This window comes from Agitococcus lubricus (genome assembly GCF_003051055.1).
Lineage (GTDB): Bacteria > Pseudomonadota > Gammaproteobacteria > Pseudomonadales > Moraxellaceae > Agitococcus > Agitococcus lubricus.
In genome coordinates, this window is the sequence record NZ_QAON01000001.1 from 403,701 (window position 1) to 461,371 (window position 57,671).

Sequence of the window (57,671 nt, forward strand, 5' to 3'; positions counted from 1 at the left end):
ACTGCTCGCTGCAATTCAAAAAATGATTGTTAATATGGCTTATCCAGTACATCGTACAATTGAATTTGCTGCTGATGTTGACCCCAATCAATTATGGCCGTGGACAACGTGGGTACGTTTTGCTCAAGGAAAAACAACGGTTGGTCTTTTGGATGGGGACGCTGATTTTGGGACTGTTGGTCAGTCAGGGGGTGCTAAAAATATAGAATTATCAGTTGATCAGTTACCTGAATTTTCTTTAAAAGTTAAGACAAAAATTATTGCAATCAGAAATGACGGTGATGCCGATCCTGAAGATAGAATTTTGATTAATTATGAAGATACACATCCATACGAATCTGAATTTAACACGTCTTCAATCGGCAATGGCGAGCAAATAGATATCAAAAATCCGTATGTTGTCACTGCTAAATGGTTGCGAACTAACTAAGTGGAATCGCTTCCTCCTTAGCTTATTTGAATCTATCCCTAAAATACGCAACTCTTAGAAGGAGTGTGATGGGCAAGTGCAGCAACACAAGCTCATCACATTCACAAGCAGAGATATCCTGCAAGTAAACCAAGACTCCTTGCTTTGTACAAAGCGGCGAGAGAGTAACAAACTTTCACAGATTGAAAAAGACTTGCAAAAATGACAGATTTAAAGAGAGTGATTAAGTGTTCAGAATGTAAGCGAAAATTAGCAGAAGCCGATAAATTTAATTATTTATCTCTTAAATGCCCTCGCTGTAAAACGATTAATATACTGAGAACCGAGAGTTCCCCACCTGAATGCCATGAGCATCTTGCAGAGCAAAAACATGGAACAGACGGAGAACAAACCCGATTACAACCCACAGGGTAAATCTTTCTTGGCATGGGTTGGCGGTAAAAGCCAACTTTCTAAACAAATTATTGAACTTATGCCTAAGCATCATTGCTACTGTGAAGTTTTCGGCGGTGCGGCATGGGTTCTATTCAAAAAGACTCAAAGCCCTGTTGAAGTTTTTAACGACATTAACGGTGAGTTGGTTAATTTATATCGTGTTCTAAAGCATCATTTGGACGAGTTTATTCGTCAGTTTGATTACGTACTTCTTTCTCGCGATGAGTTTGCACGATTCAAAAAGCAATCGCCTGAATGTTTAACCGATATTCAACGAGCAGTTAGGTATTACTATTTAGTGCGATTAAGTTACGGCACTAAAGCAGTCGATCACTCATTTGCCAGTGCTGCTAGTCGCGCTTTAAGTATTGACTTATCTCGCTTCAAGGATAGTTTGAGTGAAGCTAACAAACGTTTATCTCATGTGACAGTTGAAAATCAGCATTACAGCAAAATCATCCAGCGGTTCGATACGGATAAAACACTGTTTTATCTAGATCCCCCGTATTATGGTTATGAGAACTACTATGGTAATGGTATTTTTAGCCGCGACGATTTTGCACTGCTGCGAGACCAGCTTAAAGCAATCAAAGGCAAATTTATTCTAAGTGTAAATAATGCTATTGAGATCAAGGAGCTTTTTAGCGATTTTACTATCATTGAAACATCAGCTCGTTGGAGTTTGGGCTTATCAACTAAGCCCGATAATCCCAATGAGCTAATCATTAAAAATTTTTAAAGGACATAAATGCAAAACGGCCACTATGGCCGTTTTTGTAATTCTATTGCATTTAGTGAAAAATTATTACTAGCCATTTATCTCGCAATTGACTGGTAATTTATCTCGCCGCGCTTCAGGTGCAGAAGGTTATACCGATTATCCGAGTTTGACCTCTGCGTAAGCATTTATATGATGAAGCAATAGTCTGTCGATTGAGTAGTCGACAGACTCTCCCTCTCCCCCATGTGTTATTAACATTAACCCCATAATTTGCGCCAAAACTTTTTTAGACCATTATCCTTTGTTTTTGGGTTTTTTGAGCTTTTGGATTTGTTAGTGGGTTTTACTGTTGTTAATGCGGCAACGCGTTGTTTGTGGTTGGCTTGTAAAGCCAATAAGCCTGCGTGCGTGGGGGCGGCCAATAAGCCTGTTTGAATAGAAGCTAAGGCTTCGTCAAATTTTTTTGCTTCGTAGGCCTCTTCACTCAGCGCTACATAGACCTGAGCAATACGTTGCAGTCCTGCCAGTGCCGCCGCCTGCTTGCTATCTAAACTCAATACTTGCTGAAAATAGAAAATAGCGTTGTTACGCTCTGGTTCAGCCAGTTGCCCTAATGCAAATTGTTGCTCTGCTTGCTGCAACCAAAAAGCCATTTGTGCAGCGCGTGTTTGTTGTAGACCCTTTAAGGCGTGGTCATTATCACTGTCTAAGTGTAGTGCTTGTTGATAAAAAAACTGTGCGCTGTCTTGGGCTGGAAATAGCCATTGTTTAGCGTTAAAGCGTTGTTGTGCAAGGTTTAGATAATGCCAAACTTGCCATTGCTTATAGATAATTGGTGATGACATCCACACTATAAAGATGAGACTGCTCATCATGAGTGGCCATTTGAGTGCCTTGATGCGGGTGACGATGGCGGCGTGAGGCTGTGTGCGAGGCATAGGCTTGGCGTCTAACACATCATCAATCGCTTGAATCAAGGCGTGGCAATCAGCAAAGCGGTCTTCGGGTTGTTTAGCAAGTAACTGATTGACTAAATTTTGGTAAGCACTTAACTCGGAGTTTAACGTGGGAACGGGCATTTGTACGTGATTGATGACCGTTTGGCTATAACTCTCCCCTTTGAATGGATTATAGCCTAGGAGCATTTCTACAAAAATGACGCCCAAACTGTAAATATCACTACGTTGGTCAAGTGCTAAACATTGTGCTTGTTCGGGGCTGCTATAAGCGGGGCTGCCGACAACAATCCCATGTTGAGTGAGTTCTGTGTTAAGACTCAAATTTTTGGCAATACCAAAATCAGTAATCACTAAATGGGTATTGTCTCTGAACAGTAAATTGGCAGGTTTTAAGTCTCTATGTACCAAACCGTGCTGATGCACTACAGCAAGCCCTTGAGCAATTTGTTTTAAGTAGTGGAGGGCTTGTGTTGGATTAAAGACTTGACCTTTGTATTGACTCAGGTCGCCACCTGCAATGTATTCCATCGCTAGATAATAGCGGCCATCAGCTAACTGATTGATATCAAAAATGGTAATAATGGCGGGGTGATGTAGCGCAGCAATGGTATGAGCTTCGTGAATAAAACGTTGGACATCTTCGGGGGCTTGTGTCTGTGTTAAAACTTTGAGGGCGACTTTACGTTGTAGAGACTGTTGGGTTGCCAAATACACGCTAGCCATGCCGCCTTGGCCTAATAATTGGTGTACGATGTAGCCTTCAATGTGAATCACAACCATCTCTCTGCGTGAATAAGAATCCTGTTTAGGGTCTGTAAACAGGTAAGTTGTCGGACAGACTAGCGGCTATAATAGCGTGTTCGAGGCGTGAGTTCAGTGATTTTGCCCTCTGAATGCGGGTAAATACAGTCATAAGAGTAGATACTATGCGTGTGATGGGATGTATTTTACTGTTGTGTTTACAACAAATGAGTTATGCCGATAGTGCCAGCAGTCAATTGCAGCAATGGTCACAGCAGGCAAAAAAGCAGTCTGCGTCATTTATTGGCTTTGAAGCTACGCGCGGACAGCAGTTTTTTACTCAATTACACGGCAAAGAATGGCGCTGTACAACGTGTCATACGGCCAATCCGCGTCAACAAGGTAAGCATCAGGTGACAGGTAAGCTGATTAAACCCATGGCACCTGTGGTCAATCCTGAGCGATTTACCGATGCGGCTAAAACAGAAAAATGGTTTAGACGAAATTGCCATGATGTATTGGGACGTGAATGTACCGCCCAAGAAAAAGGCGATATCGTGACGTGGTTATTAACCTTGAAATGAGATAAATCAATGATAGCGCGCTTATGGCTGTTGATAGGGGTGTTGGCGAGTCCACTCGTCCAAGCAGACCCGTTAAAGTTTCCTGCCAAAATGTCGATATATGGCCAAGAATGCGGTAGCTGCCATGTGCCTTATCCGCCATCGTTATTAGGGCGTGGTGAGTGGCAACAAATTACCAATCAACTTGACCAGCATTTTGGCGTAAATGCCAGTCTAGATGAAAAAACCCGACAAAGAATTCATGACTATTTGCAACACAACAGCAGTCCAGCTCCACGTGCGATGGCGGCTAAAGGTCAGTTACCACGGATTACTCAAAGCCCTTGGTATAAACGAGAACACCGTAATATTGGCCCGAATGCCTTAAAGGTCTTAAAAGCAAACTCCATGTCTAGCTGCCAAGTGTGTCATGGCATTACGGAGTAACAGAGCTTATGCAAATTAAAGTGTGGGATTTACCAACCCGCCTTTTTCATTGGAGTTTAGCGCTCAGTTTTGGCGCAGCGTATCTAAGCTCTCGCTCAGACCAGTGGCTAATTTGGCACATGGGTTTGGGCTACTTAATGTTTGCCTTGGTGATGTTTCGTGTTTATTGGGGCATGGTAGGTAGTCGTTGGGCGCGTTTTAGCAGTTTTAAGCCGTCAATTTTGGCGGCGTATCGTTATGCGAAACACGCGCTGAGTAAAGAAGAGTTGGCTCACCCTGTTGGACATAATCCTTTGGGGGCATGGGCTATTTATACCTTGTTAATATTAGTGATGGTGATTGTTGGTAGTGGCTTTGCATATTGGCAATATGACATTTTACTAGGTGAAACAATACACGTATGGGCAAGTAATCTCAGTTTAGTTGTGGTTTTTTTGCATCTGTGTGGTGTGGTGGTGTCGAGTATTAAACAACGAGAAAACCTGATTACTGCGATGATAACGGGCAATAAACAGGGCGAAGCGCATCATGCCATTAGCTATACACACGCTGTCTGGGCTTTCTTTTTAATTCTTATCATTCTCACGTTTTTATGGGTGATTGCCTATAAACCCAGTTATTTAGGCTTAGTTGTCTAGCCCAGAACCTTCTTAGCTAAAACAAGGTAATACACGAAAAAGTCTAAAAAAACCTTTACAAGTCCACATAAAAAGTGTGACTATTGCGTTATAGGCTTACTTTTTGTGAGGTTATTATGAATATTCGTGTCGCTTCTATCATTTTCACGATGGCTTCTGTGGTGATTGCAGGTATTTTTTTGACCGTCGCTTTGGTGATGGGGTACGAACAAGCATCGACGGTATGGTGGTCTATTGCTGCGGGACTTGTAGTATCTCTTCCGATAACATGGATAGCCACTAACAGTTTGCTAACATTTAGTGCAAAGCAGCAAAATCGTTAACGAGTTAGCCATGACACAAGGATGTGCCTCTAAGTTTTAATAGCCTCGTCTTTAGTCCCACCAATTAAATAAAGCTTCACCCAGCGTTTGGGGTTTCCAATAATTAATATCATGCTTAGACATCCATGATTGAGCAACAAAGGGAGCATTGAGTTGACTTGTACAATAAACCTGAATATGGGCTAAATGGTGGAGCATATTGGCTAAGAGTGGATGATCAATAAATTGTAGTTTAAAGGGCTGTAGTTGTTGCGAAAAAGCCCAGTCTTGATTGTCCGAACATAATATATAAATAGTTTGTTGTTTTATTTTGAGAGAGGCAGACATAAAGTTGGGGGTGACTTCAGGTAATTGAATCTCCATAACGTCAGCACCAACGTATTGACTGAGCCTATAAATAGTTTGTTGAAAGTTACTTCTGTCCATCGTATCTCGCCAAACTAATGTTTCACAATGCCGTTTTGAGCAGCCCAAACGCCAACATCTTGTTTATTGAGTGCAGCTGCCATTAAATCGGGAAATAAATCGGGTGTACAGGCAAAAGTGGGTGAACCTAATGCGGTAAATTGAGCGGCATTACGTGCATCAAAACACGGCGCGCCATCATCCGCCAACGCCAACAAACTAATCATTTGAACACCACTACCAATCAAACTCGCAGTACGTTTGAGCAGCTCTGTGTTATTGCCACCTTCGTATAAATCACTAATTAATACCAAAATAGTATCTTCAGGCCGACGAATCAAACCTTGGCAATAAGCAAGGGCTTTATTAATGTCCGTACCGCCGCCCAATTGTGTACCAAACAACACATCAACAGGATCATCTAGCATGGGCGTTAAATCGACCACCGCTGTATCAAACACCACTAATTGTGTGCTAACGGCTTTAATGGAGGCTAACACCGCCCCAAACAAACTGGCATAAACCACCGAACTCGCCATTGAGCCACTTTGGTCGATGCACAAAATAATGTCTTTAACCGATTGCCGATGTCGACCATAACCCACTAAATTTTGCGGAATAATGGTGTTATGTTCGGGTAAATAGTGCTGTAGATTTGCACGAATGGTTCTTGCCCAATCTATATCTTGGGCGCGTTTTGGCCGACGTGTGCGATTGGCTCGATTGAGGCTACCTGTCACGGCTTGTTGCATTTTACCTGCCAAACGCCGCTCTAATTCATCGACTACCTTACGTACCACGAGCCGTGCGGTTTCTTTGGTTTTAGCGGGCATTAAATGATTAAGACTAATCAACGTACTAACTAAATGCACATCAGGTTCAACCGCTTGTAGCATTTCTGGCTCAAGCAACATTTGTTCTAGGTTTAGTCGCTGATAAGCATCTTTTTGCAACACTCTGACCACTGAGGAGGGAAAATATTGCCTAATATCACCCAACCAACGGCTGACTTTGGGCGCAGAACCCCCCAAACCTGCTTGGCGTTGTTTTGACTTTTGGCTGCTGGCAAACCCTTGATCTTCACCTTCGTCTCCTTGGTTATATAAAGCGGCGAGAGCAGCATCCATGCCTAAATCACGGGCATTTAATTCGGGGGTTAATTGTGGCATATTGCCTAATAATAAACGCCAGCGGCGTTGTTGTTCTTGGCTCATGGTAAAATCTCAATGGGTGTGCCAATTTTTACTAAATCCCAAACTTCTTGCATATCTTCGTTGTTTAAAGAAATACAGCCATTTGTCCAATCTTTTAATTGAGTCAGTTTTGCTGCCCATCCAAAACCGTTTCGTTGACCATGAATCATAATCATGCCACCCGCATCAACACCTTTGGCTTTAGCGTTGGCAAGGTCTTGTTTATTGGGGTAAGAAACGTGCAAAGATTTAAAATAACCACTGTTAGGATTACGATAATCTAAAATATATCGACCTTCGGGTGTGCGTTCGTCACCTTCTTGTTGTTTGTGGCCAACAGGGTTAGCACCCAACGCAATCGTGTATTGTTTAATAATTTTGCCTTGTTCTAATAGCCACATTTGTCGTTGTGATTTAACCACTTTAACCAAATCAATATCTGCATGTGTTATTTGGCAAAACATCAGCACACTAAGCCCAAATAAATAACGCCAGCACTTGCTCATAAACGAACTCCAAAAATTTGCGCTAACAAAGGCAACACTAATTGGCCTCGCTGGTTATTCAGGGTTTGTTGGCGTTGTTGTTGCTGTTGTTGACCACCGACTTTAGCGGCAATTTGTTGGCGTTCAGGATGGCTAAAGGTGGCAATGGTGCGGCGTAATAACGGTAATAATTGCACAAAATGGTCTTCAGAAAGATGTACCAGCCATGAATCAACCAGTTGCCATAAGGCTTCATCATGCAACAAACTTAAACCTTGATCGGTTAAAAAGCCTGCAAACCAATGTGCCGCTTGTTCAGGATTATTGGCCTGAGATAAAGCTAAGGCAAAGCGTTCAGCCGCTTGTTCTGCGCTTAATAACTCATAATTTTGGGCAATACGACAACACCAACCCGCTATCAAACCATGCAAATTAGCCATAGTAGTTAGTTTAAGCACGGTCTGATGCCATGCTTGAGTCAAAGAGGGTTTTTCTAAACGCTGTAACACGCGGTCAATGGTTTTTAGCTCAGTTAAACGTTGTTCGGCAGCATCATCATTTAAGCTATTACAAGCAGGGAGCAAGCCAATACAAATACGGGTGACAAAACTTTCCACCACATCACCCACCGCTTGGCTATCGGTTTTGCGCACATCACTATAACGCCATGTATTAGCTAATGGCTCAAGGGCATCAATCAGGTGGCTAATATCGCTGCTCTGTGCCGATAAATTCATAATATGGCGAATTAGCGCAGGCATGGTTTGGGCTAAATCGGCCAATAACACCGATTGCATTAATTGTGCAACTTTGGCAATGTGTTGCTCGTGAATCAGTTGATGTTGAATATAATTATCCGTCGCCTCTTGAATGCTTTGTCCCCAAACCGCTGTTTCTAACAGTTTTAGGCTGAGTTCGGGTTGCCATTGTAAAATCCAATTTTCTTTAAAACTGCCACGACCGCCACCGCCTTGATAATTGCCCCATGTAATGCCTAATAAATTCAAGCGATGCAAAAATTGGCTACGGGTAAGGTCTAAGTCTTTACGTAAATCCAGTTCTAAGGCTTTGCTGTCGGCCTCTTGTTTTAAGCGCAGACTTTTACACAGTTTTAAAAAATCTTGTTGAATCGGCAGGCTAGGCACATCATCAGGCACAGAGCCCAACACCTCACCCACCAACATCTTATGGGCTAATTGGCTGGGTAAAGCATTGCCATGATGCAAAATGCTGACAATGGCTTCGTTTAAATCATCTAAATCGGGTAGCTCTCGCCCCCGTAACGCTGCCAAAGAAGCAATTAAGCGTGCGGCATCAATCAATTGTGCACTAGAAGCATCTAAACCTTGAGCGCGTAGCTCTTGAGCAAATTTGGCCAACCAACTAATACTGATTTTTTCGGCATCAATTGGGTCGTGTTGATAATAAGTCCATAAGTGTTGATACCAAGCAGGTGACTCGATGCCCGCACCATAACCACTGCTGGTCAATAAACGGCTATGTGTCCATGGAATCCATGCGGCTTGAGTTTTGATTTTATTGAGGGGTTTTAACAGGGCTGTATCGGTTTTTTTAGTGGTTTTTAGCTCAACAAGGGCAGGAGTATGCCATGCTCCACACACCACGACAATTTGTTGATAACCGTCTTTTTCGGCTTGACGCAAACATTGACGCATATAGGCTTCGCGACAGGCTTCACGTTGTTGGCGCGGGCTGCCATCGTCAATCACTTGCTCACGAATCGCCGACATGGCTTCATGGATGGCTTGAAAGACCTCGCCAACATGAGGACGTTGTTCGACTAAATGTTCCCAAAAACGTTCACTGTCATAATAGCCTGCGGCTTGTGCCAATAAACCAATGGGATCAATGATATCGCGCCTAACTTCATCACTTTCAGAGGGAGAGATATCCTCTGAGGGAGTTGGTGAAGCAGGAGCAAGCCAGTTATCCGCAAGGTTGTATGCTTGCGGTAAATCAATGAATCGTAAAGGGATTTTTTGCTTTAATCCATATTTAATTGCTTGCCATTCGGGCGAAAATTCGGCAAAAGGAAAAAATGAGGCACGAGGTTCGTTTTCTTCAGCCACTGAGCCATATACCAGAACTGCGACAGGTGCTTGCATATCGGGATGATTGGCAAAGGGTAAAATGGCTTCTGCTTCGAGTGGGCCTTCCAACAAAATTAAATCAGGTTGCAAGGCATTTAGCGCACTGAGTACACTACGTGCCGACCCCGGCCCATGATGGCGAATCCCCAATAAATGAATCATGGTGTTGTTCTCAAAGTAGCAGTCGATAGCATAGTCATGATAAGTTTAATCAAAATATCTTTATCATCAGGCCGCGATTCGGCTACTAATAACGCTAAAGCCGCCAAGCCAATATCGTTAATAATCGGTGTGCCATTTTCATCAAATAAACGTTGATTACGATGTAAAAAATCGACAAATAAAAAAGCGGCTGTGCGTTTGTTGCCATCGGTGAGTGGATGGTTTTTGATGATAAAATACAATAAATGAGCAGCTTTAGCTTCAATGCTAGGGTAGGCCGCTTCGCCAAAAACGCTTTGTTCTAAATTGCCCCAAATAGCGGCTAAGCCCTCATCACGTTCAATACCAAATAATGGACTGGCTTCGCCTTTGGCAATTAAGTCGCTTTTTAGTACAGAGATGGCATGACGAGCGACATCTAAGGGCGCAAGTTGACCACCCATCGTGCCTGTAGGTTCGCTCAATAAACCTTCATCGTAACGCTGTAACCATAAAAAAGTGTGGGTGTAACGGGTAATAATATCGACCAGACCCCGACCAGCTTCAAGGGTTAATGCTTGACTTTCGGCGGTGCGCTTTACCAAACGTAGAGCCGCTTCTAAGGCATGACTGTTTTCTTGTAATCGTTGCTGATTGATTGTGTAGCCTTGAGTTAAGTGTTGTTTTAATAAATGGGTTGCCCACTGGCGAAAACGTACACCTTCTTGTGATTTGACACGATAGCCAATAGAAATAATCACATCAAGATTAAAATGTTCAACTTGATAATTTTTGCCATCATTAGCAGTTGTTGCAAAATTTGCAACAACTGAAACCCGCTCTAATTCATGCTCAATAAATATATTACGAATATGTCTGGAAATAACAGATTTATCTCGTTGAAATAAGAGGCTTAATTGATTGAGGTTAAGCCAAACACTGTCTTGCTCAATGGTGACTTCAACATGGCCAGAGCTGTTGGTATAGATGGCAATATCACTCATACGATTCTTCCTAAAAATTAATCCAATGCCTTACACGCTCTGTATAAATCCTTCCAGCCATCACGCTCTTTCATGACTGTTTCTAAATATTCTTGCCAAGGTACACGATCTTGCACAGGGTCTTTTAACACCGCCCCCATTAACCCTGCTGCCACGTCATGAGCGGTCATTAAGCCATCACCAAAATGCGAAGCTAATGCCCAACCATTACTCATCACCGAGATTGCTTCAGCCGTACTGAGTGTGCCACTGGGCATTTTAAGTTGCGCTTTTTTGTCTTCGGTTACGCCAGAACGTAACTCTCTAAACACCGTTACCACACGACGAATTTGCTCAATGGCAGGTGGACTGTCTGGAAGCTCTAACACTTTGCCCAACGAAGCAACACGATTTTGCACAATGCTAATTTCTTCTTCTAAATTATCTGGCACAGGCAAAATCACGGTATTAAAACGGCGTTTAAGCGCAGAAGATAATTCGTTAACTCCTTTGTCACGATTGTTGGCAGTCGCAATCACGTTAAAGCCTTTAATCGCTTGAAAGTCGCTGCCCAATTCGGGAACAGGCAAGGTTTTTTCGGATAACAGGGTAATTAAGGTATCTTGGACATCCGCAGGAATACGCGTTAACTCTTCAACACGGGCAATTTTTCCGTCCTTCATGGCATTCAGCATCGGGCTAGGCACTAAAGCCTCTGCACTGGGCCCTTTGGCCAATAACATGGCGTAGTTCCAACCATAACGTAATGCTTCTTCACTTGTTCCCGCTGTTCCTTGTACCAACAAACTACTATCACCACTAATCGCGGCGGCTAAATGCTCAGACACCCAAGATTTTGCTGTACCGGGTACACCTAATAACAATAAAGCACGGTCAGTGGCTAAGGTAGCAACGGCAATTTCCATTAAACGACGATGACCAATGTATTTGGGGGTAATTTCAACGCCATTATCGAGTTTGCCACCCAATAAATACGTGACGACAGCTTGAGGCGATAGTTTCCATTGCGGTGGTTTAGTTTTCTGGTCTTGAGCAGCAAGGGCATCGAGTTCGTGTAAAAATTGGTGTTCGGCGCGTTGGCGGAGGACATGTTGATTCATAGTGCTTTCCTTAGAGAATATGTATGGGACTGCGGTTATGCAATTAAGGCGAATAATGAAGGATTATCCAAATTTATACCTGTTTTTCCTAGTTGTAAAAAAGCGACTACGACAATTTTTGTCGCTTAAAATAATGCGGGATAACGTATTGAAAATGTCAACAGCTACTACCCAAAGGCTTAAAATTACGGTGCAATGTAGCTTGGCTAATGTAATTTCAAGTGATGACAATAATGATAAAGCGCACTACACCATTCGGTCTTGCTGTTATAGCGTATTTACTGTTACTCGCGGGTTGTCAGTCGGTGACAACAGCGCCAAAAGAAAAGTTTCAAGCCAAAGAGCTTGCTTGTAAATTGGCATTAAGTGAGCAGGTCTGGCAAGATAATTTGATAGATATTCGTTTAGGGACATTAGAGTCTGAGCCGCTATCCAGTTTAGTGGGGAGTACGGCTGTCAGTCCCATAGAGATTTCACAAATTAAACGTCAATATGACCGTATCAACGAAACGCTCAGCCAGCAACTGCTAGCACTCGTGCAACAGCAGGCTCTCGTCAATAATTCACAAGCCTGTCTCTTAAAAGTGAATATGGTAGATTTTGCGATTGAAAAGCGTAATCGTCATATTCAAATGCTGATTAAAGCCACGATGTTTGACGAAAAAAAGCAAGAAAATGTCTGGACGATGCTGAGTCAAACCACCAGTTATGATGACGTTCCTGAGTCCATATTAGTTGAAGATTATGTACGTCATTTATTACAGGAATTACAGCAAGACCAATTTTTGCCCTAATCATTAAAAATCAACATGCCTTGTTGTAATAAATGTCTAAAGCCCATGGCAACACTTTGTAAAAGGGGATGAGGCGCGCCTGCTTTTTGTAAGTACGCTAAGAGTTGGTTGACACACAGTTCGCCATCAACCGCATCTAGAAGCGGGGCAAACCCTTCGGATAACTCAATCGTGGTGTGGTCAATCGTCATATCACACGGAGAGTGGTGGCTAATGTACGCTAAACTGACGAGTAACCGTGGGTCTTCCTGATGTAGAAACGTGAGAGGTTCGGCATGGTCGGAGTTTGATTGTTGTAAATAATGCCATAACTCGGAACCCAAGTAGGGACATAAGCCTTGTTTAAGGATGGGGTAGGATAAAGGTAAGACGCTGACACTGACATAGTCGGCAATACGCAGCGGTCGAGTTTGCCAATGGGCATCTAATACAGATTTAGTATCGAACGGTTTGCCTTGACTATAGGCCATCTTGAGTTGATAACTGGTAGAAATCATGGCGGTTTCAGCCGCTAAAATAGCCAGCAATGTCCGATTGGCAAAGGCTTGTCTGGTGATGGCGGGTTTAAGCTGTTTGGCAAAGTGCAATAAACGTTTACTGGTCTCTTGTTGCATGACCTCATAACTGAGCTGTTGACGAATAAAATCTACACTGCCTGTGAGCGCCTTAATGAGGCTGAAACTTAAAGGCAAAGCACGACAAAACTGCGCCAGTATAAAGTCGATGCGTAGTTGACTATCATACTGCAAGGCGCTGGCTCGAATGTGACGAAAGTCAGCTAACTCGGTGCGACTGAGGCCAAAGTCAGCTAATGCAGCGATGCCATGTTGACAAAATTGCTGTTGGCGTTCGCTATCAAATAATAAGGCAAATAACGCCTGTTCTTGTTGGGCTAAACTCATGATTTGGCTCTGATGTGAGCCACTAGCTCAGCATTGATACTGTAAGTCTCTACGGTTTGTTTGAGCCGTGACAGTGTACTTAACACGGCTTCTTGACTCATCCCCTCGCATTCGTAACAAACGGCTTTGAGATGGGGTAAATGAGGCAAAACCTTCGCTAACATCTGCCATGTTTGTTCTAAAATGGGGTATTCATGGGCATCAATATACATCTCGCCATCGGCCTGTTGTTCTAAACGTCCACCAGCAATATGCACTTCAATCACCCTCTCAGGTGCAAATGCCTGTAAATGCTCACGGATATTCAGACCACTGGCTAACTCATACGAGACTAAATGCCCCATATCCAATAAAATGGCGCAGTCTGTCGCTTCGGCTAATCGTTGAAAAAATGTCCATAACGGCATATCACCAACCACAAATAGCATAGGAGGGGGTTCGATAGCCACGACAACAGGAACCAGTGCTTGTACTTCTTTAACCCGTACAATCGCTTGCGCTAAGGACTGTTCATTTAAGATAGGTGGAATAAAATACCCTAATTGGGTGGAGTAGCCTTGTTCTTGTTGCCAAAAACAATAGGCGCAGTCTTGAGCAAACCACGCCGACCCTACTTGCTGAATATGTTCTGCGGTTTGTCTTAACCAGTGTGCTTGATTGGCAAAAGAACCACAAAAATTGATATAAGAGGGATGATATAAAACGGTCGCCCCTGCGTTTTGAATCCGTTTAACATCAGGCCATACACGCGCCACATCGACTAAACCCGCATACTCAACAAAACTAATAGCACTATTTTTTATAATAGTCACAGGGTCTGGTTGTGCAGATAAGCTAAGACTAATCCCTAAACCTAATGTGGGTAATTGCGTCATGAGCATGGTTAACTCTAAAGAGCTGAGTGGTTGAGCGGCTGAGAAGGGGATGCCTTATGGCTTAAGATTATCATAAGACAGCACCTGTTGTGAAAAAATGAGTACGCCTGTTTGTGCTGCTAAATCGATAACTTAGACAAAGGCTTGTGCCATCTCCATCCGTATTTGCCATGCATGTAAAATGGGTGAGGGATAATCATTGATTTGTTTACTGAGTTGCCAATCACCAAAACGGGCTAAATAGACATGTAACTGTGAGTGTTGTTGTTCTTTAATCTGCTCTTGATAGATTCCCATCACCACTTGCGTAAAATAACTCGACCATAACCAGCCGTCACTGTGATAAAAAAACTGCATCACGGTATTGGCCTGTTCGCTGGTTTTTTTGGACAACGCTAATTGTTTGAGTAAATAGTGTTCTTTATGGGGCGGAGTCAATGCATTAAATAATTGGAATTTATTTAATTGAAACTTTTTACTTTGTACCGCAAGTAACGCCTTTAACCAATCTTCTTGTTGTTGTCGTATAGCGGCTGTTGCTAAGCCTGTGACGATGGCTTCTGCCCAATCGGTTTTCATAGACGCGGCCAAGAACTGCTCACCATCCATCTCATAATGAATAGATAACCACGTCAAAGATACCCCCGCAAGCACGTCACGTAGCCACTGTGCTTTTTCGCCTAGTCCATTTTTAATGTCTGCGGCTTTAGGGTTAAGACCATCACGTTCTAGACTAGCCGAGACACTCTCTATGGCTTCAATAACTAAGGCTTTGTGCATCATGCCTTTTTTGAGTAATAAATGCGTACTCAAACACGTTTGTAAACGCTGTTGTAAGGCGGAGTTTGGTAAACGTGCCAATAAATCAACGACTACTTCTTTGACAACTTTACTACGGTCATCTAAACAACCTTCTAAAAAGTCATGGTCTGCGCTAGATAAATGTATCGCTAACTTTTCGAGTAAGCTCTTGCGTGTATTAGCGCTTTCTTCTGCATAAATCTGTGCTAAAAATGCCAGTGCTTGAGCAGGTTGTGCTTGACGTAGACGCTCAAAGAGGAGTTCTCGACTCGCAGTAGAGGCCGTATGCCACTCTGTGAGTAGCTGAGGGTCAGAGAGACAAATTTGTCCACCCCGTAACCATGCCCACTCTGCTTGTTGTTGTGCCAACCATGCGCCACGTGCACCCACAACTTGTGCAATGCCGATACGCCATTTTTTATGTTTAGTCCCTAGCTCGAGTAATTGCGCTAAATAACGATGGGGGCAACGTACCCTAGCGCCCTGAGCATAAGTGAGCCACGTGCTTAAATAGTCTTGACCTTCTGGGCTTAACACATAGCTCAGATGCTTTTGTTGGGCTGTATTGGCTATCGCTAAGCTATCTTCTGGGGCAAGGTCTTGCACGGAGCAAGGTACTGGGCTGTGGCCAGCACGTACATACACAGACATCAATGCCAGTTGATTTAATAAAATCGGTGGCTCTTGCGGCAGTTGGTCGGCAAGCTGCTGTAGTGAGTTATCTGGCCAGTGAAGGGGAGCTTGCGGTTTTTGTGTGCCCAATAATGCTGCGACTTGCAAAGATTGCCATGTCTTCATAGTTCGATAAACTCCTGTCCAGACCACGCACTTAACAGAGTTAAGACATTAGCGTCCCATTCGCCAAAAACACAGATGGGGTGCCCACCTGATAGAGCCAATAATTGCCATTTATCGCGCGGCGCTTGTAGAGGCAGAGCATGGCCTGTGCTATCGACGATATACCATTGTCCTTGTTGCTGATAAGGCACAACCTGATGAAGTAACATAGGAAAAATGCTTAAAAATGGATTAGCCGCTAAGGCTTGTGCTTGTTGATGCAGGGCTTCTTCAAGGGTATTAAAACCTAATGCGTGTCTTAACGGCTGGCGCTCTATGGCTTGTGGGCTTTGGAGGGCAATACGTTGAGGCCATGCACTGCCATACCATGCAAATTCACTCCTAAATTCGGCCATCGTGGGTAGCGCGGGTACTAAAGGCATAAAACCTGCGGCAAATTGGAGCACTAAGGCTGGGCGTTGCTGCGTCAGTCCCCACAGCCATTGTCGGCGATAACGAATATTGTTTTGCCCTTCTAGCTCACGTTGTCCTAATACTAGCCATGTTTCTTCAGCGAGAGCGCCAGCAAGTACGTGTTCTTGCGGGGTATTCCAACCAATGACGGTACGTAAATCGTGTTGTAGTGCAAGCGCTAAGTGTTGTTTTTGTTGATACGCGCTTAAGATGAGTTGAATTTTACCTACGTGTAGACTGGCACGCGATTGCCATTCGCTATGCGCTAAAGCAGATACCAAATCGTCTATATACACGACTAAACCACTGGCTTGACCATCAATCAGTCGGGTTTTAATACGTTCAAACTCACGATAGTGCCATGTTTTTGCTTGGCCAAGTCCGACTTTAATCAAATCACTGAGCCATTGCTGTAGTTCATTCAGTGCGGCTTGGACTTTTTGCTCACGCGCGGCTGCTCGTTTAGCCTGTGCAGCTTCGTCAACAACTTTGACGGATGTGGCGGCTTTTTCTTGTTTTTTTTGTTGGCTGGCTTCAAATTTACGGAGGTGTTGATTCAGCCAATCAGGTATTGCCTGTTGTTGAAATGCCTCAGCGGACTGAGCATAACACAGCAGCAAGGCTAAACCGTGTTTGCAGGGTCGCTTAAAACTGGGGCAATTACAGTAAAAGCTGAATTTATCACCTAAAAAAATAGCGCTTTGATAGAGCGCACTGCCTTTTATTTCACCCGCTAAAATAGGAAAACTCTGCTCACGTGTGTGTAATTGTAATTGTTGCCATTGTGTCGCCGCAGCGAGCTTTTTGGCTGCCTTGATGGAGCTGTCATCGGGGGCATACTGTAAGGCTTGTTCGGCACTAAGTTGTGGTTTATCCACGCTGTCTATTCCTTCAGGGTTAATCAGTCAAGAGTGACAATAGAGCGTTCTTCTTTGCTCAACACAGTGGGCTAAGTCATACACAAACTGTATGTGGAGGAGGCCACTAAAACGCAACTATTGCGTGTCTTCTGCAAAATAGCAACACAGAGACGTTGCTTAAGGGCTATCCTTAGCCATACCATGCTGTCCTATGGGGTGATTATCTGCCTAAGACAGCGTGTCAGCCTAGTCCACGATGGTGTTATAACGACAATTTATGTCGTTGCTATGAAGGAGAGACGATTGATGGCCACCAAAAAATTAGTCCGCTCACGCGAATATAATATCATTGCAGGGGTAATGGGAGGCATAGCCGAATATTTGGGGTGGAGTCCATTCAAGGTTAGATTGTTATTTATCGTTATTTCATCACTCAGTGCCGCCGTGCCTGGCATTCTAGTGTACTTAATATTATGGTTTATGATGCCTTTAGCACAAGAGCAGTAAGGCCTGTACCCTTAACGTACAGGCATTCAAGAAGCAATTAAGGTGTTGCTGGAGCGCTTTGTTGGCGTGCTTTGAGGTAGGCTTGTAATGCGGTTGTGTAGTTATCTATAGAGGCTACTTTTTCAAGTGCTTGTTTATCACATTTGTTAAGCACCGCTAGGGCTAAATTATTGACGGCCTGTGTCGGCAGCATTTGCCGCATATTGCCCCATTTATCAAATTTTTCTTGGATATGGTCAAAAATATAGTTGATAGAACCCGCATACATATAGACATTCGCGCCATAAATATCACTAAACTGCGCCCAGTGATTTTTCATGTCGGGGTTAGGGTCGTTATTGCGTTGTTCTTCGGCAATCGACAGGCATTCCATAAATTGGTCAGCCTGTTGGTCTGAACTTTCATCGGCATAGACAACCGATGAACTCAGACAAAGCGCACATATTACATGAGAGACGATTTTTTTCATGGTACAGTCCTGTCTACGCCTGTGAAAAGTAAGTCTCTTTAGCGTAGAACAATCATCAGCCTATTGCCATCCTCCATTAGTGGGGGTAGACAAGCTAAAGATAGAGTCAAAAAAGCTAAATGGAATAGGGGCTGTTGATGTTTTGCGTGTGAGCCGCGTTGCTGATAAAAATTGACTCAGGCAAGGCAAAAAACGCAGCGAATAGTGATTCTATTGGCCAGTTTTGTCACGTAGAATGAGTCAATTTTTAACCCAACCCACAGGGAAAGAACTATTTTTTGAGGCTACTTCGTTGCTCATCGCTGATTTGGAATAACCAAACTACGCGACTCACGCCTCGTATCCTCTAGAAAATAGCTTCTTTCGCAAGTACAATCAACATGTCAACAGACCCTAATATCGAGATGCCGTGGTTTTTGTACGCCCATCCCCATGTACGTAATTTAGCATGGGTTTTAGCATCGCCTAGCCTATTGTCCTATTTACCTGATTTTCAGTTACCGTTAACCGTATTAGATGATGCCTTTTGGCAACGGCAATATGTAGCCTATCAATCGCGTTTACACTATTTAGATGCCCATCCACACGTCTTAGACCAGTTTTTTGCACAACATCATAATCATCGCTTAGGCTATTATTTTGAGTATTTATTACTATTTTGGTTACAGGATAGTGCTTACCATTCCTTTCGTTTAATTAAACATCGCGCTACGTTGTTTCAGGATAAAACAACCGTAGGGGAGTTGGATTTTGTTGTCAAAAACCAAGAAACAGGCGATATCGAGCATTGGGAAGTTGCCATAAAATTTTATTTAGGCTATGACCCCCTCACACAGGCAGAGTCTTGGTTGGGTGCAAACGATAACGATAGTTTAGCGCGCAAACTTCAACATTTAGCGACTAAACAATTTCGTTTTAGTCATTATCAAGATAATACCCTCACAAAGCGGTGTTTAATTGTCAAAGGGAGATTGTTTTATCCACTGGTAGATAAGTCATTATTTGCGCGTGCGCACAGTCCGACGGTTCCTTGTTTGGCAGACCAACATTTACAAGGCAATTGGTTGATGTATGACGACTTTCTACAGCATCCTGATGTTGCACAACTACAATGGCGGCAAGCAGCTCGCGAAGAATGGCTCACTCACCATCAACCGAGTAAACAACTTGCCTTAGCGCAAGTGAATGATGTACGTCCGTTAAGCAGTGAGCGTGCAGCGTTATGGATAGGTTTTGACGACCAACAACAAGAGCAGGCTCGTTGTTTTGTGCGCGTGTTACCTCGTCCATAAAACGGCATTTTTTGTTTGATACCTATACTAATTTTGTATGTATTATTGTGAGTAAATTTTTTTATATTTTATATGTTTTTGATTTTGAATAAATAAAAATATGGCACGGCTCATGCAATTCTCATAGGGCTTCCAATAAAAATCAACAAGGATACTGCCATGTTAACTCTTTTTTCTAAATCAACACTCTTGATGCTTAGTCTGTATTTGCTTACAGCGTGTAGTACAGCACCTGACAATAAAAGCCTCGTCAAAGAACAATTACAGATTGAAAAACAACGTCGACATGCTGCCCAAGACCAAGCCGAGCAGACCTTAGATGCGATGCCTTCATGGGCAACAACCGTACCACGTCCTGACAATACAGGGGTATATGCTTTAGGAATAGGTGAAAGTGATAAAGTACAAATTGCGATTAAAAAAGCACAGCTTCAAGCGCAATACGGACTTGCTAAAATTTTTAATCAGGAGCTTGCAGGTAGCGAGCAAGTGATGCAGCAAGATGCGGGTGCAAATTCGAGCAGTAGTTATCAAAGTCTCATTCAGTCCTTAGTCAATTATGTACCTATCGTGGGTTTTGAAGTGGTGAAACAAGAGGTGAAGGCGGTTAATGGCGAGTTTCAGGCATACACCCTACTAAAATTGCCTTATGCAGAATTTAATAAAGCACTCCAAAGTCAAAAGCAGCAGTCGCCAAGTGCAGAAACGAAGCAAGCCTTTGCCGATTTAGAGCAGCGTTTGCAGCAACGTCAATTAGAAAAACAACACCTACAATAATGCATGTTTGGGGATAAGTATGACCTGCTCAGCGCTTATCCCCCATTGGCCTTAATCATAAGGTGGATTGATATGAAGACTTATTTGCGTCAACTCTTCATGTTGGCCTTAGCGGTTTTACCTGTTTATGTATGGGCATGGAGTAAAGAGTATCAAAGCGCTTATATCTTAGGTGATAGTGATAGTCGTATTAGCGCCAAACAACAGGCATTGAGCCAAGTACAATTACAAGCGATGCAAGAAGCGGGTACCTATATACAAGGTCAAACGCAATTAGTGAATGACAAACTAGATGAGCGCATAGCACAAATCAAAGCCGCCATTGTCAAGGTACAAGTCTTAAATGAGCGTTTTGAATTAACAGCAACGGGTCAGCAAAAGTTATCACTCTCTGTCCGTGCACACGTGGATGAGTCGGTATTGCAGGCACGTATTAAGGCCTTGCAACAAGAAAGTCAGCCCACTCAGCAACCCGCACTTTTGTCCACGTTACAACAGCAGCAGCAAAAACTGATGTTAGACAATCAGTTATTACGTCGCCAATTAGAAGCCTTGAGTCAACAGACGCCCTTACAGCCAACATCTGAGCCGCAAGATTTAGTGTCGTGGTTAATGAATTTGAATGCACAATGGCAGCAAAAAACGTCGATGATGCCCAAACGCCTATCATCTTCTGAATTAACAGCACCGACATGGCTTGTTGATTGGCATTTGAGCATGAATCCCGATAGTCCTTTAGCGCAATTATGCCAGCGTTGGCAATGTCTGTTGGCCTATGCTTATAAGTATGGCATGAACGATGGCTTGATGACGCCGTTACATCAACAGTTGTTTAGACCGTTTAGTCGTATGGTGCATATAGACGATAAATATATTAGCCACTGGCAAATTATTACCCTACAAGCCTATCCACCACAGCCCTTGACCGCCAGTGAGCAAGCGTTTATCGAAGGCTTTCAGGTACACATACAAACGAAAATTGGCCAACAAACACTGTCTATCCCGATAGTGAGTTATGACACAGCGCAGGGGGCGTTAGTGATTCGTGTGCAGGGCTTAGCTAATAGCGAGGCGTTGGCTGTGTATGATGCTAAGTCGCGGCAAGGTAATTTAGCCTGTGCGCTCAAACAACCTAAGCAATGTAGTGCGCCGTTGTTTCAGCCCAGTCTAAATAGTGTGTTATCACAGCCCATCGTACAACACTAAAAGGGCTGTCGGGTGGAACAAATACCTATTATTCGCTCCAAAAAGCCAAGAATTGTCTGTTTATATTAAATAAGCAAGCCAATATCTGCCTTTGTTTGTCTAGCCCTGCACCTGTCGCCCGATTATACTAGGTCACTTTTTTAACTCAGAACTGCCTCCACATGTCAGGGCTGTACGCGCCTCTGACCTGTGTCGGTTCGCTAACCTAAGTCATCAGATAACAATGAACAGCAATGCAATTCCTCAAGCCATCAATACTTTTCAAGGATTGATTTTGGCCTTACAAAATTATTGGGCACAGCAAGGCTGTGTCGTGTTACAACCCTACGATATGGAAATGGGTGCAGGTACTTTTCATACCGCTACTTTTTTGCGCGCTTTAGGCCCAGAAACATGGAACGCCGCCTATGTGCAGCCGTCACGTCGTCCTGCTGATGGTCGTTATGGTGAAAACCCCAACCGCTTGCAACACTATTATCAATTTCAAGTGGTGTTAAAACCCAATCCAGATAATATTCAAGAGTTATATTTAAATTCTTTGCGTCATATTGGCATTGACCCCACCGTACATGATATTCGTTTTGTCGAAGACAACTGGGAGTCTCCGACCTTAGGTGCATGGGGCTTAGGTTGGGAAGTGTGGTTAAACGGTATGGAAGTCACCCAATTTACCTACTTTCAACAAGTGGGTGGCGTAGAGTGTTATCCTGTGACGGGCGAAATTACCTATGGTTTAGAACGTCTAGCGATGTATTTGCAAGGTGTGGATTCTGTTTATGACTTAACATGGACAGATGGCCAATTTGGTAAAGTGACCTATGGTGATGTGTTTCATCAAAATGAAGTTGAACAATCCACCTTTAACTTTGAACATGCCAATGTCGAAAAACTATTTGATTTATTCGATTTTTACGAAAGTGAAGCCAACCGTTTAATGGCTTTACCACAACCCTTACCGTTGCCTGCTTATGAAATGGTGATTAAAGCCTCTCATAGCTTTAACTTATTAGATGCGCGTCGTGCGATTTCGGTCACTGAGCGTCAGCGTTATATTTTGCGTGTCCGTCAATTAGCACGTGCGGTAGCACAAAGTTATGTGCAAGCGCGTGCTCGTTTAGGCTTTCCAATGGCTAGCCCAGAATTACGTGATGAAGTCTTGGCAAAATTGGCAGCGGAGAGCAAATAATGACCACTTTACCTTTTTTAGTTGAATTAGGCTGTGAAGAATTACCACCAAAATCCTTAAAAACTTTAGCAGAAAGTTTTTTAGCAGGCATTGAAGCAGGCTTAAAACAAGCGGGTTTAAGTTATGACCATGCACGTTATTATGCTGCACCACGTCGTTTAGCAGTGAGCGTGCAACATTTAGCCTTGCAACAACCCGACCGCACCGTGCATGTCGATGGCCCACCTGTGAAAGCAGCGTTTGATGCCAATGGCAATCCGACACAAGCGGCTGTCGGTTTTGCCAAAAAGAATGGTGTTGATATTGCTGACATCGACCGTAGCGGCGAAAAATTACGGGTCAGCAAGCATATTCAAGGTGAAACAGCCGTTGCTTTGTTGCCACACATTGTGCAGCAAGCCTTAGATAATTTACCGATTGCCAAACGTATGCGTTGGGGTGCGTCTAAAGTGGAGTTTGTTCGTCCAACCCAATGGTTGGTGATGTTGTTGGGTGACAAGGTTGTGCCAACGACTATTTTAAGTCAACAAGCTGACCGTATTACTCGTGGTCATCGGTTTATGGCACAAGATGAACGTTTAGCGCTTCATTACACCAATTATCCAGCCAGCTTAGAGCATAGCTACGAAACCCAATTAGAAATGGCTTACGTTGTGCCTGATTTTGCCAAACGCCAACAGATGATTATTGCGGCGGTAGAAAAGTTAGCGGCTGAGCAGGGCGGCAAAGCCTTAATGCCTGCGGCGTTATTGGATGAAGTCACCGCCTTGGTGGAATATCCAGTGCCGTTGGTGTGTCGTTTTGAAGAACGCTTTTTGCACGTTCCACAAGAAGCCTTGATTTCAACCATGCAAGATAACCAAAAGTATTTTTGTTTGGTCGATAACAACGGCAAATTATTGCCTCGTTTTATTACTGTTGCTAATGTCAAAAGCACTAATGCCAAGTTTATTGTTGAAGGCAACGAAAAAGTGGTGCGCCCACGTTTAACCGATGCCGAATTCTTCTTTAAACAAGACAAAAAAGTAACACTTGAAAGTCGTAATGAACGCTTAAAAACCGTGGTTTTCCAAGCTCAATTAGGCACAGTGTACGAAAAAGCCGAACGTATTAGCGAGTTGGCCGCATTTATTGCCGCCCAAATTGGCGGTGATGTGGCATTGGCACAACGTGCAGGCATTTTAGCGAAGTGTGATTTAGCCACCGAAATGGTTGGCGAGTTTCCTGAGTTACAAGGTATTGCAGGTTATTATTATGCCCAAAACGATGGTGAAGCCAACGATGTCGCTTTGGCGTTAAATGAGCAATACTTACCTAAATTTGCAGGTGATGTTTTACCTAGCACCAAAACAGGTTTAGCGGTTGCCATTGCTGACAAACTCGATACCTTAGTGGGTATCTTTGGCATCAATCAACCACCAACAGGCAGCAAAGACCCGTTTGGTTTACGTCGTGCGGCGATTGGTTTGTTACGCATTATTATCGAAAAAGAATTAGCCTTAGATATTAATGTCTTGAGTCAACAAGCGGTCAATGCCTATGGCAGCAAACTCAGCAATGCGAATACCGTCAATGAGGTATTTGAGTTCTTATTAGGTCGTTATCGTGCTATGTACGAAGAACAAGGCATTACCGTTGATGTCATTCAAGCGGTACAAACGCTCAAGCCCGCTCAACCTTTAGATTTTGACCGTCGTATTAAAGCGGTAGCGAACTTCCGCAACTTAGCCGAAGCTGAAGCTTTAGCGGCTGCTAATAAACGTGTGGCCAATATTTTAAGCAAAGATGGCGTGACGGTGACGGGTGGTGTGGATAATAGTTTGTTAAGCGAAGTGGCTGAACAAGCCTTAGCCGCCAAAGTGGCTAGCTTACAAACACAATTAGCCCCATTATTTGCCGCAGGTGATTACACACCAGCGTTATCTGCTTTGGCGGCCTTACGTGCACCCATTGACCAGTTTTTTGATTCGGTGATGGTGAATGCAGAAGATGCAGCCATTCGTCAAAATCGCTTAAATTTATTGGCGAGTTTGCGTGAATTATTCTTAAAAACAGCGGATATTTCGCAGTTGCAGTAAAAAAAGGGCAGATTTTTCTGCCCTTTTTTAATTATAGCTAGTTTGCCGATATTTACTGGGTAAACAACCCATTTTACGCTTAAATGACCGAGAAAAAACAAACTCTGAGCTAAAGCCAACTTTTTCTGCAAGTAAGCCAATAGAAATATTGGAGTTTTTGAGTGCTGAAGCTGCTAAACTGATACGATAACTCGAAATATATTCCATAACACCTTGCCCTAACATAGCCGAAAACTTTGCTGATAGTGCTGAACGAGATAGGCCAATTTCTTGAGCAAGTAATTCAACAGTCCATTTGCGTGATGGCGTACGATGAATAACAAATAGTGTCTTAGCAATATAAGGGTCTTTAAAACCATTCAGCCATACATTAGAATCTAAATGATATTCGGTAAAATAAGCTCTGAGCATATTAAGAAAGAATAAATCAAAGATTCTATTAATAATAAGTTGATGACCAAAATTATTGTCAGATGTAATTTCTGTAAGAAAAAAATCAAAACCGATATTTAACCATTTAGTTTTTTCTGATTGATTAGATTTTACTTGTAGAAAATTAGGTATAATATCCATTAATATTTGGCATGTACTCATTTTAAAGGTAAAAGCGCCACATAACAGAATTGTTTTTGTTTCTTCTCCAAAAGAAATAACACGCGCTTTAGTTTGATGTGTATCATTAACTAAATCTAGAAAGTTTGGGGTTTTTAGCGTATCAATTTTTGCTATGCTGTCTTTTGTTGATAATATATGTTCTATAGGGCGAGGTAAAATAACAGCATCGCCTTTTGACATATTAATAGTCTGTTGTTTGGTAAAGATATTAATGTGCCCTTCTAACACATAATAAAAACAGCAAGTTAAGCTATTTTTTTTGACATAAAAATCATTAGGTATTTTAATAAATTTATAATAAATAATATCCATATTAAAGTCACTAAGGATACTACTAAAACAATCAGTTTCGGGATATTCTTTAAGTGAATCTAACATAGATTATTCTCTTTATTTTAAAATAGCCAATAGGAAGAGAACATCCCTGTTATTTTTACTATCCCTTAAATAAGCGCGAGAAGATATTACTACTCGGTTTATTATCTAATGTTGCTGATGCAATCATTTGTTCAGTCGTTGGTAATTGTACGACAGGTTGGGTAATAATTTGACTCTCCGATATGATGGGTTGGGATATAGGCGTAGGTTGAGTTAAAGCAATCATATTATCGGTGAGTTCAAGCAATAATTTTTCTGCACCATCACCAGACATAGTATAGGGGTTAAAAATATTACCAGCAGAATATTTTAAAAAAAGTAATTTATTTTCTGTTTTTGCTGCTGCGAATCCCATAGACCAACTTGACCATTGGCGATGCTGAATTTCCTCAAACTTTAACACCGCTAAGTTATGATGCCGCTCATCCAAATTTAACTTATTATAGAGTCTGTTTACCTCTTCTCGATCACCTTCTAAAGCCTGTAAAAAATAATTCCCATTAAATGCCAACATGCCTGTTAAGCCTTTTTGTGAGTTAAGACGATTGGCAGCATCCAAAATTTTTCTAAACTCATCTTTCTCTATTTTTTCGTGAGCAGTACTCACATAAATAAGACGTACAAGCATAATGTGTTCTCCAAGTGATATTTAGTTATTAAGGACGTATTGTATTTGGGCTAAATGTATCAACGATTCATTTTTTTTATGAATGATTGCTGATTGATAGTCGGGTAGTATTTTGAGTAAACCTTCTATAGTGTCAATTTTTTCTAATTCAATTAAAATGTCAAAAGCAGACTCTGGAAAATTGTCTGCAACAAAATCACTCATCAAACGAATACATTCTTTGAGTTTTTCGGCTTGAAAAGTGATATTTTTTATATCAAAACTTAAGTAATTAATATTTGTAGATTGTTGAGATTCAACAATATTATTATTTGTAGTTTTCAGTTCTGGGCTAACTATATTCTTACTATCTGGGCAATATTCTATTAATCCCATTTCTGCTAATTCTATGAGCATTTGCTCGGTATTGCCAAAACTAGATTTTAGCATTGATAAATAGATATGCTTAGGAGTTTTATTATCTATAGCCATTAATAAAACGCGATGTTTTCGTGAAAGTTGATTATTAAAGTTGCTAGGATTTTTAATAAATCCAGTACCTTTTTCAGTTCTTAATATGACTTCAGACATAATTATCCCCTTGTGATATTTGATGCTGACGATTTGACGATTTTTCTTTTTTAATTGAAGCTTTGTTGTTTTATTTTATTGTAGTTAATTAGACAAAAAATCCTTAAAAATTGACGATTTGTACAAAAAGTAGTGCATAAGTTTGACGTGATGAAGACCTTATAGCCATTGATACGCAAAGATTACATAGACTTACCACGTTGCTTTTACACACTACCGTACAGAAATGTACGATACAAAATGAGGATGTTTTATAAGTAAGGAAAGTCTATGGTCTGTCTAAAGTAAGATATGGTGATGTGTTGTTTATGAAGTCATTTTTTAACCCTCCCAAGGATTAATCATCACTACACCTGTAGCAACAAAATCTTTAACGTTGCGTGTAACTAGTGTTAAGGCAGTGGCTGCAATTAAGGCATCACGTTCAGCGCGTTGGTCTGGAATGTGTAATCGAGCGCAAGCTAAAGCGATTGAGGTATCAATAGCAATAATTCTACCGTTAAAAGAAGGTAATACTTGTTGTTCAAACCAATGTCTCAGCATTTTACCTTGCTGAATATCATGTCTAGATTTTTGTAAAATACCTATTTCTAACTCCATTATCGTGATTGAAGAAATATAAAGTTGACTAATAATTAATTGCTTAGACCAATGGGCAAAATGAATATCCGCTTTACCTGTATTTACTTTGCGTAACTCAGAAATAACATGAATATCAAGTAATAACATTAATCTAAATCCACCGTTTTTAACGTCATCAAGGTTTTGCTTGGCTCAAACGCTATATCGGCTTCTAAGGCTAATAAATCAGTAATTTTAGGCTGTTGGGTAAGCATGTGTTGATAATCATCGTAACTTAATAAAACGTGGGTCGGTTTGCCTCGCTCCGTAATCACGACGGGTGAACTCAGACTGGATTTTTTGGCACGACCGAGGTCTTGATTAAATTCTCGACTACTGATTATTAACATAATTGCACCCTGCTAATGTAGCAATGTTGCCACATTAGCATGGTTAAAGATTAGGGTAGTGCATAAAAACATATATTTATAAAACTTATATGTTTCTTGCTATTACGCCTCTCGTCTAAAGTTAATTTAGTACAAGCGTGTTAATACGCTCTGACACTCAGTTGTATCTGTCATTGTATGAAGCGGATATCCGATTAACGTATATCAAATTGGATATAAAGCACCAAAGTCTATACCTTAGGGTCTGCTGACATTTTGCGTGTGAGCCGCGTTGGTGATAAAAATGGACTCAGGCAAGGCACAAAACGGAGTTAATAGTCGTTCTATTGGCAAGTTTTGTCACGCAGAATGAGTCAATTTTTAACGCAACCCAAAGGGAAAGAACTATTTTTTGAGGCTACGTTGTTGTTCAACGTTTATTTGGAATAACCAAATCACGTGATTCACGCCGCGTATCCTCTAAACAATAGTCTCATTCGCAACCACAATCAAAACGTCAACAGCCCCTAGTCGTTAAGTAGTGAAGTGACTTTGGTGGCTGACGTGAGTTCGATTTTTACGAAATTACCCAAGATGATGGCCTTCGTGCATCAACCCATCTTATGCTACTTTTAATTAAGCACTGCCTTGTAAAATCAATTCGGCCACGCCTTGAGGGTCTTTCCACATCGGGACGTGTCCCCAACCTTGAGGCTCTAACCAACGAAAATGTTTGGGTAATTCTTGTGTTTGGCGGCAATCTTTGGTTAATAACCAGTCATGTGTACCAAACGCGATGGTAACGGGACATTGAATATCTTGGCCATTGACAAAACGTGTGGTATGAGCAAAGGTTTGTTCAAACCCTTCGGCAGTCACAAAATCCATCGTTAGTGCCAAAGCTGTCTCGGCAGGAATGTGCCGACCGCCTATCGATAACGGTACGGCCATCATTAATTCGCGTAATAAGCCAATTTTTAGACTGTGTTTGGTTAATGAAGGAAATAAATGTGCCATCCGCCGTAAACCAAAAAATACATATTTGGCGTGTAAAGGGCGTGTTTGCCATAGACCCGCAGGCGAAATAGCCACCACCGAACGCGCCAAGCCTAAACGTGCGGCCTCTAAAGCTATCCAGCCACCCATTGAATTACCAGCAATATCGACAGGTTCGTTAATGGCTAATTCTTTTAATACGTTGCCAAGTTGTATGGCCAAATTAACCATGGTGGGTGCTGTACCATTTGCCAATAGAGGACTACGGCCAAAACCTGCTACATCAAAGGCAATGACACGACGATGCGCTGCCAATACGTCCATGACAGGTTGCCATGCTTGATGCGACATACCAATACCATGCAACAACACTAAGGGGCGGCCTTGGCCTTTTTCAACAAAATACCACATTATTTCACCTCATTTAGGGCTAAAGGTTTGGACGTTTTTGCTGTATTTAAGCTCACGCCAATCAACACAAAAACTGTACCTAGGATATGCACCACGGTTAAATTTTGCCCTAACATGACACTCATTAAGGCTGTATAAATTGGTACTAGGTTCATAAAAATAGATACGGTATTTGCCCCGACACTACGCACCGCATCATTCCACCAAATATAAGCTAAGCCTGAGCCAAACAAACCCATTAAGCCAATGGCAGCCACCGCAGAAAAGGGAACAGCGCGTAATAAATCGCCTTGACTAGATTGGGCATAAACACTCAATAAAATACTACTCATGGTCACAGTGGCAACTGTGACTTGTAAGGAGTCTAAATTCTTAATAAATCGTTTAGGGATAGTTGAATATAACGCCCAACAAACAGCAGCCAATAACACCAATAAATCACCTTTTTGCATAGCAAAGGCACTTAAATTGGCTAAATTGCCCTGAGTAATAACAATCACTACCCCAGCTAAACCAAACAACAATCCTAACATTTGTCGAAAGCTAAAAGACTCCCCAAACAACACGCCAAACAGACTAATAATGACAGGACATAACGCCATAATTAATGCGCCATTCATAGCAGAGGTGTGTTGCAAGCCATGAAATAAGGCCAAATTAAAGCCCCCAATACCCACAATGGCCATGATAAGTAACGGGATAAAATGTTGTTTTATACCTTTTATATCAATGCCTTGAGTGGATTTGACCAATGGAATAACCACCATTGCGCCCAACAGAAAACGCCATGCACTCACCGATTCTGCCGATAAAAAACGAACTGCATATTGACCTAAATAAAACATCGCTGCCCAAAAAAAAGAGGTCAAACCTAATTTTAGCCACAGGCTTTTTGACAGCATGATGATATTCCAAAGGGTGACGATGGATGGATTGTATATTTTTCTGATTATCGAAAAATATAGTAGTATTTAGGAAATAATTTTCTATTTTTGGAAAATAAGATGGACTGGAATAATCTAAAATATTTTTTGGCGGTGGCTCGATTAGGCGGTCTCACACCTGCTGCTCATAGTTTAACCACCAGTCCGTCAACGGTGTCTCGTCATATTGATGCGATGGAAGCGACATTGGGGGTGCGCTTGTTTTTGCGTAGTCAGCGCGGTTATTTATTAACCGATGCAGGGTCAATGTTGTTAGAGCGTGTCAGCGAAGTTGAACGTTCGATGCAAGCGGTGGAGCGGCAAAGTGATGCCTTACAACAACTCACAGGCGTGGTTAAATTAACCACCGTTGAGTCTATCGCCCATTTTTTGTTAGTGCCAAACTTACATCTGTTTGCCGCACGTTATCCACAACTACAAGTAGAATTATTGGTAAATAGAAATTTGGCCAATTTAGCGCGTAGAGAAGCGGATTTGGCCTTGCGTATTTTTAATCCTGCTCAAGATGAACACGAGCCTGACCATATTGTGCAATATGTGGCTAGTTTTTATTTTGAACTGTATTGTACGCCGCAATCCTTAGCTGCCGTGGGTAATGATTGGCAAAAACTGGCGCATGTGTCATGGGATGGCGCATGGTTTAGACTACCAATGGTCAATTGGTTACAGGCGTTATTTGGCCAACAACCGCCATTATTACGCAGTAATACTATGCAAACGCATTATCAAGCGGCGTGTAGTGGTATGGTGGCGGCATTATTACCCAATTTTATCGGGGATGCTGATAGTCGATTAGTCAAAGCAACGACTATTGATATAGATACTCGGCAAGAGCTATGGTTATCTTATCATCGCGACTTAAAAGCCAGTTCTAGGGTCATGGCCATGCGTGATTTTATCATCGAGGTATGTCAGCAAGTCTTGTAGTTGTTTTATAGGCAGTCATCGTTTTTAAAAAGTCTAATCATGCAAAATACCAATATAAAGAGTAAGGCTTTATGTGGAAAGCACTGGTATTTTCGAGCGGTTTTGCATACCATCCCAAGCCTTAATCCACCTAGAGCGCATAACATTTTATGGAAAATAAAACTGCACGTTTGACGATTTTGGTAGACCCCGTCAAAAAAGAAGCCTTTGAAAAACTCTGTTTGGCGCAAGATTTGACGCCTTCGCAGGTAGTCCGCCAGTTGATTCGGGAGTATTTAGAAAAACACGGTGTGAAATATGCCACACAAGCCAAATTAGCACGGCCTGATGATGCTAAATATGATGAGGGAAATGATGACTAAGGTGTTGAATAATCAATAGCTAAATGCACCAAGATATCCCCTGAGCAGGGAGGACTTAGTGGCAAATTAACAGCGGTGCAGGCTGTTAATCAGCGCCAAACTAAGCCCTAAAGCAAACAATTAAGAAAAATCTAAGGACTTTTCAAAGACTTTCAGTTCGTGACGAGCCATTGCCAAATTAGAGCGTTTACGGTCTAGCACCACATAAATAAATAAATTTTTGTTAGACTCTAAGGGGCGAATTAAGTGATAGGCTTTGCCTAAACTAATCAAAATATCTTCAATGTCGTCATTTAGGCCTAACGCACTGGCCACGCGACGTTTAGAGCGTACCACTTCGGCATTACCTGCCGCAGCGAGGTCTAAATCAATCCCGCCGCCACCTGCTTTAGCCATCGCTAGACCACTGTCAGAATCTACTAAAGCACCTGCCACAAAACCATCAATAGATGACAAAGGGTCAATAGAGAATTTAGCCATAATATTATCCTCAATTATTAGATTTACAAAATCCGACCATAATACCTTGTTTGTTTGAGTGTATATAGTCAATTTTCTTTCTTAAACAAGACCTTAGCTTTGGTTTATTTGTTTGTTGTCTATACAAATAGTTCAAAAACTAGGTCTAACCACCTTCAAGTGTTTAGCACTCAATCCGCTAACACCTGAAATTCAGACATGACTTGAGCCTAAGCTCATGCCGATGCAAAAGCCAAAATAATCACCTGTTCGTGATGTCGTTGATTGTTAATGCGTTGTTAAGAACGCTGTCGGCCACCAAGCGCTAGGGGAAGTATCACGCGTGTGATAGACAAATAATCTGTATGGTGTGTGTACGGTTTCATGGCGACAATCCTTCGTTAGATGTTCTTTTTGTCGGTGTTCTATTATTTCATCATCATTATTAAGGCAACATTAAATGCTACTAAAATAATCTTTAATGTATTTTTTGTTAGACTATGAATAACATTTTATTATCATAATATGTGTATAAGTATTTGTAATAAAATGTGTTTGGCCAACTGCTTCACAAAATACTAAACAATAAGGCTTGACGACCACTTAGGCACACGGTAGGGATAAAGACCATATTTTAATACTTAAAAGGGCTTAAGAGAGATGATGGAAACCTTGGCAACCAAAGGATTGCACCGCGCATTGTTGGCGATTATTCTGATTATTCTGTTTGTTTTAGCCTATCAAGTCCTTGCCATATTTATGATTCCTGTGGCGTGGGCAGGGATTTTGGCCTATGTCACATGGCCAGCTTATGCACGCTTACAACGACGTTTTCCGTATCATCCAAATACAGTGGCAGGACTGATGAGCTTTGCCCTGACGTTATTGATTGTTGTACCGCTCTTAGTCGCTATTTTTACCTTGCGTCACGAGGCAGCACTGGTTTATGACCTTATTGCGAGCAAAATAGGGCAAGGCTCATTTCAGCTACCCACATGGTTAAAAACATGGCCGTTTGCGAAAGAGTTACAAGCCTTTTTAGATAATCTTTTAGCTAACCCAGAGTCGTTCAAAGCGCAAATACAAATTTGGTTTCAAAAAGGCTTTGGTGCCGCCGCACAAGTGGCAGGCAGCATTGGTAAAAATGTGGCTAAGTTGATGATGGTGTTGTTTATTTTGTTCTTTTTTTATCGTGACGGTGAAAAAATCGTTGCCCAAGTACAACGCGCTTTGCAGGTCTTAATTGGTGAACGTGTACACCGTTATATTCAGGCGATTGGCGACACAACACGGGCTGTTGTGTATGGCATTGTATTAACAGCGTTGGCACAAGGTTTTTTGGCGGGTGTGGGTTATGCCGTTGCGGGTTTAGAGAGTCCTGTTTTTTTAGCCGCTTTAACGGCCATGATTGCGATGATTCCCTTTGGAACTCCCTTTGCGTGGGGAAGTATTGCCTTATGGTTGATGATGAGTGGTCAGCATGTTGCGGGTATTGGTTTGGCTTTATGGGGTGCATTGGTTGTGAGTTCTATTGATAATGTCATTCGACCATTAGTGATTTCCAGTGCGACGCAAATTCCTTTTTTGTTGGTGATGTTTGGGGTTTTGGGCGGATTAAGTGCGTTTGGTATGGTAGGTTTGTTTTTGGGGCCCGTGATTTTGGCCATTTTGCTGGCTATTTGGCAACAATGGTTGGATGATAAACCAACGGCTGAAGACTAAACCTTATGTGTCCGCAACTTCAATCAACAGCGCAATAAAACTTCGGCTAAAAACGATAAATACATATTGGCCTTCGCCTGTATAAATGTTATTACATACGCCATAGCCGCTGTACATCTGGCACTTGCATTGGTCATGGCCGCGTGGAGCTTAGACGAATAAAGATATTGCTGCTGTCTGGGTATGATAAGTTGCTAATCATGCGGATAATCAGCAAGTATTGGCCATACATACCCTAATACATGACTTGATATTCGCACCTAAAAAACAGAGTAATTACTCTAAAAAAATAATGATAATTCATTGAAAACAAAACAAAAATTAGAGCTTTTGCACCAGTTGTTTCTGACGAATATTCTCGTTAAACTGCTGCAAAATTGCTCAGTTTAGGAGCCAACATGAAAAAACGTATTTGGGGTTTAGCAGCGATTTCGACCATTGGGGTTGCGTCGGTCGTTGTGCATTTTGCAACCCTTCCACCACCACCTCCACCTATTCCGCCCGTACCAGAGAATATTCCCATTCCTACCGTACCTGCGTTGACACCTTATGACATGCCAACGGGCAGCGTACCTGTCTCGAATGAGCCATACCGCTCAACGAATCGTAGTGTCTCTTTATCCGATTTAGCTGAGCGTAAGTTAACAACGGGGGTTTACCAAGGCACACCCTATTGGAAAAAACGCGAACAATGGTTCAAAGACCATTTCTATGACACCTTAGCTGCACGTAAAGTCTGGGATGCAGGCACATCGCCCGATACCCACAAACGCGGAGGGCCTGTGACGTGGACATATCAACCCATTCCACAGTACATTCCGCCTAGCTGTGATAAGCCACAACCCACAGGTTATGATGCCGAAAGCTGCCGTTATATTATGGGCTTATTTACTGACGTTGCTGACCCTGCAAAAGCACAAGCAATGCGTGACCAAGTGCGTCGTGGCCGTGATGTGTGGTTCAAAGGCACGTTTGGTAACCAAGATGAAAACATGTTGCTGCAATCGCGCGTGGTTGGCAAAGAAAATATGTATTATCCGTGGTTAGATACCCGTACACGTTCACAACGCTTTACCAAATGGGGCTTAATTAATGACCCCGATTGTGTACAGGGCGATGCCTCCACCAATTGGTATGACAAATGCCAAGACCCACATTCGTCGGGCGTTTTAGGTTATCGTAAATATTATGCTGACCCTATCAAAGATGGTGCGGGCAAAGTCGTTTATGACCCGCAAACAGCACCTTATTCTGAGACAGAAATCAAAGAAAATAAGCGTTATGTGATTGGCCACCCTTGTGTGCAATGTCACGTTGGTTTTGACCCTACCAATCCACCTGATAATCCTAATCAACCTAAATGGGAAAACTTAAGCGCAACCATTGGCAATCAGCATATTCGTCAACCGATGGCCTTCTTCCAAGGCGCACCTAGTAATCATTTAGCTAACCAAGCGGTATTGGCGGGTCGTTTAGGGACTATCGACACCTCGTTGGTGGCTTCTGATTGGCAACATAATCCAGGCACACAAAACAATATTATGGACTTCCATAATAAGCGTTTATTTGAGCATGTCATGCGTGACCCTGTGACAGGTGAAGTCAAAAAAGCCATGACCCGTCATGTCTTAAAAGGTGGCGAGGATTCTGTGGGTGAGCATCTGGCTCTCATTCGTGTGTATGTGAATATTGGGATGTGTACCGAAGAATGCTGGACACCTAATTTCCCCTATCCAGGTCAATTTTTTGGTCGTGGAACCAAACAAAGCCCGATGCGCATTATGCAATGTGCGAATCAGTGTGACGCATGGAATTATGCCGATAGCAAAATGGATGACCTTGCCGCTTTCTTAATTACAGGCGGGCCCACTTATTTGATGGCGGCGCGTGATAAGGATAATACGTTGGGTAAACAATACATTGACCTCAAAGTAGTGCCGCGTGGACACGATGTCTTTGCTCAAGAGTGCGCCAGTTGTCATAGCTCTAAATTTGCACCTGCGAATATTCGTGCCGACAAAAATGCCTTAGCCAAGTTTTATGAAGGCCATGTGTTTGGTAAAGAAGACTATTGGCAGCATGAGTTTAGTGATGCTAAACGCCTAGACCCCAATTTTATCAGTAAATATTTAGCCAAAGATGGTAGTGGGGTGTTACGTCCTAAGCAGTTTGCCGAAAAAGGCGTGTTTGGCCAAGATTGGTTGGGTAATGACGAGCGTACGCCGTTTAATATTGTCGGTACGAATATGTGCCGTGCCTTGCATGATAACCACAACAAAGGCCATATTTGGGAAGAGTTTGCGTCGGAAACCTATCAAAACTCACCATCACCGGGCAGTGTCAAACAAGTGTTTAACCGTGTCTTGCCTTTAATTGGTGGTCTAAGTTTGGGTGAGCGTAAAATTGAGGGTGGGGCAGGGTATTTGCGTAATATCTCCTTATTATCGGTATGGGCAACTGCGCCTTTCTTACATAATAATGCGATTGGTGAAGTCACCTTCTTGCCTGATGGCTCGCCCGACTATACGCTCAGTGGCCGTATCAAACAATTTGAAATGGCGTATGAAGAGTTGATGACCTCGGACAATCCAAACGTGACGCCACACCGTCCAGAAAAAATCACTACCTTTACCGAAGACGTAAAAACCAGTGGTCGAGAAGATGCGCAAGGCCCACAGCTGATTACCTTCAAAAAAGGGACACCTGTGGCTCATGCCTTGTCCTCAAACCCACACAGTCCGTTATTTATGAAGTGTGATGATTTGGTTGAAAACAAAGGCCATCAGTTTGGTGTCGATTTATCTCCCGAAGATAAATATGCCTTACGAGAGTTCTTAAAGTTGATGTAAATAAGTGCCTCGTCCTGTAGGGTCTGGGTGAGTAAATCAAGCTCACCCAGATTCTTCTCTACATGAAGGGGAGAGGATGTTTTTTATTTAGAGCCACTATGAAAAAAATAATACTTGGCATCGCCTGTTTGCTCGGTCTGGCAATCATAACGGCACTGACCCTGTTGAATACCCCAAGTACGCCACCCATTAGTGATTTAGCCAAACAAACGCCAGTTAAACAGCTCAGTCTATCAAGCCAATTAATTCCCGACACTGACCTGCCGCCTGACGGTACGCGCTCTTTATTTGACCATCTGATGGCTCAAAATAATGGCTTGCCCTATCCCTTTAGCCAACTGATTCAATTACTCAAACAGCAACATCCCGAAGGGCTAGAACCTATTAGTTTATTGATTCCCCATGGCCGCTCCTTATTAAAAGGCCAAGCTGATGATGCACATCCGCGTATAGTGGTTGCGGCAGATTTTGACGGCCATAACGCGCCCGCAGGGTTGGGCTTAACGACGCGTGGACAATTATTTTTGGGCTTTGTTGAAAATGCTAATGAAATTGAAGTATTGAGTTATAACGAAAAAGCAGGACGTTTTGAATTTCAATTAGTGCAAAATTATTGTGAAGGCTGTGTGCCAAGAATTGTTTATGCGCGACGTGCGATTTGTACCACTTGCCATCAAGGAGGAACACCGATTTTTTCGCAACGGCCTTGGAATGAAACGAATGGCCAACAAAGTACAGCCGCTGCGATTGCCGTTGCACGCAAGAGTCAACAAGCCTATCAGTCTGTTGCTTTACAGCAACCCTTAGCCCATTCTGAACGCTTTGACCAACTGACCGATATTGGTAATTTTTATCAGGTAACACAACGGTTATGGTTAGATGGCTGTGGTGCAGACGGTAGTCAATGTCGTCGGCAAATGTTAAGGCTTGCACTCCAATATGCCGATAATGCGGGCGGCTTTGATGCCAACAGTACCGATGCACAGACCTTAAAACAATTACAGGCCAAACACTTTCCAAAAGACGGTATTCCCGTACCTGAGTCTGACCTGTTAAACCGTGACCCTATTGGCGACAAACAAGGCATCAAAGGTTGGTTACGCTCTTTAGTAACCCGCGATATTCAATTTGGCGAAGGTGCAAAAGATAACGAAGATTTAAGCGCCTTTGAAAAGCTACCCCCCTTACGCAAAGAGCTAGACCCACTGACGCTGCGCACACCCAAACAAGTTTTAACGGCACAAGACATAGACGGTGTGTATGGTTTAGCCAGCTTTTTTAGTCAAGCGGATATCACTACCTTATTACAGGCCAATGGTGGCCATTTAGCGCCCTTATTGGTCAAAATTTCGCAGTTGCCAGACACCGTATTTGCCGCCAAACCATTTTCACGCGTGGCGATGATGCAAGTATTGCTGGCAAAAAACCGCGATTATTGTTGTCTCAATACCACAGAAATGTCGCCGCCTGTGGTGTCGGGTGTACCGCCATTGGTGATTAAACATAAACCTGAGTTACAAGCCTTTGCCGACTATTGTTTTGCTTGTCATCGGGGCAATCCTGCGCAACGTCTGAATTTTATGGCAGGGGCAACCGAAGAAGACGTATTAGCCAACATTCAAGCGAAAAAAGAAATTCGTGATGCCTTAGATTGGGCGAGATATGAAGGCAGCGATAAAGCCAGTAAATTGATGCCGCCGCGAGATTCCATACAGTATCACAAGTTAAAACAAGCTGATGAAAAAACGCGCCAACAAATGCGTGATACCGTACCCAGTTTATTTGATTTTTAGAACCACGCCTCCCGCTTAAATTAGGGGGAGGTTGGGAAGGGGTTGACCTCACCCCGACCCTCTCCTTACTCAGGAAAGGGAGATGCTACCCCTCCCTAAGCCTCCCTTATATGGAGGCAGAGGATTTTTGGTTGAGATGGCAGGAAAATCATAATGCGTGTTAGTTCATTAATTTTATTATCACTTTGGGGTATCACTCACCTGATGCCAGCTCACGCCATGCCCGTTTTTGCGCGTTATTATAAGCAACAATATGGGTATATGCCCTCATGTCATGCCTGCCATACCGAAGGTGGCGGTACACCATTAAACAACTATGGTAAAACCTTTAAGGATAACGGCAAAACCTTGGCCGCATTTGGCAAAATGGCTAGTTTAGATAGCGATGGTGATGGCATAGTCAACAGCCTAGAGGCACAAGCTAAAGCCAATCCTGCGGATAAAAATTCTACACCTGCTAAAACAGGTAATTGGTTAGATTTAGCCAGTTTAATTCCTAAAGAAGTCCAAGCCTTGTTTCCGACTATTCGTGCTTGGTTGCCTAAAGATGCTGTTTTAACTGCTACGGATATTGCCACGGCCAAAACGATGGGTGCAAGCCTCAGTATGGCTGATGAAAATACGATTTATATTCCTGTTGAAAATCAACGTCCTGCGGGAACAGCCTTAATCTTTCCTGCCCAATATCAAGGTAAAACCTTCTTTTTGTTAATGGCAACCGACAAACAACTCAAAATCACCCAAATCAAAGTGATGAATGCCACCGAAGTGCCTGCTGCTAAATCCAGTAGTGTTTATGGAAAATTTGTCGGTATGGCTGCACAAAGTGTCCCCGCACCAAGTAGCAAAGACCTTGATGCTGCCATTACGCAGGCGGTCAAAAATGCAGGCGTTTTATTGTATGTACGCCTTAAAGGAGCCTAAGTATGTGGCGTTTAATGGCAATAGCCTTGTGTTTTATCAGTGCTTGGGCATGGGGGGCAGAGCCTGATATCCATTTTTTTAGTGACCAGCCTATTCCTGAGGCCGCCTTAGTACACACACCAGAGCCCAAACCTGATTGGCTGTTGTATGGTGCGCCTGTTGTCTTACTTGCCTTCTTTTTTAGTTTCTGTTTATTGGTCAAGTGGTTAATCCCTTTCAAAGAAACCGATATGCGTTTTGATTTACACGACTTGCCCGTCGCGGCTCAACGCGGTATTGGTATGGCCGTGATTTTGTTTGGGATTGCATTTTGTTTTGGTGGCTTAGAGGCGCACTATCAAATGGGCTTACATGGCAGTGCCGAAGCCTACTTTCAACAGATGGGGATTGGTAAGTTAATTGCGTTCACTCATGCGCATTTATTTGGTTTTACCACCAGTTTTTTTATTATTGGTATCCCTTTTTCCTTACACTTTAATCGCTTAAAAATCTATCAATGGATATTTCCCTTGGGCCTAGCCGCTTCTTTGACCGATGTGATTTCTTGGTGGGGCATTAAATATGTGTCTCCCCATTTTGAGTATGTGACGTGGTGGTGCGGTTTTGTGTTTAGTGCATGTTATTTATGGATGTTAGTGGCCTTAGTCAGAGTGCTATTTTTTCCACGTGTGAAATGGTTTCCTGATTTTATTAATGAGGATAGGCAAAAGAAGTGGGATGAAACGCACCATAAAGACTGAATGTGAGGGTGAGGTACACCTCACCCTCAATAGAAGAAAGATAACTTATGGGAAAACGTAGGACTTAAGGCGTGACGACGTTACGTAATAAGCTGAATGCGGCTAGGTTAAGTTGTACACTCATCACCAAGCCCTCATGACTGTCTGTGACCGAATTTAGTTCGGTTTTATAAATGGCGTAACCTGCGGCTAATGATAACTCTGGCGTAACATCCCAGCCTAAACCCACCGAGCGAATTGAACCACTGATATTGGCATCACCACTTTCACTAATACTTTCGCCTAAATAGACATAAACGCGACTAAAGGCTTGTCGAACTGGACTGTCAGGATAGCAAACAGCATAAACCTTTTTAGCTTCTGTTTCATAGGCAGTTAATGCTGTCTTTAGGCTAGCGATTTTTTCTGCTTGAGATTGCGTCGTGTTAGGAGCAGTACTCTCTTTGGAATTGGGATTAGAGCCTTCGTCAGATTTATTTTGATTAGTTTCTAGCGTATCAGAGAAATTTTTAATGGTTGTATCAGATGAAAGTACGGAATAATGTCTGCGTAAAGGATAGGCTTTTAAGGCAATCATTAAACCATTAGAGTCGTGTCCTTGACCATCAACATCATGAATTTGAAAATAACCTGCCCCTACATCAAAAAAACCAGGTGTTTCCAAGTCACCACCATGACCGTCAAAGTGAATACGTTTGCGTAATTTGTGATTGCAGACATCCTTTCTGGTTTGTTCCGCGACGGCTATTTTTCCGAGTGTCGTTAGATATTGATTGGCTTTGGTTTTAACTTTTTCTGTCTCTTGTTGGCTAGTAGCCAATGCAGTATCTGCCTTGGCTTTATCCTCTTTTGCTTGTTCCTTTTGTTTGTTGAGTTCTTTTTGCAGGAGCTCAAGAGCTGCTTTTTCTTTTTCTAGTTGCTGCTCGGTTAAGCTCAGTTGTTTTTTGAGTTGAGTTAAGTCAGTGGTTGTATTCTCAGCAGAGAAGCCAGATTCGGCTTGTATCGTTAAACAGATGCCCAACATGAGTGATGTGATTTTGTGCATAACTTTCTTCCTAGTCCTTGTTATATTGAGTTCGAACTAACATGATAAGTTGAGTTCGTCTACGAGATTGACGTTAGACCCTCATAGTCGGCAAAGGTCTAGCGGCCATATAATATATGGCATAAATTAGTTAGGAAGAAAGTACATCGCTAAAACAAATATTAGCTTGATTTTTTCGACAAATAGGCTAACGACAAATATAGTGTGCAACTCAGTGCGATATTTGCCTTGTAATCTGCAAAAAGTATAAACGTGACTGTCATATCATTCAGATTAACGCTCTCCCAACGACTGATTTAAGGTTTTGGTAATCGGTTTGGTGAGATATGACAACACGGTACGGTCTTGAGACTTAATTTCGACCATGGCGGTCATACCAGGCACAATCTGTATGTCTTTATTACGCCCTTCGCGGGGAGAGTGTAAATCAATACGCACATGCACCCGATAAAAGGGCATGGGGCCATTCCGTGTTTCTTCGACTAAGGTATCAGGGCTGATATAACTGACCGTCCCTTGTAATGAGCCAAAAATCGTGTAGTCATATGCATCAAGTTTGACGCTGGCATGTTGCCCTAATTTAACCGACGCAATATCGGCAGGGCTGACTTTGACTTCAGTCACTTGGTCTACATCGGTGGGTAAAATTTCAATCAGGGTTTCGCCGCCTTTAATCACGCCACCAATGGTGTGCATACGAATATTTTTCACCATCCCGTTGACGGGGCTAGTCATATCGGTATGTTCTAAGACTTGGCTACGGTCGCGTAATTGTTCTTGTTCGGAGCTGAGTTTTTCTTGCGTTTCTGTCATTTGAGTTTGTGTTTCTTGCAAATAACGATTTTGGCGACTCAATATTTGTGCATCTAAATCAGCGACTTGGCGTTGGAGGCGGATAATATCGACACGACTCACATCCCCTTGTGCTAATAATGGTTCGTTGAGTGTCAATTCTTCTTGTGCCAAGCGACGCATCTTTTTCAGCGCAGCAATGTCCATCTCTACCGATTGACGGCGGTGTTGGTAAAGTTCGGTTTGATTATCAATAAATTCACGATAGGGCAATAACTCTTTATCAAACACTAAGGCTTGCCCTGACATTTCTGCATGCATACGGTTGAGGCTAATGCGTAGAGCAGCAATTTTATGTTGGCTATCGTCCAGCGCAGCAAGGGCACGTTCTTTTTCTAACACAGCTAATAGTTGCCCCTTTTTAACTTGGTCGCCCTCTTTGACTAAAAGTTGCGTGATACGCCCGCCATCGGGACTTTGGACTTCTTGTGTACGCGCTGTGGCAATCATTTGCCCTTGGACACGGGTCACTTGGTCTATGCGCGCGACACTTGCCCAGCCGACTAAAATCACAACAACACAGAGACTGAGCCACAGCGTCCAACGTGCACGTTGTGGAGCGACATCTGCAAAAATGGGGTCTAAATTCATGGCGGATGGACTTCCTATATTAAGCAGAAGGGCTAGATGCCGCAGCAGGTGTGCCTGCAAGTTGTTGCAGTACGGCTTGTTTAGAACCATCTAAGACCAGTTGATGATTGGCGACAATCATCAATCGTTCGACTAACGGTAACATCGACACTTTATGGGTGACAATAATCAAGGTAATTTGTTGTTCTTTGCATAACTCGGCTAATACGGCTAAACAACGACGCTCTTGCTGTTCGTCCATAGATGCGGTCGGTTCATCTAATAAGAGAATTTTTGCACCCGACAATAATAAGCGGGTAAAGGCAACCAGTTGTTTTTGGCCGCCCGATAGCCCTTTACCGCCTTCGCTAATTTTGAGCTCCAAGCCTTGCGGATGACCAGCCACCACTTGTTGTAAGCCTGTTTTGCTGAGTACAGCTTGTAACACATCATCACCTGGGTCAGCTAAACCTATCAATAAATTTTCGCGCAGTGTGCCCTCAAATAGCCGATGGTCTTGCTGTAAATACGCGATGTGTTGACTCAAACTGGCAGGGCTAATGTGATTAACATCCAGATTATCAAGAAAAATATGGCCTTCTGAGGGGTGATAAAGACCTGCCAATAGCCGTAATAACGTGGATTTACCTGAGCCAATCGGGCCTAAAATGCCAATATGCTCACCTGCACGAATCTCTAAACGGTCAATTTGTAGTGCTACTGGCCCTTTGCCATAGGCAAATTTAGCCCCTTCAAAACGATAGTGGCCATGCAGTTGTGAGGGCGTTAAGGGACGATTAATGTCTTGATTATCTTGTTTTAAGGCATATAAACCGTCTAAACCTTTTTGGGCAGCCGAAGCATGTGCCTGTTGAATCATTAAATTAGGAATAGCCATAATGGGGGTTAAAATGCGGCCACCCAAAATACTACAGGCAATCAGTCCTCCCATCGTAATTTGATTTTGTGTGACTTCATAGGCGCCAACAATGACCATCACGGCATAACTGACTTGTTGAAGCGTAGCGGATAAATAATTGATATTTTCACTGGCGTGACGCATATCTAAATCATTACGCACCGTTTGTCGGGTGACTTCTAACCAGCGCGATAAAAATTTGAAGCCACCTGCACCTGATTTAATGGTTTCAATGCCTTCGACCGTTTCTACCAATAAGCCTGTTTTTTTGTTCGTCCATTCGGCACTCTGTTTTGCCAGTAAATTGACTTTTTGTCGTGCAAAAAAGCCCAGCGCCAAACAAATTAAGGCCACAACCAATGGGACGCTGGCTAAGGTCACAGAGCCAATCGAGGCGACAATTAACAAAAATAAAAGTGCGACAGGTAAGTCGGCCAAACCAAACAGGGTGCTTGCCGTATAAAAATTGCGAATTTGTTCATAGCCGCGCAGTTGAGAGGCTAAAGAGCCAACCGAGTTGGGCAACTGGTCTAAACGTACCGATAATAAGCGTTCATAAATGTGTTTAGATAAACGATTGTCAATGCCAATGACCATTTGGTCCATCAATTTAGAGCGACTAAATTTGAGAATCAACTCCAACCCAATCACCAATAAAACCCCTGTACTGAGCACAATCAGGGTATCTATATTGTGAGTGGGAATCACTCTGTCATAAACCTGCATCGAAAACAAAGAGCTGGCTAAAGTCAAAAAACCAATCAACAAGGTGGCAATCACCCCTTCGGCAATGACGGGATGATAGGGTTTTAGCGCGAGTTTTAACTGGTGACTAAAACTCAGGGTACTTAGTGGGGGTTCATCAGTCACAAGGGGTTCTAAATAAACCAGATGGCTAAATGCGTTATCGGCTAACACCAGTTGCCCTGTCGATTGTTGTACCAGCCATAGACCATTGGGCTGTTTGGCCATCAACAGCCCAAATTCACCATTATGTAATACCGCGACCGCAGGTAAACAGGTAGGGTCAGGCTGATTCAATACGCGCATGCCTTTCAGGTCTAAGGTTTTACATAAGGCAGTGACCTGCGCCAGCCCTTGTTGCTCGGCACAATAGTGACTGGCATGCTGTAAACGCACATTATCAATCGCTTGTCCTTGAATACGTGCGACCGTATTCACGGCCCAAGTCGCATTTTGTTTATCATTCATGGTCATGGCCTTTTTTAACGGGACAGTGATGTGGGCGTGATGACGGAGTCCTCATTGACGCGGCCAAGGTCACTATTTAACAGGGGTTCTAGTTGTCCCGTTAACAATTGTAATTGGTAATAGTTAAGAATCAGTGCTGTACGAGTCGCTACCAAATCATAAGCATTTTGTTCTATTTCGCGGGTAGCATTCATCAGTTCTAACCATGAGCGTCGGCCAACTAAAAATTGACGCTGATACGATTCTTGTACCAGTCGCGCACTTTGCATGGCTGCTTTTAAGGTTTCTACACGGGCTTGCGCACTTAAAAAATTATAAAGTTGTTGGTCTATTTGGTCGACGATTTGTTGGTGTGTCGCCATGGTTTTTTGTTCTAAACTCAAGGCTTTAGCACGTAAGGAACGCTCAGTTAATACCGTAGACCTGCCTGCACCCATCGTATATTGCACACTCAAGCGCAATTGACCCTCCTGCTGATTCAGACTGTCTTGATGTAAGAAATGCTGATAGTCATATTCATAACCGACACTGATTTGTGGATAACGACTCGCGCGGGCAATATTGGCTTCTTCCGTCATAGCGGCAGCTAAATCGCGGGTTTGTTTGACTAGCGGGTGTGACTGACCCCATTCCCGACTGGGTGTCGTGGTTTGAGTTTGATAGTCTTGACTCACCTGTGTACTTAATGCGACCACGTCAGGCCACTGTACTTGCGTTTTCGCTAATGACGGTTTGGCTAAGAGCTGCGCTAGCCGATTAAGTCCCAGCTCTAAGAGTTTGTCACTGCTATCACGTGTGACACGACTTTGTAAAATCCGACTTTCCACCAAATCTAATTCAAAACGTGCAGAGATACCTGAATCAACACGACGACGCATCATGGTTGCAAAACCTTCAAGTTCGCTGAGGGTTTGTTGAGCCACCCGTGAGCGCTCATAGGCATCTAATAATAAGCCCCATGTTTCTAAGACCCGACTAGTCAGCTCATAACGCTGAGCTTGTAAATTATCAAACGCAATACGGTGATTAAAAAAACTCTTTTGTTGTAACGCCGTTAAGCGGCCACCTGTCCATAGGGGCTGCTCAAGTACAATCTTGCTCGTCTGCCCCTCACGGGTAAATTGCGCTTGTGCACTCAATGAAGGGTAGACCTGATGCTGAGTCGCTTTTTTCTCTAAACGTGCCGCCTCTAATTCATGTTCGGAAGCAAAAATCGCAGGATGTACCTGTAAAGCATGTTGAATCAGCGGTTCAGGTAGTAGCGGTAGGCTGTTATTAAGATTATCAGCGTATGTTAATGAGCTGATAATCAGACTAGACACACAAAGTAGCCATTTGCTTTTTAGAAGGGGGAAAGAGTGAGTTTGCTTCACAATAATGCCTATTTATGTGCTATTTATACATTATGATGTAATTTGAATAAAAAGGGAAATGCAGACTACATTTATGACATTGTGAAGAAATTATAGCAAGCATCCTTATTAAAAAGCCTCTATTACAACAAGATAGGAGGATAAAATGTGTGATGCTATTATACATTTATAGGGTTTTTAACCCTAAAATAGATATAAACCTTTCGTCGGTAAAAATCTGCCGACTATCTTAGATTACAAAGCAAATCAAAAAAAAACTCTTAGCATCGGCAAACTAAGCTATACATATGTAGATGTATCATCTTATTATGTGCAATAATCACATTAAATGCGTTGTTTGGATTGATTCTTTTTTTATTTTGAGAAGAATTGACCAAGAAATTTTGCTGTTATGGAATCAAGGTGCCCGCCATGCCACAGTCATTACCCAGCTTACAAGTCAGTTTATTAAACGATACAGGTGTTTCGGCAACTGACCGTCTGACACAAGATTCACGTCTGAAGTTTACTGGCCTTGTAGAGGGCGGGACGGTGCAATACAGCACCAATGGACAAGTGTGGACAGCGACCGCGCCTGATGCAAAGCAAGGGCTGAACACAGTTTATGTACGTCAAATAGACGCGGTAGGCGACTACTCGGCACACAGCATCATACAGTACACCTTTGATAACATTGCCCCGACAGCCAGTTTAGTGATTAACCTACGTAATGACACGGGGGTTTCGGGCGACCTCGTGACCCGAGAAGGTGCTTTAGTTGTGACCAATGTTGGGTCTGGCAACCGCGTAGAATATAGCAACAACAACCTGACATGGACAACGAGCCAGCCTACGGTGGTCGAAGGCATGAACACCGTCTATATCCGCCAAGTAGATAATGCGGGTAATGGCTCGCCAGTACAAACGTATGACTTTGTGTTTGACAGTAAAGCGATACCACCAATCGTTGCCTTAATCCATGACACAGGCAGTTCAGCGAGCGACCGCGTGACGAATGATGCCCGTTTAAGCGTCACAGGCACAGAATCTGGCGCCACGATTCAATACAGCAAAGACGGCGTGACATGGGGCACAACCGCACCGACAGCAACCGAAGGCTTGAATGTTGTCTATGTGCGTCAGCTTGACGTGACAGGCAACACCTCCTCTGCCAACAAATTCAGTTTTTACTTTGACAGCAGCGCCCCGCAGGCGTTGAGCGTCAGCTTACTCAATGATGATGGTATTTCAAACACAGACAGCATCACCACCGACGCCCGTTTAAGACTCACAGGCACCGAGAGTGGGGCTAAAGTGCAATACAGCGCCAATGGCCAAGACTGGCAAGACAGCGCCCCTGTTGCAGTGGAAGGCGCAAACACCGTCTATGTACGTCAGACAGATGTCGCTGGGAATATCTCGCCCGTTGCCTCTATTAATTTTACCTTGGGTGCAGTGACCCCACCACCGCCACCTCCACCCGTGATTCCGCCAGCAGACTTAGTGATAGGTTTAGTACGAGACACTGGCGTTGCGGGTGACCTATTAACCCGTGATGGCAGTATCGCCGTCAGCAATGTTGGCCAAGGTAACCGACTAGAATACAGCAGCAACGGCACAGACTGGTCAGTCAATAAACCTGCGCTGGTTGAAGGCAGCAACACGGTGTATGTACGCCAAGTGAACAGTGCGGGCAATGCGTCGACAGGTCAAAGTATGAGCTTTGTCTTAGATAGAACAGTCTCTGCACCCATCGTCAGCTTATTAGAAGATACAGGCTCCTCAGCGAGCGATAGACGGACATCAAAAGGCCAGTTAGTCGTATCGGGTGTAGAAGCAGATGCGACGGTACAGTACAGTGTGAACGGTACGACATGGAGCACCACACAACCTGTGGCGGTTGAAGGATTGAATCGCGTATTAGTCCGTCAAGTAGACAAAGCGGGGAATACAAGCCAACACGTTGTGTTTCAGTTTACGTTAGATACCACGGCACCTGATGTGGCGTTGAACCTGAGTTTACGAAATGACACGGGGGTCGACGGCGACCTGATTAGTCGCAGTGGCGCTGTTTTGGTCAGAGGAGCGACAGCAGGGAATCGGATTGAATACAGTGCGGATGGTATGGATTGGAGCATCAAACAACCGACCGCGCAAGAGGGAGCGAATACGGTTTGGGTGAGATTGGTCGATGTGGCGGGCAATGCCTCGTCGGGTCAGAAGCTAGACTTTATCATTGACACCAAAGCGGCAGTGCCTGAAGCGAAGTTGCTCAATGACAGTGGTGTCTTGGCAACGGACTTATTGACCAATGATGACCGTTTGTTAGTGAGTGGTTTAGAGTTGGGAGCTAAGGCGCAATACAGTACGAACAATAAAGACTGGAGTGATACGCCTGCTGTCAGTAGAGAGGGGTTAAATATTGTCTATGTACGTCAGATGGACATTGCGGGCAATATCTCCTCGGTAAAGAAGCTCAGTTATGTGTATGACAGTCAAATTAGTGCTTTGCAATTAGCGCTTGTTGAAGACACAGGCTTGAGTAGCAGTGACCAAATTACCCGTCGCCCGATGGTGAGTGTGAGTGGCTTAGAGTCGGGAGCGAGTTGGCAGTATCAGGTCGATGGAGCAGGTAGTTGGATAACGGGCACAGGCAGCAGTTTTAACTTGGTCAGTGGTAGTCACCGCTATGTGGTACGTCACACCGACAAAGCGGGGAATGTAGTAGAAAGCAGTTTAACAGCGACCTTGGATACAACGGTTGATGCGGTACAGGTTGTTTTAACGGAAGACACGGGGATATCTGCGACGGATGGTATTAGCCAAGTAACGGAGTTAACGGTATCGAATATCGAAGACGGTGCGTTAGTAGAATACAGCACTGATGGCACGACATGGAGTCGCACTGCGCCAACGGCACAAGAGGGCAGTAATACCGTTTGGGTACGTCAGACGGACAAGGCGGGCAATGTGTCTGCGGCACAACAACTACAGTTTGTCAAAGATACGCAGATACAAACCCCGAGCTTGAGCTTTACCGATACAGGCGCGAGTGACAGTGATGGCATTACGCGAGAACCCACCGTGACGGTGAATGGTTTAGAGGCAGGGGCGAGTTGGCAGTATCAAGTTGACGGTGGGCTATGGCAAGATGGGGTTGGTAACAGCTTTAACTTAGTTGATGGTGTCCATAGTTATCTCGTTCGTCAAACGGATAAAGCAGGCAATGTCGCTACCAGTGCAGTGCTAAATGTAGAGTTTATTGGCAATCCTTCGACTATCTCCGTACAAATGCTTGATAGTCAAGGCAATATTGTAGAAAACGGTGCAAGTAATGACCCGAATGCTGTCTTACGTTTAAGCGGTGACAGTACCGATATTTGGCAATATCGTTATATTGACCCTGTTGCAGGACGTGGTGAGTGGCAAGATGTATCGGGCAGTCAAGATGTTAATTTGACCGAAGGCGCGTATAACATTGAAACCCGCAAAATTGACATTGCAGGTAACTTTGTTTCTACCTTAACGCGGGTAAAAATTGATACCACGGTGCTGACACCGACCATGACTTTGGTCGAGGATACAGGCGAGTTAGGCGATAATATTTCCACTAATCCTGTGGTGGCTGTGGGTGGCTTAGAGGCAGGTTCTATTTGGGAAGTGCGTATTGACGATTCCCCTTATTGGAATCAAACCACCTTAGACGGTAATAAATTCAAGTTAAGTGTTGGCACACATACCTACTATATTCGCCAAACCGACAAAGCAGGTAACGCCTCAGAGATTGGTGAGTATGTCTTTACGTATCAATCAGCCGTTGCCCAACCGATATTGGTCTTAGCGGATGACACAGGCGCACGCAATAACGATTTTATCAGTAGTAACAGCACCGTTAACGTCACGGGGTTATTGCCTGATGCCATTTGGCAATATCAAATTGATGATAGTGGCGTATGGATAGACGGCACAGGTAGCAGCTTTGAGATGCTCACCGATGGTTTAGCCCACACCTATACCATTCGTCAACAATCTAACGGTTTGTGGAGTGAACCCAGCACGGTGGCTGGTGTGCGTTTTGACAACAGTACCCCCAGCTCAGCCTTTGATATTACACTCGCCGCAGACAGTGGTGACTCTGCCAATGATGGTATTACCAACAATGGCCAAATGGTCATTAGTAATCTGGAAGTGGGTGCTCGTTTACAATACCGTATTGATGGCGGTGAGTGGCAAGGTGTTGAAATTAGCAATAGCACCATGAACTTATCGTTATTGGATGTCGGCACACATGATTATGACTTTAGACAAGTCGATACCGCAGGTAATGCCTCGGCAACTATTAGTCGTAGTTATACCTATATTAATGCTGATTTAGCCGCACCTAGCCTTGCCTTAGCCAATGATACAGGCGTTGAAGTGGATGATAGCTTAACTAGCAATGGCCAAATTAATGTCAGTTTGTCGGTGGTTGGCACAGGCGTATCTTGGCAGTATGAAGTCGATGGTAATGGCATTTGGCTCAATGGTGTAGGTACCAGTTTTACGGCACAAGCAGGTTTACACAGTTACAAAGTCCGTCAACTTGATGTGGCAGGTAATACCTCGCCTGTGAGTGACGCCTTAACGGTGGATTTTGACAACACAGCCCCCAGTTTTAGCTCAGCAACAACCGCCTCTGTGGTGGATGCAGACAGCGAACGCCAACAGTTAGTCAGTACCAGTACCGTACTGTATACGGCAACGGCTGAAGCGGGTGCTAGACTGTCGATGTTAGAAAACGATGTGTTTAACTTTAACGAAACCACAGGTGAATTAACGTTTAAACAAGCCGTGGGTTATCAAAGCAATGGTAATAACAGCTACACGGCAACCTTAAGTGCGATGGATGTGGCAGGCAACATCACCTTACAAACGGTCACTATTGATATCAATCGTACCAACATTAGTACACCAACCATTAACTTAGCCGAACCCAAAACAGGCATTAGTACTCTTGATTCCAGTTATATCAACCTAACCTTCAATGCTGACGGGACGATGTTTTATATTCGTAAAGACAGCAGCAATAACCTCTTCCTTTATAAAGCTAATGTTGATGGCAGCTTAGCGGCTGGTTTTACGCCTTATCACCTTACAAGTGTGTTGGCTAACGCTATGGACTCATTTAATTCATCACGTCCAAGTAGTATTACAGTTGATGCCTCGGGTAAAATAATTCTTGGTTCTAGCTACGTCTTTGGCCGTCTTAATGCCGATGGTACGGCAGATACGTCTTTTGGTGTTAATGGTGTCGTGCAATTTAACCAAACAGCACCCACGGGTTTTGAGTATCGTTTATTTGCTTCGGAGTTAGATGGCCAAGGCCGTGCTTATTTTGTTGGCTCACAAATTAACAATCAAGGTCATACCCAGACTCAAGATAGTTTATTGACCATTTATAATGCCAATGGCACGTTATTGTCATCAACGGTAATTAACTCGGCAGGGACGAATAATTCTGACCGTTATACAAAGGTCTTGCCTGTTGGTAGTAATGCAGTTTATTTAGTCACTAAAGGCTTTTTTTATCCAGGCAGCACAGGCGGTAGTGAAAACGATTTTATTGTGCAAAAGTTTGTCAATGGCGCGGTTGATACCAGCTTTGCTACGAGTGGCAGGATTAATGTACCCGCCACGTCTAACCCCGATGATTATAATAATATTGTCACCGATGCTTTAGGTCGTCTGATTATTAGCCAACCGAATGGCTCAGCAATTAAGTTTTACCGTTACAACACCAATGGCAGTTTAGACACGACTTTTGCCAGTTTGGGCGTATTTACCTTAAATAACGTTTCTAACGACCGTATTCAAGTGATGGCAGATAATTCCTTATATCTTCATGTCACTAACAATTCTACAGGCAAAACCGAATTACGCCATTTACTAAATACAGGTGCATTAGATACTGCGTTTGGTACGTCAGGTGTGTTTGTTGACCCCACCAGCTCAATTAACGATGTACACGTTAATCAAAACAATCAGTTGCATTATGTTGCTTCTAACCAAATCCATCATCTCAATATTATTAACGGTAAACCTGTTTATAACAACGATTTTGGTAATGTTGCTTTAACTTACAATGAAGGTAATCGCCCGATTGGTTTACTCAGTGCCGCAGGTACGATGTCCGATTCTGACGCTGTTACTACCAACTATGCAGGGGTCAGTGTGACCATTGCGCGTCAAGGTGGCGCAAATAGTGATGATGTGTTTGGCGCACGTGGTCAGTTAGTGTTTGGTGAAGACGGTAGTTTATTATGGAATGGTCAACTGGTTGGTACAGTCAGCCAACATAATGGCACATTGACTTTAGTGTTTAATAACGTGGTTAATCAAAGCATTGTCGAAGGGGTGACACATGCCATTACCTATCGCAATACCAACCAGCAACTGTTAACTGGCCAAATTAAGTTGGCGTGGACAATCAACGATAATGACCCAACAGGGGCAAAATCGGCCACTGCTTTACAAACCGTCAACTTGGTTAATGATAATGCCGATGTAGGTGACAGCCAATTTACCGCTACGGTCAATAATACTACAGTTAACTTACACAGTATGATTCAAGTCGATGGCAAATATTATTATGTCATTGACTCTTATCCAGACTATAGTGGCCATGACCATTTAGATAATTTCTTTAATAATGGTCAAGATACCACTGTGAGTGCACGCACAGCACAGCAAACGGATGGCACCGTCTTTAAGTTATTAACCAGTGCCGAAATTGACAGTCTAATGGCTCATTCGACGATTGTTAATAACGCGTTTTGGTCTAATTTATTTCAGTCACAAATTAGCTCCGATAACACTAGGATTATACGAGGAGTATGGTCGGCAGACTTGGGTGAGTACTCAGACACACATTTGTTCAAAGCAGACTATACGGATAATCAATTTCTTAGCAGCTTTGACCAAGACGATTTTACTCGTTTTGCCATTGTCGAAGTCACGCCAAGTGCCAATCCACCTGCCGCTTATACCGAGCCAACACTCAAACTAATTACCGATAATGGTGATAGTGATACCGACCGTATTACTTCGGATGGCCGTTTCCAAGTGATTGGCTTAAACAGTGGTTTGCCTTATGAGTTATCAACAGACGGTGGCCAAACATGGGTAGCACAAGCCGCTGGTAATTTGATTATTGATGTGCCAGCAGGCTCGTATAAAGTAGGTGATATTCGGGTTCGTCAAACCGATTCGGGTGGTTTTGTCGATACCATTATCAGCAATAACACCTATAAAATTGACAAAAACATCAAAGCAATCGGCTTGTTCAATGACCAAGGTCTAAAATTAACTGACGGTATTACCGCCGATGGCCGTGTGGTTATCAATGGTTTAGATAACAACCTACCGTATGAATACAGTGTTGATGGCGGTGATAATTGGCAAACAGGTGGCCAATTAGCCAATGGTCAATTTGGTTTTACCTTAGCTTTAGGCACTTATGCGGCGCGTTCGGTGATTATTCGTCAAACGGACGAAAATGGCTTAACCAGTTTTGCACGTAATACTTCCACCTATCAAATTGATAATGTCGTAGGTCAAGGCAAAATTACCTTAGTCAGTGATAATGGCGACAGTAACACCGATTATGTGACCTCAGACCGCCGTTTGTTTGTGTCGGGTTTGCGTGCAGGTGCAGACTTTGAGTACAGCTTAAATAATGGTGGCTCGTGGACAACGGTGACTGGCAACCTTTACTCCGAAGCAATACTGCCCGTTCCGCAGGGTAGTTATGCCGCTAATCAAATTCAAGTACGTCAAACCGATAGCACAACAGGCTTTACTACCATCGTTAGCCATGACCATGCCTTTTTAATTGATACCACCGTCAAGAGCATTGATTTATTTAATGACCAAGGTTTAAGCACCCGCGATAACATCTCTGCCGATGGTCGTATTGTTGCCAAAGGTTTTAACACCGCCTTAGCCTATCAATATAGCACTGATGGCAGTACATGGCTCACAGGTACTAAAGTGGGCGATGAGTTCATTTTTAGCTTGAGTGCAGGCACGTATGCGGCTAATCAAATTCAAGTACGTCAAACCGATGCCAATAATTTAACCACGATTGCTCGTTCAACCAGCAGTATTACCATTAGCCCAACAGCCGCACAGGGCGCAATCAGTTTGTCGGTTGACAGTGGTTCGAGTAACACCGATAACATTACCAATGTCGGACGTATTTCGGTAACGGGTTTACGCGGTGGCTTGGCGTGGCAGTACCGCCTGAATGGTGGTGCATGGCAAGAAGGGACAGTGTCTAGCACCGATATACAGACCTTAAATTTACCTCAAGGTAGTTATGGTCTGAATCAAATTCAAGTACGCCAAACCGATACCAATGGTTTTGTGACCACATTAAGCAATGCAAGCGCATATACCGTTGACCAAAGTATTGCCACTGCCAATATCACCCTCGTGAATGACAGTGGTTATAGCAATACCGACTTATTAACCGCCGATGGTCGGGTACGTTTTAATATTACAGGCACATTAGCCGATGGTGATACATGGAGCTACTCTGTAGATAATGGCACCACGTGGCAATATGGCAGCGGTACAACGGCAACCATTAGCTTGGCAAATGGCAGTTATGCTGCCCAGTCTATTCGGGTCAAAGTAGTTGATGTGGCAGGTAATGCCTCAACCGCCAGTTTTGATAAACGTTTGGTGGTTGATAACACCGATGTTAGCGCGCCAGTCTTTACTAGCCAAACGCAGTCAGCAACCTTCGACCGTGATGGTACAGGCAGTGCCAAAGTACCTACAGACCGTGTGGTGCATACCGTTACTGCGACAGATGCCAATAGTGTGTATTACAGTTTGTCTGGTACACACGCGCATTTGTTTAACATCAATAGCAATGGTCAAATTAAGTTTAACAATGAGACTAATTTGAGCAATGCCCAAGGCGACCGTTATCAACTGACCATTAATGCGGTGGATGCCTTTAATAACAGTAGCTCACAAAATGTATCTATATTGGTACGTGACACACTACACTTAACCGCTAAATCCACGAAACGTGCTTTCGAACAGATTAGACGTAGCGATGATTTGACCTTAACGTTTAATCAAGATATTGCCTTTAACCCCACAGGCGAAATTTTATTAAACGACCGTAAACTGGATATCAATGACCCAACACAAGTCATCATTCAGGGTAATAAGTTAATTATCCAAAGCAATAATTTGTCCGAAGGCTATCACATCATTAAGGTTTATAGAGGGATTAAAGCCCTCGATACCGATGCCACATGGAGCACTTCATGGAATGACCCGATTGGCTTTTCGTTGAGTAGTGATGTGGGTTATATCAAACATCGCATGACGCCCGAAGATAGTTTTGAGGTTAAAACACAGGATGGCTCTGAGCAAGGCACAGTGGCTATTTTAGGTGATGTCAACGGTGATGGTATTGACGATTGGGCGGTGTCTTATGCTAAAGGCGACAGCTTAGGCCGTAGTGATAATGGCAAAATTTATGTAGTTTATGGCCGTACCGATGGTGTGGCACCTAACTTAGCCAATGTTGCAAACGGACAAGGCGGGTACTTAATTTCGGGGCATAGCAGTGGCGACAACGCAGGTGGCCTCATTTCGGCCGCAGGCGATGTTAACGCCGATGGTTTGCAAGATTTGCTTATTCATGCCAAAGGCGCAAATGGTGGTCAAGGTAAAGGTTATATTATTTATGGCCGCACCAATGCGACTAACTTAGACTTGGGTATTGTGGATAATAATTCCAGTTATGGCCGTGTTTACAACAACAGTATTGTCGATTCTTTTGATGCCATTGGTGACATTAATAGTGACGGATATGATGATGTGGCGCATAGCCGCGCGCAAATTAACCGTACCACCGTGGTTGATGAAATTATCACCACTAAATCACGTTTTACCGTGAATGGTCAAATTCGTGTGCAAGCAGATTGGTTGGCTTTTGCGGCTGATTGGGTCGAAGTCGGTGCAACTGTGGCCGCCTTTTTTGACGACCCCGAGTCTGCACTCATCGAAACGGCCGCCGAATTACCAGATATCATTAAATCTCAAACCAACAATGATGCTGAGCAAGATATAGACCCCATCGAAGAGGCGTTCTTTAATCAGTTAGAAGAGCTGACAGGCAAATTAGTTAAAAACGAGGCAGTCACCGAAAAAATCGTTGATTTCTCCTTTAAACAAACCGCAGGTGGTGGGGGAGGTAATCTTATTACTCCACCAAGTGATATTGTCTATACCACAACATTTACTGTAGAAAGAACCCTAAAAAGCATTTATCGCACCACAACCGATCAATATGGTACAGGTGAAGCGAAGATTGAATTGGGGGGCGCAAACGGTAACTCTGGTACACGTGAAGTGACAGGCAATATCAATGCGCAACAGTTAGGTATCCAAGTCACTTCCTTGGGTGATATCAACGGTGATGGTCGTGCTGACTTTGGTATTTTGGACTTGGGTTCAGGTGGTGTCATGCCACGTTTTAACATCATTTTGGGCAACAAAAACATCACCAATATCTACAGTGTCAATTTAGCCAAAGGTGAAGGCGGCTTCCAAATCATTGACCCTTCGCAAACAGAAAAAGCTGAAGGTAAAGGCCAAGTTAAAGGTTTGGGTGATATTAATGGTGATGGGGTGAATGATTTTGCCATCACTACTGATGGTCAACAAACCAATTCGTACATTGTGTATGGCCGTGTGGGCATGAACGGTGTCGATTTGAACCAAGTTGCCGCAGGCAATGGTGGCTTTAAGTTGGCTGGCAAACTGCGTGGCATGGCTACTAATGTCGAAGCGGTGGGTGACTTTAATGGTGACGGTTTAGACGATTTTGTCTTTTATCAAACTTATAATGGCAATATCAATCCAGAAACCAAAATTATGGTGATGGTCTATGGTAGTCAAAACGGACTCCCTGCTAATTTTGAATTTTCTGATGAAAACATGGGTAAAGGCGAAAAAGGCTTTGTGATTAAAGGCGATTTTAGCACCTATCAAAGTGGCTTCTCTAATATCAATCCCATCTCTGCGGGCGATATTAACGGTGATGGTTTAAGTGACCTGATTATCCGTAGTGCCAATGGAGATACCTTGTTCTTAATGGGGTCAACCACTAACGGCCATTATTCACAAGTCAGAGCAGACCAAGCAGGCACAACAGGTAATGACACTATTGTTTCAGCAGGCAAACAGCAAATTGTCACAGGTTTAGGTAACGATACCGTCACCACCAATGGCGCAGATGTGGTGTTGATGGGGGCAGGTAATGACCGTGCTATCCTTAGTAGTAGTACCATCAATGCTTTATATGCAGGCATGGGTAGTGGCGGCAATACCGACCAACTCTCGCGTTTAGATGGCGGTGCAGGCTTTGATGTATTAGCTTTAAGTGGGGGAGTGAGCCTAGACTTTACGCGTATTAGCAATAAAGCCCTAGACTTAGAAGGCCTACGTGAGCGTGTAGACGGTTTTGAAAAAATCGACCTTGCTACTGATACGGCTGCTAATGGTCTCAAATTAAACTTAATAGATGTGTTAGACATTGCCGATAGCAATATTGCCAATACCAACAATGGTTGGAGCAATATCAGTGGTTCGAGCTTGTCGAGTTTAGTAGCCAAACATCAACTGGTGGTGGCAGGTGCTAACAATGACACCGTGACTATTCGTGGCAGTGAATGGTCAAACAGTGGCACAAC

The 57,671-nt window shown here is 43.3% G+C and carries 46 protein-coding genes (2 of these 46 cut by a window edge); 22 read left to right on the forward strand and 24 right to left on the reverse strand.

Annotated features, from left to right (window positions below; genetic code table 11):
- The 3 genes from C8N29_RS01765 to C8N29_RS01775 form a co-directional block, all read left to right on the forward strand.
- Positions 1 to 430 carry the 3' portion of a phage baseplate protein gene (locus C8N29_RS01765; RefSeq protein ID WP_107864297.1) on the forward strand. It extends 194 nt beyond the left edge of the window, so 430 of the gene's 624 nt are visible here — the last part of the coding sequence; its start codon lies beyond the left edge, outside the window; the stop codon is at positions 428 to 430.
- Between the two features lie 201 nt (positions 431 to 631).
- A complete protein-coding gene (locus C8N29_RS17395) occupies positions 632 to 844 on the forward strand; it encodes a Com family DNA-binding transcriptional regulator (RefSeq protein WP_107864298.1) in 213 nt (70 codons plus the stop codon).
- Positions 801 to 1,604 carry a DNA adenine methylase gene (locus C8N29_RS01775; protein ID WP_107864299.1) on the forward strand — a complete coding sequence of 268 codons (804 nt, stop codon included), beginning with the start codon at positions 801 to 803 and terminating at the stop codon, positions 1,602 to 1,604. The genes C8N29_RS17395 and C8N29_RS01775 overlap by 44 nt, the downstream gene beginning before the upstream one ends.
- 239 nt (positions 1,605 to 1,843) lie before the next feature.
- Here the strand turns inward: C8N29_RS01775 and C8N29_RS01780 are convergent, their stop codons facing one another.
- Positions 1,844 to 3,319: a serine/threonine protein kinase gene (locus C8N29_RS01780; protein ID WP_170106851.1), complete on the reverse strand. Its 1,476-nt coding sequence runs from the start codon at positions 3,317 to 3,319 to the stop codon at positions 1,844 to 1,846.
- A gap of 152 nt (positions 3,320 to 3,471) precedes the next feature.
- On the opposite strand from C8N29_RS01780, the gene C8N29_RS01785 reads away from it, so the two are divergent.
- The 4 genes from C8N29_RS01785 (at position 3,472) to C8N29_RS01800 (ending at position 5,257) form a co-directional block, all read left to right on the forward strand.
- The gene (locus tag C8N29_RS01785) at positions 3,472 to 3,870 is read left to right on the forward strand and encodes a DUF1924 domain-containing protein (RefSeq protein WP_107864301.1); all 399 of its coding nucleotides are present in this window, start codon (positions 3,472 to 3,474) and stop codon (positions 3,868 to 3,870) included.
- 9 nt (positions 3,871 to 3,879) lie between these two features.
- Entirely contained in the window at positions 3,880 to 4,296 is a 417-nt protein-coding gene (locus tag C8N29_RS01790) for a cytochrome C (RefSeq protein WP_107864302.1), read from the forward strand.
- 8 nt (positions 4,297 to 4,304) lie between these two features.
- The gene (locus C8N29_RS01795; RefSeq protein ID WP_107864303.1) at positions 4,305 to 4,934 is read left to right on the forward strand and encodes a cytochrome b/b6 domain-containing protein; all 630 of its coding nucleotides are present in this window, start codon (positions 4,305 to 4,307) and stop codon (positions 4,932 to 4,934) included.
- 116 nt (positions 4,935 to 5,050) lie between these two features.
- Positions 5,051 to 5,257 carry a CTP synthetase gene (locus tag C8N29_RS01800; protein ID WP_107864304.1) on the forward strand — a complete coding sequence of 69 codons (207 nt, stop codon included), beginning with the start codon at positions 5,051 to 5,053 and terminating at the stop codon, positions 5,255 to 5,257.
- A 51-nt stretch (positions 5,258 to 5,308) separates the two neighbouring features.
- On the opposite strand, the gene C8N29_RS01805 is transcribed toward C8N29_RS01800, so the two are convergent.
- The 6 genes from C8N29_RS01805 to C8N29_RS01830 form a co-directional block, all read right to left on the reverse strand.
- Positions 5,309 to 5,620, reverse strand: a complete 312-nt coding sequence (locus C8N29_RS01805; protein WP_146164405.1) for a hypothetical protein — start codon at positions 5,618 to 5,620, stop codon at positions 5,309 to 5,311.
- A 77-nt stretch (positions 5,621 to 5,697) separates the two neighbouring features.
- Positions 5,698 to 6,876: a VWA domain-containing protein gene (locus tag C8N29_RS01810; protein WP_107864306.1), complete on the reverse strand. Its 1,179-nt coding sequence runs from the start codon at positions 6,874 to 6,876 to the stop codon at positions 5,698 to 5,700.
- Positions 6,873 to 7,361 carry a L,D-transpeptidase family protein gene (locus tag C8N29_RS01815; protein ID WP_107864307.1) on the reverse strand — a complete coding sequence of 163 codons (489 nt, stop codon included), beginning with the start codon at positions 7,359 to 7,361 and terminating at the stop codon, positions 6,873 to 6,875. Before C8N29_RS01815 ends, C8N29_RS01810 begins: the two co-directional genes overlap by 4 nt.
- Positions 7,358 to 9,613, reverse strand: coding sequence for a DUF5682 family protein (locus C8N29_RS01820; RefSeq protein WP_107864308.1), 2,256 nt, complete (start codon positions 9,611 to 9,613; stop codon positions 7,358 to 7,360). The genes C8N29_RS01815 and C8N29_RS01820 overlap by 4 nt, the downstream gene beginning before the upstream one ends.
- Positions 9,610 to 10,596, reverse strand: a complete 987-nt coding sequence (locus tag C8N29_RS01825; protein ID WP_107864309.1) for a virulence RhuM family protein/type II toxin-antitoxin system death-on-curing family toxin — start codon at positions 10,594 to 10,596, stop codon at positions 9,610 to 9,612. Before C8N29_RS01825 ends, C8N29_RS01820 begins: the two co-directional genes overlap by 4 nt.
- Before the next feature lie 17 nt (positions 10,597 to 10,613).
- Entirely contained in the window at positions 10,614 to 11,696 is a 1,083-nt protein-coding gene (locus C8N29_RS01830) for an ATP-binding protein (RefSeq protein ID WP_107864310.1), read from the reverse strand.
- A gap of 233 nt (positions 11,697 to 11,929) precedes the next feature.
- On the opposite strand from C8N29_RS01830, the gene C8N29_RS01835 reads away from it, so the two are divergent.
- Entirely contained in the window at positions 11,930 to 12,490 is a 561-nt protein-coding gene (locus tag C8N29_RS01835) for a hypothetical protein (protein WP_107864311.1), read from the forward strand.
- Here the strand turns inward: C8N29_RS01835 and C8N29_RS01840 are convergent.
- The 4 genes from C8N29_RS01840 to C8N29_RS01855 form a co-directional block, all read right to left on the reverse strand.
- Positions 12,487 to 13,392, reverse strand: a complete 906-nt coding sequence (locus C8N29_RS01840; RefSeq protein ID WP_107864312.1) for a hypothetical protein — start codon at positions 13,390 to 13,392, stop codon at positions 12,487 to 12,489. The two genes, C8N29_RS01835 and C8N29_RS01840, sit on opposite strands and share 4 nt — an antisense overlap.
- The gene (locus C8N29_RS01845) at positions 13,389 to 14,273 is read right to left on the reverse strand and encodes a multinuclear nonheme iron-dependent oxidase (protein WP_107864313.1); all 885 of its coding nucleotides are present in this window, start codon (positions 14,271 to 14,273) and stop codon (positions 13,389 to 13,391) included. Before C8N29_RS01845 ends, C8N29_RS01840 begins: the two co-directional genes overlap by 4 nt.
- A 126-nt stretch (positions 14,274 to 14,399) precedes the next feature.
- A complete protein-coding gene (locus C8N29_RS01850; RefSeq protein ID WP_107864314.1) occupies positions 14,400 to 15,866 on the reverse strand; it encodes a DUF5691 domain-containing protein in 1,467 nt (488 codons plus the stop codon).
- Positions 15,863 to 17,197, reverse strand: coding sequence for an SWIM zinc finger family protein (locus C8N29_RS01855; protein WP_107864315.1), 1,335 nt, complete (start codon positions 17,195 to 17,197; stop codon positions 15,863 to 15,865). Before C8N29_RS01855 ends, C8N29_RS01850 begins: the two co-directional genes overlap by 4 nt.
- Positions 17,198 to 17,485: 288 nt before the next feature.
- Between C8N29_RS01855 and C8N29_RS01860 the strand changes: the two genes are divergently transcribed.
- A complete protein-coding gene (locus tag C8N29_RS01860) occupies positions 17,486 to 17,686 on the forward strand; it encodes a PspC domain-containing protein (protein WP_204509253.1) in 201 nt (66 codons plus the stop codon).
- Between the two features lie 37 nt (positions 17,687 to 17,723).
- Here C8N29_RS01860 and C8N29_RS01865 read toward each other — a convergent pair whose 3' ends face one another.
- Positions 17,724 to 18,155 (reverse strand): hypothetical protein, encoded by a 432-nt coding sequence (locus C8N29_RS01865; RefSeq protein ID WP_107864316.1) that lies wholly within the window; start codon positions 18,153 to 18,155, stop codon positions 17,724 to 17,726.
- 380 nt (positions 18,156 to 18,535) lie between these two features.
- Here C8N29_RS01865 and C8N29_RS01870 point away from each other — a divergent pair, with 380 nt between their 5' ends.
- The 5 genes from C8N29_RS01870 to glyS all read left to right on the forward strand — a co-directional run bounded on the left by C8N29_RS01870 (position 18,536) and on the right by glyS (position 24,694).
- Positions 18,536 to 19,447 (forward strand): DUF1853 family protein, encoded by a 912-nt coding sequence (locus C8N29_RS01870; protein ID WP_107864317.1) that lies wholly within the window; start codon positions 18,536 to 18,538, stop codon positions 19,445 to 19,447.
- Between the two features lie 159 nt (positions 19,448 to 19,606).
- Positions 19,607 to 20,224: a hypothetical protein gene (locus tag C8N29_RS01875; protein WP_107864318.1), complete on the forward strand. Its 618-nt coding sequence runs from the start codon at positions 19,607 to 19,609 to the stop codon at positions 20,222 to 20,224.
- 72 nt (positions 20,225 to 20,296) lie between these two features.
- Positions 20,297 to 21,430 (forward strand): hypothetical protein, encoded by a 1,134-nt coding sequence (locus tag C8N29_RS01880; protein ID WP_146164406.1) that lies wholly within the window; start codon positions 20,297 to 20,299, stop codon positions 21,428 to 21,430.
- A 223-nt stretch (positions 21,431 to 21,653) separates the two neighbouring features.
- Positions 21,654 to 22,616, forward strand: a complete 963-nt coding sequence (gene glyQ, locus C8N29_RS01885) for a glycine--tRNA ligase subunit alpha (protein ID WP_107864320.1) — start codon at positions 21,654 to 21,656, stop codon at positions 22,614 to 22,616.
- Positions 22,616 to 24,694: a glycine--tRNA ligase subunit beta gene (gene glyS, locus C8N29_RS01890; RefSeq protein WP_107864321.1), complete on the forward strand. Its 2,079-nt coding sequence runs from the start codon at positions 22,616 to 22,618 to the stop codon at positions 24,692 to 24,694. Before glyQ ends, glyS begins: the two co-directional genes overlap by 1 nt.
- A gap of 27 nt (positions 24,695 to 24,721) precedes the next feature.
- Here glyS and C8N29_RS01895 read toward each other — a convergent pair whose 3' ends face one another.
- The 7 genes from C8N29_RS01895 to C8N29_RS01925 all read right to left on the reverse strand — a co-directional run bounded on the left by C8N29_RS01895 (position 24,722) and on the right by C8N29_RS01925 (position 30,144).
- Positions 24,722 to 25,687, reverse strand: coding sequence for an AraC family transcriptional regulator (locus tag C8N29_RS01895; RefSeq protein ID WP_107864322.1), 966 nt, complete (start codon positions 25,685 to 25,687; stop codon positions 24,722 to 24,724).
- A 58-nt stretch (positions 25,688 to 25,745) separates the two neighbouring features.
- The gene (locus tag C8N29_RS01900) at positions 25,746 to 26,315 is read right to left on the reverse strand and encodes a BLUF domain-containing protein (RefSeq protein WP_107864323.1); all 570 of its coding nucleotides are present in this window, start codon (positions 26,313 to 26,315) and stop codon (positions 25,746 to 25,748) included.
- 21 nt (positions 26,316 to 26,336) lie between these two features.
- Entirely contained in the window at positions 26,337 to 26,885 is a 549-nt protein-coding gene (locus tag C8N29_RS01905; protein ID WP_107864324.1) for a hypothetical protein, read from the reverse strand.
- A 321-nt stretch (positions 26,886 to 27,206) separates the two neighbouring features.
- Complete coding sequence (locus tag C8N29_RS01910) at positions 27,207 to 27,614, reverse strand: type II toxin-antitoxin system VapC family toxin (protein ID WP_107864325.1); 408 nt, start codon at positions 27,612 to 27,614, stop codon at positions 27,207 to 27,209.
- Positions 27,614 to 27,856: a type II toxin-antitoxin system Phd/YefM family antitoxin gene (locus C8N29_RS01915; protein WP_107864326.1), complete on the reverse strand. Its 243-nt coding sequence runs from the start codon at positions 27,854 to 27,856 to the stop codon at positions 27,614 to 27,616. The genes C8N29_RS01910 and C8N29_RS01915 overlap by 1 nt, the downstream gene beginning before the upstream one ends.
- A 615-nt stretch (positions 27,857 to 28,471) precedes the next feature.
- Complete coding sequence (locus tag C8N29_RS01920; protein ID WP_107864327.1) at positions 28,472 to 29,242, reverse strand: alpha/beta fold hydrolase; 771 nt, start codon at positions 29,240 to 29,242, stop codon at positions 28,472 to 28,474.
- Entirely contained in the window at positions 29,242 to 30,144 is a 903-nt protein-coding gene (locus tag C8N29_RS01925; RefSeq protein WP_107864328.1) for a DMT family transporter, read from the reverse strand. The genes C8N29_RS01920 and C8N29_RS01925 overlap by 1 nt, the downstream gene beginning before the upstream one ends.
- A gap of 102 nt (positions 30,145 to 30,246) precedes the next feature.
- Between C8N29_RS01925 and C8N29_RS01930 the strand changes: the two genes are divergently transcribed.
- Together C8N29_RS01930 and C8N29_RS01935 are read left to right on the forward strand one after the other, a co-directional pair.
- Positions 30,247 to 31,113 carry a LysR family transcriptional regulator gene (locus tag C8N29_RS01930; RefSeq protein ID WP_107864329.1) on the forward strand — a complete coding sequence of 289 codons (867 nt, stop codon included), beginning with the start codon at positions 30,247 to 30,249 and terminating at the stop codon, positions 31,111 to 31,113.
- A 149-nt stretch (positions 31,114 to 31,262) separates the two neighbouring features.
- Positions 31,263 to 31,475, forward strand: coding sequence for a ribbon-helix-helix protein, CopG family (locus C8N29_RS01935; RefSeq protein WP_107864330.1), 213 nt, complete (start codon positions 31,263 to 31,265; stop codon positions 31,473 to 31,475).
- A gap of 120 nt (positions 31,476 to 31,595) precedes the next feature.
- Here the strand turns inward: C8N29_RS01935 and C8N29_RS01940 are convergent, their stop codons facing one another.
- Positions 31,596 to 31,955 carry a roadblock/LC7 domain-containing protein gene (locus C8N29_RS01940; protein ID WP_107864331.1) on the reverse strand — a complete coding sequence of 120 codons (360 nt, stop codon included), beginning with the start codon at positions 31,953 to 31,955 and terminating at the stop codon, positions 31,596 to 31,598.
- A 639-nt stretch (positions 31,956 to 32,594) separates the two neighbouring features.
- Here C8N29_RS01940 and C8N29_RS01945 point away from each other — a divergent pair.
- The 5 genes from C8N29_RS01945 to C8N29_RS01965 all read left to right on the forward strand — a co-directional run bounded on the left by C8N29_RS01945 (position 32,595) and on the right by C8N29_RS01965 (position 39,962).
- The gene (locus tag C8N29_RS01945) at positions 32,595 to 33,656 is read left to right on the forward strand and encodes an AI-2E family transporter (protein ID WP_107864332.1); all 1,062 of its coding nucleotides are present in this window, start codon (positions 32,595 to 32,597) and stop codon (positions 33,654 to 33,656) included.
- A gap of 398 nt (positions 33,657 to 34,054) precedes the next feature.
- Positions 34,055 to 36,505 carry a hypothetical protein gene (locus C8N29_RS01950; RefSeq protein WP_107864333.1) on the forward strand — a complete coding sequence of 817 codons (2,451 nt, stop codon included), beginning with the start codon at positions 34,055 to 34,057 and terminating at the stop codon, positions 36,503 to 36,505.
- 98 nt (positions 36,506 to 36,603) lie between these two features.
- Positions 36,604 to 38,298 (forward strand): hypothetical protein, encoded by a 1,695-nt coding sequence (locus C8N29_RS01955; RefSeq protein ID WP_107864334.1) that lies wholly within the window; start codon positions 36,604 to 36,606, stop codon positions 38,296 to 38,298.
- Positions 38,299 to 38,451: 153 nt separating this feature from the next.
- Positions 38,452 to 39,222, forward strand: a complete 771-nt coding sequence (locus C8N29_RS01960; protein WP_107864335.1) for a hypothetical protein — start codon at positions 38,452 to 38,454, stop codon at positions 39,220 to 39,222.
- 2 nt (positions 39,223 to 39,224) lie between these two features.
- Positions 39,225 to 39,962 carry a hypothetical protein gene (locus tag C8N29_RS01965; protein ID WP_107864336.1) on the forward strand — a complete coding sequence of 246 codons (738 nt, stop codon included), beginning with the start codon at positions 39,225 to 39,227 and terminating at the stop codon, positions 39,960 to 39,962.
- A gap of 64 nt (positions 39,963 to 40,026) precedes the next feature.
- Here C8N29_RS01965 and C8N29_RS01970 read toward each other — a convergent pair whose 3' ends face one another.
- The 4 genes from C8N29_RS01970 to C8N29_RS01985 form a co-directional block, all read right to left on the reverse strand.
- Positions 40,027 to 41,007: a hypothetical protein gene (locus C8N29_RS01970; protein WP_107864337.1), complete on the reverse strand. Its 981-nt coding sequence runs from the start codon at positions 41,005 to 41,007 to the stop codon at positions 40,027 to 40,029.
- A 273-nt stretch (positions 41,008 to 41,280) separates the two neighbouring features.
- On the reverse strand, positions 41,281 to 42,450 hold the full coding sequence (locus tag C8N29_RS01975; RefSeq protein ID WP_107864338.1) for a beta-barrel domain-containing protein: 1,170 nt from the start codon (positions 42,448 to 42,450) through the stop codon (positions 41,281 to 41,283).
- Between the two features lie 19 nt (positions 42,451 to 42,469).
- Entirely contained in the window at positions 42,470 to 44,560 is a 2,091-nt protein-coding gene (locus tag C8N29_RS01980) for an ATP-binding cassette domain-containing protein (protein ID WP_107864339.1), read from the reverse strand.
- Between the two features lie 14 nt (positions 44,561 to 44,574).
- On the reverse strand, positions 44,575 to 45,882 hold the full coding sequence (locus C8N29_RS01985) for a TolC family protein (RefSeq protein WP_146164407.1): 1,308 nt from the start codon (positions 45,880 to 45,882) through the stop codon (positions 44,575 to 44,577).
- A 462-nt stretch (positions 45,883 to 46,344) separates the two neighbouring features.
- Here C8N29_RS01985 and C8N29_RS01990 point away from each other — a divergent pair, with 462 nt between their 5' ends.
- A protein-coding gene (locus tag C8N29_RS01990; protein WP_107864341.1) for an Ig-like domain-containing protein crosses the window boundary here: on the forward strand, positions 46,345 to 57,671 show its 5' portion. 100 nt of this gene lie beyond the right edge of the window; only the first 11,327 of its 11,427 coding nucleotides appear in the window; the start codon lies at positions 46,345 to 46,347; its stop codon lies off the right edge, out of view.

Coding starts and splice junctions, on each gene's coding strand:
- C8N29_RS01880 (WP_146164406.1), top strand. CDS start 20,297: ATGAAGACTTATTTGCGTCAACTCTTCATGTTGGCCTTAGCGGTTTTA.
- C8N29_RS01920 (WP_107864327.1), bottom strand. CDS start 29,242: ATGTGGTATTTTGTTGAAAAAGGCCAAGGCCGCCCCTTAGTGTTGTTG.
- C8N29_RS01935 (WP_107864330.1), top strand. CDS start 31,263: ATGGAAAATAAAACTGCACGTTTGACGATTTTGGTAGACCCCGTCAAA.
- C8N29_RS01925 (WP_107864328.1), bottom strand. CDS start 30,144: ATGCTGTCAAAAAGCCTGTGGCTAAAATTAGGTTTGACCTCTTTTTTT.
- C8N29_RS01865 (WP_107864316.1), bottom strand. CDS start 18,155: ATGAAAAAAATCGTCTCTCATGTAATATGTGCGCTTTGTCTGAGTTCA.
- C8N29_RS01815 (WP_107864307.1), bottom strand. CDS start 7,361: ATGAGCAAGTGCTGGCGTTATTTATTTGGGCTTAGTGTGCTGATGTTT.
- C8N29_RS01825 (WP_107864309.1), bottom strand. CDS start 10,596: ATGAGTGATATTGCCATCTATACCAACAGCTCTGGCCATGTTGAAGTC.
- C8N29_RS01835 (WP_107864311.1), top strand. CDS start 11,930: ATGATAAAGCGCACTACACCATTCGGTCTTGCTGTTATAGCGTATTTA.
- C8N29_RS01980 (WP_107864339.1), bottom strand. CDS start 44,560: ATGAATGATAAACAAAATGCGACTTGGGCCGTGAATACGGTCGCACGT.
- C8N29_RS01785 (WP_107864301.1), top strand. CDS start 3,472: ATGCGTGTGATGGGATGTATTTTACTGTTGTGTTTACAACAAATGAGT.
- C8N29_RS01820 (WP_107864308.1), bottom strand. CDS start 9,613: ATGATTCATTTATTGGGGATTCGCCATCATGGGCCGGGGTCGGCACGT.
- C8N29_RS01960 (WP_107864335.1), top strand. CDS start 38,452: ATGCGTGTTAGTTCATTAATTTTATTATCACTTTGGGGTATCACTCAC.
- C8N29_RS01905 (WP_107864324.1), bottom strand. CDS start 26,885: ATGTCTGAAGTCATATTAAGAACTGAAAAAGGTACTGGATTTATTAAA.
- C8N29_RS01790 (WP_107864302.1), top strand. CDS start 3,880: ATGATAGCGCGCTTATGGCTGTTGATAGGGGTGTTGGCGAGTCCACTC.
- glyQ (WP_107864320.1), top strand. CDS start 21,654: ATGAACAGCAATGCAATTCCTCAAGCCATCAATACTTTTCAAGGATTG.
- C8N29_RS01875 (WP_107864318.1), top strand. CDS start 19,607: ATGTTAACTCTTTTTTCTAAATCAACACTCTTGATGCTTAGTCTGTAT.
- C8N29_RS01895 (WP_107864322.1), bottom strand. CDS start 25,687: ATGTTAGATTCACTTAAAGAATATCCCGAAACTGATTGTTTTAGTAGT.
- glyS (WP_107864321.1), top strand. CDS start 22,616: ATGACCACTTTACCTTTTTTAGTTGAATTAGGCTGTGAAGAATTACCA.
- C8N29_RS01830 (WP_107864310.1), bottom strand. CDS start 11,696: ATGAATCAACATGTCCTCCGCCAACGCGCCGAACACCAATTTTTACAC.
- C8N29_RS01975 (WP_107864338.1), bottom strand. CDS start 42,450: ATGAATTTAGACCCCATTTTTGCAGATGTCGCTCCACAACGTGCACGT.
- C8N29_RS01945 (WP_107864332.1), top strand. CDS start 32,595: ATGATGGAAACCTTGGCAACCAAAGGATTGCACCGCGCATTGTTGGCG.
- C8N29_RS01930 (WP_107864329.1), top strand. CDS start 30,247: ATGGACTGGAATAATCTAAAATATTTTTTGGCGGTGGCTCGATTAGGC.
- C8N29_RS01860 (WP_204509253.1), top strand. CDS start 17,486: ATGGCCACCAAAAAATTAGTCCGCTCACGCGAATATAATATCATTGCA.
- C8N29_RS01940 (WP_107864331.1), bottom strand. CDS start 31,955: ATGGCTAAATTCTCTATTGACCCTTTGTCATCTATTGATGGTTTTGTG.
- C8N29_RS01850 (WP_107864314.1), bottom strand. CDS start 15,866: ATGAAGACATGGCAATCTTTGCAAGTCGCAGCATTATTGGGCACACAA.
- C8N29_RS01805 (WP_146164405.1), bottom strand. CDS start 5,620: ATGGAGATTCAATTACCTGAAGTCACCCCCAACTTTATGTCTGCCTCT.
- C8N29_RS01950 (WP_107864333.1), top strand. CDS start 34,055: ATGAAAAAACGTATTTGGGGTTTAGCAGCGATTTCGACCATTGGGGTT.
- C8N29_RS01810 (WP_107864306.1), bottom strand. CDS start 6,876: ATGAGCCAAGAACAACAACGCCGCTGGCGTTTATTATTAGGCAATATG.
- C8N29_RS01915 (WP_107864326.1), bottom strand. CDS start 27,856: ATGTTAATAATCAGTAGTCGAGAATTTAATCAAGACCTCGGTCGTGCC.
- C8N29_RS01900 (WP_107864323.1), bottom strand. CDS start 26,315: ATGCTTGTACGTCTTATTTATGTGAGTACTGCTCACGAAAAAATAGAG.
- C8N29_RS01800 (WP_107864304.1), top strand. CDS start 5,051: ATGAATATTCGTGTCGCTTCTATCATTTTCACGATGGCTTCTGTGGTG.
- C8N29_RS01795 (WP_107864303.1), top strand. CDS start 4,305: ATGCAAATTAAAGTGTGGGATTTACCAACCCGCCTTTTTCATTGGAGT.
- C8N29_RS17395 (WP_107864298.1), top strand. CDS start 632: ATGACAGATTTAAAGAGAGTGATTAAGTGTTCAGAATGTAAGCGAAAA.
- C8N29_RS01775 (WP_107864299.1), top strand. CDS start 801: ATGGAACAGACGGAGAACAAACCCGATTACAACCCACAGGGTAAATCT.
- C8N29_RS01955 (WP_107864334.1), top strand. CDS start 36,604: ATGAAAAAAATAATACTTGGCATCGCCTGTTTGCTCGGTCTGGCAATC.
- C8N29_RS01970 (WP_107864337.1), bottom strand. CDS start 41,007: ATGCACAAAATCACATCACTCATGTTGGGCATCTGTTTAACGATACAA.
- C8N29_RS01840 (WP_107864312.1), bottom strand. CDS start 13,392: ATGAGTTTAGCCCAACAAGAACAGGCGTTATTTGCCTTATTATTTGAT.
- C8N29_RS01910 (WP_107864325.1), bottom strand. CDS start 27,614: ATGTTATTACTTGATATTCATGTTATTTCTGAGTTACGCAAAGTAAAT.
- C8N29_RS01870 (WP_107864317.1), top strand. CDS start 18,536: ATGTCAACAGACCCTAATATCGAGATGCCGTGGTTTTTGTACGCCCAT.
- C8N29_RS01845 (WP_107864313.1), bottom strand. CDS start 14,273: ATGCTCATGACGCAATTACCCACATTAGGTTTAGGGATTAGTCTTAGC.
- C8N29_RS01965 (WP_107864336.1), top strand. CDS start 39,225: ATGTGGCGTTTAATGGCAATAGCCTTGTGTTTTATCAGTGCTTGGGCA.